The organism is Campylobacter magnus, assembly GCF_028649595.1.
GTDB lineage: Bacteria > Campylobacterota > Campylobacteria > Campylobacterales > Campylobacteraceae > Campylobacter > Campylobacter magnus.
Genome location: NZ_JAQSLK010000006.1, coordinates 54,279 through 111,949 on the forward strand (window position 1 = coordinate 54,279; position 57,671 = coordinate 111,949).

A 57,671-nucleotide genomic window follows, 5' to 3' on the forward strand; every position below is an offset into this window, starting at 1 on the left:
GTAGTAAAAGCCATCTTCGATAGCAGGTCCTACGAAAAACTGAACATTGCCATAAAGCTCAGTTATAGCCTGAGCCATTAGATGCGCACAGCTGTGGCGAATAATATCAAGCCCATCAGCTGAGTTTTCATAGTAAATCTCAGCCCCACCGCTTAGATTTTCGGCTTTATAGGTTTGAGTATCTACGATTTTATCATCAATTTTATATGCTATTACATCCATTTTTAAACCTTAAAAAATAAAAAATTTTGCGATTTTAGCTAATATTTTGTTAATATTAACTGAAATAAGCATTAAAAAAGCCTAGGAATTCTAGAATTCCTAGACAAAATTCTAGAATTCCTAACAAAAATTCCTAAGAATTCTAGAATTCCCAGATAAAATTCTAGAATTCCTAACAAAAATTCCTAAGAATTCTAGAATTCCTAGACAAAAATCTAGAATTCCTAGCAGTTTTTCTTGATTTTTTCTACCAAAGCAGAGGTGCTTTTGCCCTCTTTAAAATCAATTAGCGCAAGTTTAGTGGCGTATTTTGCGCCAGCTACTTCTTTGTTTGCGTAATCAGCTCCCTTAGCTAGCACATCAGGAGCAATGTCTTTTATAAGAAGTTCTGGCGTATCTTCGCCAAAAATCACCACAAAATCCACCGCCTCCAATGCCTCAAGCATGCTAGCTCTTTCATTCTCATCATTTATAGGGCGGCTTTTTCCTTTTAGCCTACGCACGCTCTCATCGCTATTTAGCCCCACGATTAGCACGTCGCCTAAGGCTCTAGCTTTTTTTAGATAGCTGGTATGGCCGCTGTGAAGCACATCAAAGCAGCCGTTTGTAAATACGATTTTTTTGCCCTTTTTTCTTAGCTCTTTAATAGCGGTTAAAATTTGCTCTTTGCTTTTTATTTTGCCTTCATGAAAGCCAGCAAGTGCGTGTATTTCATCCCAGCTAGCATCTGCACTACCTACTTTGCCCACGACCACAGCAGCAGCAAGATTTGCGTATTTTAAAGCTGTTTTTATATTATCACCCCTAGCTAGACAATATCCAAGAGTAGCTAGCACGCTATCGCCTGCGCCTGTTACATCGTAGACCTCTTTTGCTAGGGCTGGATCTCTTAGCTCATTTTGCCCATCCCATAGAGCAATGCCCTGCTCGCTTAGCGTAACTAGCCCAAAATCAAGCTCAAATCGCTCTTTTAGCTCCCTTAAGCCCTTTGAGATATCAGCATCACTTGCTAGGGCATATCCTAGTGCGCCTGAGGCTTCTTTGCGGTTTGGGGTGAGCAGGGTCGCACCTTTGTATTTGCTATAATCCGTGCCTTTTGGATCTACTAGCACGGCTTTATTTAGTGCTTTTGAAGTTTTGATACAAGCATTGGTTAGCTTATTTGTTAGCACGCCTTTTCCATAATCGCTTAGCAAAACTATATCATAGCGTTTTAGAATTCCCTCTAATCTAGCGATTATTTCATCATCTAGGCTGATTTCATCTGCGCTTTCATTATCCACTCTTAGCACTTGCTGGTGAGAGACCATTATGCGTGATTTTTGGCTAGATTTTCGCCCACGCTCTTGAAGCACTAGCTCAGCCTTTGCTTTGCAGCTAGCTAGCATAGCGATGATCTCTCGTCCTGCGCTATCATCGCCTAGCACGCTGATTACACCTACATCAGCACCTAGTGCGATGAGATTTGATACCACATTTCCACAGCCGCCAAGTCGCTTTGTCTCGCTTTGTTTTAGTACTACTTGGACTGGGGCTTCTGGGCTTATACGCTCGCAACTGCCCCAGATATAGTGATCTATCATTAGATCGCCGATTACTAAGACCTTAGGCATTTTGCTCTTTCTTAAAGATTTCTTTTATTTCATCTGCGTAGTCTGCTATGCCTGCCTCTAAGCTCCATTTAGCAAGGAATTCTAGATTTGCATTTTTGCTAAGATCAGCTTGGGTGTGAAACTGATAGGCACCGATAAAAGGATTTGGGATATATTCTTTTTTTACATTTATATTTAAAACTTCAGCCAAAATATCAACTATACTCTCAAAGCTTCTAGCTTTTCCAGTAGCTGCGTTATACACACCACTTTTTGCTTTTAGCGCAGCCTCGTTTGCCGCTACTATATCACGGATATAGACAAAATCACGGCAAATTTTATCACTGCCTTCAAAAAGCCTTGCGCTGCCACTTTTTAGCATTTGAAGACCAAATTGTAGCACCATGCTTGCGGTTTTGCCTTTAAAATACTCGCTTTTGCCATAAACATTAAAATACCTTAGCCCCACTACATGCGCGCTAGGATTAGTAGCGCAGTGATTGCAAGCGATTTTATCCATCATAAACTTTGAAAATCCATAAGCGTTTTTTGGCTTTTCGCTAGCCCAAATGCTCTGTGGGCTAGGCGCATCTCCATAAACAGCCCCAGAGCTAGCATATACTAGCTTTGAGTCTAGTTTTTTTGCTAAGTTCATGATATCTACAAAAACATTTATATTTGTGCGCATGATAGCGTCTTGTTCGCTAACAGTGGTATCGCTAATAGCTGCCTCGTGAAAAATCGCATGCGGGGCAAAATCAGCAATTTTTTCTAGCGTTTTAATATCGCAAATATCGCCACAGTAAATCTCCCCGCTAAAATCAAGCAAATTGCGATAATCTCCAAAGGCTTTGAAATTCCCATTGCTAAAACGCTCGCCAGAGTTAAAGCAATCAATCACAAGCACCTCATGCCCTAGGTCCTCAAAGTGTTTTGCTAGATTTGAGCCAATAAAGCCAGCCCCGCCAGTAACTACGATTTTCATTTATGCTCCCAAATTTTTTGCTTATTATAATGAAAAATTATTTAATTTTCAAAGAAAACGCCACTTCTTTTAAGCTAGCAAATTCTTTGCCTAATTTAAAGTTTTTTCCAACGCCAGCTGATAGTCCTGCTGCTATGTCGCTGTCTTTATCACCTATTAAAATTGAGTTTTTTAGATCGATTTCTAGCTCACTAGCTGCTTTTAAAATCATACCAGGCTTTGGCTTTCTACACTCGCAGCCTAGTTCTGGTGCGTGTGGGCAGTGATAGACCTTTAGCACTGAAATTCCTTGTTTTTCAAGCCCTGTTAGCATCCATGTTGTAAGGTTTGCAAAATCAGCCTCGCTATAATATCCTCTTGCGATGCCTGATTGATTTGTGATTATTACAAGCTCAAAGCCTAATTCTTTTAGCCTTAAAAGCCCCTCAAACACGCCATCGCACCACGAGAAATCTTCTATTTTGCCTACATAGCCGCGATCTACATTTATCACGCCATCTCTATCTAAAAATGCTGCTTTTTTCATAAAGCGTATTTTAGCAAATTTTATAAAAATTTAACTTTACAAAGTATATAATTACAAACATTTTTTTAGGAGGAACAAAATGAAAAAATTTGCATTTGCAGCCTGTGCTGCGTTGTTTGCTGCTACTTGCAGCTTTGGAGCTGATGGTGCTACAATATTCAAAAAATGTGTAACTTGCCACGGTATGAAAGCAGAGAAATCTTATCTAAACAAAGTTCCTGTGCTTACTACAGTAGATGCTGCTGAGCGTCTTGCACTTATGAAAGAGTACAAAGCTGGTACTGCGAACAAATTTGGCATGGGCGCTGTAATGAAAGGCCAAATGGCTAGCCTAAGCGAAGAGGATATGGCTGCTGTTAACGACTACATCAGCACTCTAAAATAAGGAGCAATGATGAAAAAAATCGCTCTAAGTGCGGCTGCGCTTTGCGTGACTGCTAGCATTTGTTTTGGTGCTGATGGTGCTAAGCTTTTTAAATCATGCGTTGCTTGCCACGGTGCAGCTGCAGAAAAGCCATATCTTGGCGGAAAAGTGCCTGCGCTAAAAAGTATCGCAAGTGCTGAGCGCCTAGAGAGTCTAAAAGGCTACAAAGCCGGCACTCTAAACAAAAACGGCCAGGGTGGCATTATGAAAGCTCAAATGGCTAAGTTTAGCGAAGAAGATATAGCTGCAATCAATGCTTATATTGATTCGCTATAATTTGTCTTTATAAGAGCTGCCGTGGGTGAGAGCCCACGGCTTTTTTATTTCACGATTAAAATCACATTTTATTTTTTTCAAGCTTTTAGGAATTCTAGATTTGGGAATTCTAGCTTAAGAGTATTTAGGGAATTCTAGATTTGGAATTCTAGAAGTATTTCTAAGGAATTCTAGATTAGGGAATTCTAGTTTTAGGGAATTCTAGTTTAAGGGTATCTAGGAATTCTAGATTTGGGAATTCTAGAATTCCTAGGTTAGTTTAGTATTTTAAAGTCTCATCAAGGCTTTTTTCTAAGCCTTTTGGATTTTTAAATCCACCACCAAAGGCTTTAAAAACCTCTACAACTGAGCTAGCTAAACCTGCTTTGGAACTTGCTAGCTCTAGCCTTGCGCTAAGATGCTGGCGCTGTGCGTCAAGCAGCTCAAGATGAGAGCTATAGCCTGCCTCGTATCTAAGCTTGCTAAGCTCATAAACCCTAGCACCTGAGGCTTCAAGGTCGCTAGCAGCACTTAGTTTAAAATCAGCATTTTTACGAAGTTCAAGCGCATCTTTTACCTCACCAAGAGCGTTTTTAAGTGTTTTGTCGTATTCTAGCATGCTAGCATTTTGATCTAGCCAAGCTAGTTTTACATTACTAGCAGTACGACCAAAGTCAAAAAGCGGCATCACCAAAGACCCACCTTTTTGCCAAGTGTGCGCTGAGCTTACTAAAAGACGCTCAAAGTCATTGCTAGTATAGCCAAAGGCTGCTGTTAGGCTAATTTGTGGAAAATACGCAGCTCTAGCTACGCCTATTTGGGCATTTGCAGCCTTAAATCTAAGCAAAGCAGCACCAACATCAGCTCTACGCTCTAAAATATCAGCACTAATGCCCTCTGGGACACTTGGGATAGTGTAGTTAGCGTCACTTATAGTGATGTTGTTTTCAGCTATAAAGCTAGCATCTTTGCCGCTTAAAATCGCAAGTGCGGTGCGAGTTTTGCTAAGGCTATCTTGTAAGGTAGCAAGCTGCGAGCGTGCACTATCTACGCTAGCCTTGCTTTGGTAATACACAAGCTCTGTTATATAGCCACTTTCTAGCTCGGCTTTGCGGTATTCTAGCGTTTGTTCGTAGCTTGCAAGGCTTTCTTTTAATATATTTTCTTGCTCACTTAGCGCAATTAGCGAAAAGTATGTATTTGCCACGCTTGCAGCTATGCTAAGTCTTGCGTTTTGAACATCCATCGCACTTGCTTCATACATAGCGATGCCAGCTCTTGCAGCATTTCTTACTCTACCCCACAGATCAATCTCCCAGCTTAAAACTGCGCCTAAGCTAGTAAGCGTGCTAGTGCTTCTGCCCTGCGGCGAGCGCTCGCTAGTTTCGCTTTTGATAGAGCTTGCCTCGCCTTTTACATTTGGCGTAAACTCTAGCTTTGCTAGATCCATTTGAACTTTTGCTTGCTCAAGCGAATTTAGTGCTAAAAGTAGATCAGAGTTTTTGCTAAGAGCTAAACTCATTAGCTCGTTTAGCTGAGAATTATTAAACTCCTCCCACCAACTCTCATTTATATCCTTTACCATAACAGGATTTGCTAGGCTTACATTAGTATCCACAACTGGCATTTTTGGGCGCAGGTTACAAGCAGAAAAACTAAGAGCTATGGCAAATACTACTAGGAATTCTAGAATTCTACGCATTTTTTACTCCTTGTGCTGCTTTTTTCTCTGCTTTTGCTCTGCGCTTAGCATTCCAGCTCTCTAAAAGATAAAAGAAAAGTGGCACAAAGAAAATAGAAATCGTGCTGGCAAAAATCATACCGCCTATAACGCCTGTGCCTATGCTGTGGCGCGAAGCAGCTCCAGCTCCGCTAGCTAGGGCAAGTGGCAAAACGCCAAGCGTGAAAGCAAGGCTAGTCATACAAATAGGGCGGAAGCGCATTTTTGCTCCATTTATCGCAGCTTGAGCGATATTTACGCCTTTGCTTAGATGCTCTTGCATAGCAAACTCTACGATGAGAATCGCATTTTTTGCTGCTAGACCTATCAAAAGAATAAGGCCGATTTGGAAGTAAATATCATTGCTTAGACCCCTAGCCCAAGTAAAGAGCAAGGCTCCAAGCACAGAAAATGGCACCGCTGTAATAACAGCTAATGGCATTAGCCATCTCTCATACTGCGCTGCAAGGATAAGAAACACAAACACAAGTCCTAGCACAAAGGCTTTTGCTCCAGTTCCTGCTGAGTTTACTTCTTGATACGAACTACCTGCCCAGCCTATGCTATATCCGCTTGGCAACTCTTCTTTTATGATTTGTGAAATCGCCTCTATAGCCTCACCTGAGGTATAGCCTGGCTTTGGAGAGCCCATTAGTTTAGCAGCTGGGAAGGCATTAAATCTATCCACGCTATCAGCACCAAGTGAGCGTTCAAGCGTTATCAAAGAGTCTATTGGCACTAGCTCGCCATACATGCTTCGCACATAGAGATTTGATATATCATTTGGATTATCACGGCCCCCCTCTTCTGCTCTTAGCTGAACTCTAAAGGTCTTACCATAAATATTAAAGTCATTTACATAATACTGACCTATAGTAGAACTTAGCGTAAAGAAAATATCATTAATATTTATGCCTAGCATTTTGATTTTTTCTCTATCTAAGGTTAGTTTATAGATAGGGAAGTTTGTATCTAGCGTGGTGCGAACTTGCATCAAAGCAGGGTGAGCGTTTGCTTTTTGGGCTACTCTGCGCAAATCCTCTTCAATCTCATTATATGTCCTACCATCTGTGTTTTGCGCATATAGCTCAAAGCCACCAGTGACTGAAAGACCCATGATAGCAGGTGGAACAAGAGCAAAGCTCATAGAGTTTCTATCCATGCCAAAGAGCTTTTTGTTAAAATCAGCCGCCATAGCAGCACTTGAGTTTTCATAGCCTGGGCGCTCGCTCCAGTTTTTTAGCACCACAAAAGAAACACCAGCATTTTCTCTAAGTCCACCACCAAGCAAATCATAGCCTGCTACTTCTGTAAACTTATCTACTCTAGGATCATTTGTTATAAGGTTTCTAATGTTTCCTAAAGTCTCACTAGTGCGGTTTAGCGCAGATGCAGGTGGCAAAGTAGCTACTGTTAAAAGCACACCTTTATCTTCTTCTGGTACTAGTCCACCTGGGGTGATTTTAAATAGCCCTATCATAGCAGCTATCAAAATAATAACTATAAGCAAACTTCTAATAGTATGCTTTATTACCATAGCAACACCGCTAGTAAATATACGCGTAGAAAAATCAAAAAATTCATTGTATTTTTTTATAAACCAAAAAGGCTCGCTTTCTTTTTTGCGCAAGATAAGCGCGCAAAGTGCTGGTGTAAGAGTAAGTGCCACAAAACCTGAAAAAGCCACGCTGGTAACCAAAGTAAGGGCAAACTGCTTTTGGATAAGTCCTACAAAGCCCTCAATAAAGCTCACTGGGATAAACACAGCACCCAAAACTAGCACGATAGAAATAACAGGCGAGGTAATCTCACGCATTGCCTCAATTGTAGCGTCTTTTACACTGATATTTGGGTTTTCGTGCAGTATACGCTCGACATTTTCTATAACAATAATCGCATCATCCACAACTATACCAATAGCAAGCACTAGGGCAAAAAGAGTAATAAGATTTATTGAAAATCCTAGCACATAAATACCAATAAAGGCTCCACACAAAGATACTGGCACAGCAAGTAGTGGAATAATCGTCGCTCTAACATTTCCTAAGAACATATAAATAACTAACACAACCAAAACCATAGCTTCAATGAAGGTTTTAACAACTTCTTTTATAGATATACGCACGAACTCAGTCGTATCATAAGCTAGTGTATATTTTAGTCCCTCAGGCCAGCTGTCTTTTAGCTTTTCTAGTCTATTTACTACTTGATCCATTACTTCAATAGCATTTGCGCCACTTTGCATAGTAATGAAAACTGGCTGCATAGGCTTGCCGTTATACTTAGCTATAGTAAACTGCTGTCTTGCGCCAAGCTCTACTGTGGCTACATCTTTTAGACGCAAAATTTGTCCGTTTTTCTCTGCTTTTAAAATTATATTTTCAAACTGCTCGGCTGTGGTAAACCTGCCCTCAGCTTGCACGGCATATACAAAGGCTGTATTTGGATTGATAGGCCCTTCACCGATTTTTCCTACAGCGTATTGGCTGTTTTGTTCGCTAATAGCAGCTGCTATTTCAGCAGAGGTGATATTATGCTCATGCATTAGCTCAGGTTTTAGCCAAACACGCATAGAATAATCTCTATTTCCAATAGCTTCAGCACTACCCACGCCAGGCACACGAGAAAGATCATCAACTATATTTATTTTAACATAGTTTGCTAGTTCTGTGATGTCCATATTCTCGCTATCATCAGTAAATGCAAAAACACCTAAAATAGTGCTTGATCTCTCATTTACAGTTACTCCAAGTCTGCGAACTTCTTCTGGTAGTAAGTTTACAGCTGAGGTAATGCGGTTATTTACATTTACCTTAGCAGTTTGTGGGTCGGTGCCGGTTTTAAAATATACATTTATATTCATAGTACCAGTTGATGAGCTAGTGCTTTGCATATATATCATATCTTCAACGCCATTTATAGCATCTTCAAGAGGGGCAGCGACAGTCTGGGCGATAGTAGCAGCGTCAGCTCCGCTATAAGTAGCACTTACAACGATTTGTGGCGGAGTAAGCCTTGGATATTCTTCAATAGAAGCATTATAAAGTCCTGCTAAACCTGCAATTACAATAATAATGGAAATAACGCTGGCAAAAACAGGGCGTTCAATAAAAAACTTTGAAAACATAATAAACCTCTATTTTGTAGCGTTATTTTCAGCCTTAGCCGGCATAGCAGTAGGATTATTTGGGTCGTTTATGATTTGCACAGCTGAGCCTGGGCCTATTTTTTTGAAGTTATCCATAGCTAAAATATCGCCATCATTTATGCCTGAACTTACTATGTAATCAAATCCAACATTGCTAGCAATTTTGATATATTTTTTTTCTATTTTTCCATCTTTTATAGTATAAACATAAGAGCCTTTTGGATCTTGGCTTACTATTTTTTGCGGGATTTTAAAGGCATTTTTTTGGAAAAAACCATCTACTTCAATTTTAGTGTAAATTCCTGGTTTTATAGCGTGGTCTTTATTTTCAAAAACAGCCTTTGCCTCCACGCTTGCAGTACCTGAGTTTACTACGCTATCAATAAAAATTAGCTTGCCAGTGTATTTTTTATCATCTATTACCATGCTTACAGTTGGATTTAGCCTTTTCCACGAGCCATCTGCTACGCTATTATCCATTTCTAGCTTTCTTACATCACTCATACCAAATCTTACATAAATAGGATCAAGCTTGCTAATTCGCACAAGCTCACTACCACGCTCAGCAAAGCTACCTACATTTTGGCGGTTATCACCTACTACACCATCAAATGGAGCTAATAGCATTGAGTCTTGCCAGTCAATCTTAGCACTTTTTGCGTTGCCTAGGGCTGTTTTTGTATTTGCAGTTGCAGCTGTGTAGGCTGCTAGTGCGTTATCATAGTCTTTTTGGCTAACTGCGTTTTTTTCTTTTAGCACTTTTACTCTTTTAAACTCTTTGCCTGCGTTTTGTTCACTCGCAACTGCTGCTTGATAAGCGCCTTGTGCGCTATCATAAAGAGCCTTGTAGCGAGCCTCATCTATTTTTAGAAGCTGTTCGCCTGCTTTTACCTGCGCGCCTGGGGTAAAAAGCTGTTCTGTAATAGAGCCTGAAACCTTGGCTTTTAGCATTACATCAAGGTCGCTGAAAGTTTGTCCATTAAAGCTTAAAAGAAGTGGTTGATCGCCCATTTTTACCTTCATAGCAGTCACTGGTAAAGGTGGCATTTGCTGCGCTTGTTTTTCATCGCTGCAGCCTATGAAAGACGAGCTAAAAACGGCAAAAATAGCTGATATTACTAGATATTTTTTCATATTAAAACCTCGCAATTTTTCTTGCGATTTTAGCTTAAAAATTTAAATTTTTATGATAATTTTTAAAAAATATTTTGTATTTTATAAGGAATTCTAGAATTCTTAGGATAATTTTACACTAGGAATTCTAGAATTCTAGAATTCCTAAAAGAAATTTTAAGCTTTTAAAGCTTATTTTACATTTACCTCAAAGCCGATTTCTACTTCGCTCCAAGTGTTATTACCATGAAGTCCTTTAATAGTAGTATCAGTTCTAAACGCATCAAAAGCGGCTGTGGCCTTATAGTCTTTTATATCTATGCTAGTCTTTGCTACTAATTTGCCGTTTTCTACTACATAGCCCATTTCTACATCTCTTTGGATGCCATTAAAAGTAATTGTAGTTTTTAGCTTGCCAGCTTTATCATCGCCCTCTACAGCGTTGATTAGGGCTTTTGCTTCTTTGCTATTTAGTTTAGCAAAAAACTTATCACGCATATTTTTATCGCGAAGTGGGTTTTTGTTTGTATCTACTTTGTTTAGATCGATTAGAGCAGTTGCACCTTCGAGCACCTCTTTTGCGCTGCCATTAGTGGTTTTGAAGCTAAACTTTGCTTCTTTAAAAGTCATAGGAACAGCGATTTTTTGGTTTGTTTTGTAGCCTGTAACTACTGGTTTTACACTCGCTTCATCAATGCTAAGCGCAAAAAGTGAACTAGCACCAAAAATTAGTGCTGCCACAACTAGTGATTTTTTCATTTTTACTCCTTTTGGTTTTATTTTATTTCTAAATTACTAGCTTCTATAAAAGCTGGAACGCCACGAATCGCCCCTGTAGCAAAGATGCTATGAACGATTTCTTGCTCTTTTTTTATCTTTTCGGCTTTATACTCTGGGGCAGCATTTGCTTTGTCATAATACTTGCGAAGTAAAGCAATTTTTTCTGCGTCAGTTTTGGCTGATTTCATCTGCTCTTGTATAGCAAGAGAGCGTGCCACAGCATCCTCGCCATGACTAGTAAGTGGAGTGAAAACTAGCTTTAATCTATATTCTTTTAGCGTAGTTTCAATATTTTTTAACTCTTCTTGGCAATAAGGGCAAAGCGGGTCAGTAAAAACATACATAAGCTCTTTTTTGCTATCGCCTAATTCCATGATTTTTTCTTGTGGGTAGGTTTTTAGCAAAGCCCCTAGCTTTTTATATCCTGCAAACTGGCGTTTTTCTTGTTCTGCTTTTTGAAAATCACCTGCGTAAGAAATTTTCTTTTCTACATCTATTACATCTGGGAAAAGATACTTGCCATCAGTGAAAAACACCTGTCTCATCTCGTCAGTTTTGCCTTTTATAGCGATTATGATTTGCTCAAGGCCCACGCCTTCAAGCTGGCTTCTTTCATCTATCTTAGCTTCAACACCTTTTGGTAAATCAAACATAGATAAAATCTGCTCATCACTAAGCTCGCCAAAAGCCGTGCTTGCTAGCAAAGCGCTTGCTAGAATTACTGATTTTTTCATTTTTGTCCTTAAAATTTTAATCCAAAGCGCAATTATACAAGAAAAATTGTAAACAAATACTAGAATTCCATATAATTTATTTTAATATAAATTTTGGAATAATTTTTGCTTATAAATCAGTGCCAAAACCTAAAATCTATAGAAAGGATAGCAAATGGCAGACTACATGGATACCACAAACACAACCTCAGCGTTAAATAATGCTCTTGCAAGCACAAATGCTAGGGCGGTTCGTGGCTCAACTCCAACAAATCCAAATGCTGAGCTAAAACAAGAAGACTTTTTGGCACTGCTTCTTACTGAGCTTCAGTATCAAGACCCAACAGAGCCTATGGATAGCCAAAAAATGCTAGAACAAACCTCTATGCTCTCTCAACTAAGCATGCAGCAAAAAACAAATGATGTCATGCAAAAGTTAGCTAGCCAAATGGAAAGTGCGTTTTCTATGAGTGCGATGAACGCTCTTGGTAGTTATGCGACAATCTCTAGTTCAGTTACTAAAGATGATGCTACAAAATCTCTTGGTCTTCCTGTAAACTTCCCAGAAGATATTTCAGGTGCTACAATAGAGGTCAAAAACAATGCTGGCACAGTGGTTCGCAACATCGAGCTTGGTGCGATGACAAAGGGTACGGCTACTATCGAGTGGGATCTACTAAACAACAATAAAAACCAAGTAGATAATGGCACTTATACCTACGCGGTCAAATACACCACCAAAGACGGACGCCAAATGGATATGCAAAACACAAACTACTTGGTTGAGAGTGTGCGTTTCCAAAACGGCGAAGCTGAGTTTAAGGTAGCTGGCAATTACATAAAAGCAAATAGAATTTCTGAGTTTAGCGCCTTGCCTAGCTCAAATAGCTAGAAAATCTAGCTTAATTTTTAGCAAGGAATTCTAGAATTCCTTGCTAAAATTATAGGGAATTCTAGAATTCCTTGAGTATTTAAGGACAAAAAAGCAAGGAATTCTAGAATTCCTAAGAAAAATTATTTAAGGATAAAGCCCATGATGACAGCACTTTATAACGGTGTCTCAGGCATAAAAACCAATAGCATAGGCATCGATGTAACAGGCAATAATATAGCAAATGCAAACACAGTAGGCTTTAAAAACTCTCAAGCTGAGTTTAAAGATCTGTTTTATCAAACAGCAGCTGCTATGAGCCAAAACCCAGTAGCCTCGTCACTAGGACTTGGCACTACTATGGCAACAACTGCGCTTGATATGAAGCAAGGTAGTTTTCAAAACACAGACAATGCATTTGATTATGCTATCGGGGGCGATGGCTACTTTGCAGTTCAAAAAGGCGGGAGCACTTACTACACAAGAGCTGGGGAGTTTTTGCTAGATGTGAATCGTGATATGATAAATACCTCAGGCTTTTATCTTATGGGTACGACAGCTGCTTTAAATGAGGCTAGCTACTCAGCAGCTGCTCTAAAAAAACTAGGTAGCCAGGATACACAGGCCCTTACCTTAGAGCCAACCTCAAATCTAGAATTTAGCCAAACAATAAACAAAATCACTTTGCCTACTAATCTCTACATACCACCAGAGCCTACAACTAGCGTGAAATTTCGTGGCAATCTAACAACAAAGCAAGAATATATCCAACAAGATATAGAGCTAAATATGATAAATGCCGAACTAAGCATAAGCGAAGATGGCAAAGCCAACCTAAAAGGCACGCTAACAGATACCCCGCAGCTAGAAAAGTATAACACAGGCACATTAGTAAATATCACCTTTGCTAACGAAGCTGGCAATATGCTAAAAACTCAGGCTAGAATACAAGATGATGGAAGCTATGAGCTAAATGACTTTGATGTAAGCACACTAGCTGATGAGGGCGGCGGATATGAGAGCCTTCAAGCCTCAGCTACCACGCAAGGTCTAGTAGCACAGCCTAGCACAGCAAAGTTTGTAGCAGGACTTCATGGCGCTAGTGGCTTTGAGAACACGCTTACTATAAACTTAGAGCGCGAGCTACCAAATCCGGCTGATGGAGCAAACTGGCTGATGGACGCAACCATCACAGACCCTGATGGCAATGTCTTAAGCCAGGCTTCTGGCGTGCTAAGCTTTAATGGTTTTGGTGCCCTAACAGGCAACACGCTTGGCCCACTTAGCAATGAGGGCTCACCAGTAAATATAGACTTTGGCTCACTATACAACCCAGATGTACCAAATAGCGGCTTTGATGGTATAGTAATGAGCCAAAGGGCTAGCGGCATAGATAGCCAGCAAAAAGACGGCCACGCAGATGGGCTTTTTAAAGCCTATGCTACTAGCGAAGATGGCACGATTTTAGCAGTGTTTGACAATGGCATGCAAGCAGCTGTTGCTAGAGTGCCGCTCTTTCATTTTCAAAACGACCAAGGACTTTTTAGCGAGGGTGGCGTGTATTTTAGCCCTACAGACAATAGTGGCGAGGCCTTTATGTATGCAAAAGAAGATGGCACACCATACAATGGCTCTGTGATAAAAAGCTACATGCTAGAAAACTCAAATGTAAGTTTAGAAAGAGAAATGACTATGCTAATCGTCCAACAAAGAGCCTACGAAGCAAGCGCAAAAAGCATAAGCACAAGCGATCAAATGCTCCAACGCGCGATAAATATGAAAAATGGTTAAGATTTTAGCTTTATTTTGCCTGCTTTTTAGCTCTGTTTATTCAGAGCAGCTACGCTCTTTTGGCGCTGGCGGTGCTGATTATAAAAGAGCAAAGGTTTTTATCCCTAGTGGCTGCGTGCTAAAAGACAGCCTTGGCGATATTCTAATAAGGTGTAAAAACAGCTGGGCAAGGGCTCAGGTGCTGCGCATAGAAATTGGCTGTTACGAGGCAGCAAAGACACTAGTAGACCTAGCTGGCGATGAGCCAAGGGGACTAAAAGTAAGCGGGCTAGGTGGTGAAAAAATAGAAACTAGAATTCCTATAAAAACCGCTAGATTAAAACTACAAATCACCCCAGCAGACGCAAGCTCGCCTTTGCCAAATATCATTATCTGCGAACATGAAATCGCACTTAGCATTTTTGGCAGTGATGAAAAACTAGTAGAACAAATCGCCTCAAACTCACTCATAGAGGCTTTTTAAGCTCTAGAATTCCCTAGAATTCCCTAATAAAACATTAACTTTACTTTTGTTATAATACTCCTACATCTTAATTCAAAGGAGTAACAATGAAAAAAGTCCTAGTGCTAGCAGCCTTGCTAGCAAGCTTTGCCTTTGGCAAACCACTAGTTTATGTCCTAGCAACAGGTGGTACGATAGCAGGTAGCGCAGCAGGTGGTGCTACTGATACTGCCTATACATCAGGCGCTGTTACAGTAGATGCTCTGCTAAAAGCTGTGCCTCAAATAAACGACATCGCAGTAGTAAAAGGCGAACAAGTAGCAAACATCGGCTCACAAGCTATGAACAACGAAATCTGGCTAAAACTAGCCAAGCGTGTAAATGAGCTACTAAAACAAAAAGATGTAGCAGGTATCGTCATCACTCACGGCACTGATACTATGGAAGAGACTGCGTATTTCCTAAACCTAACAGTAAAAAGCGACAAACCAGTAGTTTTAGTAGGTGCGATGAGAAGCTCTACTTCAATGAGTGCTGATGGCCCACTAAATCTATACAACGCTGTAAATGTAGCCATAAATAAAGAGAGCAAGGGCAAAGGCGTGCTTGTAGCAATGAACGAAGAAATCCACGCTGCAAGAGAGGTTCAAAAAACAAATACAACTGGCGTAGCAACTTTTAAAAGCCCAAATACTGGCAAAATCGGCTCAGTATTTTATGGTAATGTAAAATACTACCTAAACCCTACAAGAGCTCACACAAAAGCTAGTGAGTTTGATGTAAGCAAGCTAAGCGAGCTACCAAAGGTTGAAGTTGTAATGGGATACGCTAATGTAGATCGTGCTATGCTTGATGCTGCTATAAGCTCTGGAGCAAAAGGAATCATCAACGCTGGTGTGGGCAACGGTAGCCTTTATCCAACAGCAGAAGAAGCCTTTGGCAAAGCTATCGCAAATGGCGTAATCGTAGCTCGCTCATCTCGTGTGGGCTCAGGCGAGACTACAAGGGGTGGTGAGACTGATGATGATAAGTTTGGCTCGATCGCAACTGACAACCTAAGCCCAGCAAAAGCAAGAGTGCTTTTAATGCTAGGTCTTACCAAAACAAACGACAAAGCTAAACTTCAAGAGTATTTCTACAAATACTAAGAAGTGCTAAATCTAGAATTCCTAGGAATTTAAGACTTTGGAATTCTAGAATTCCCAGGAATTCTAGTTTAAAATCTAGAATTCCAAAGCAAAATCTAGAATTCCTATTCTAGGGAATTCTAGATTTTTTATTATTTTAACTGCTCTAAGCGTTCTTTTTTAGAACCGATTTCTGTGATTTGCACGCCAAAGTTTCCATCGATGATGACAACCTCGCCAAGGGCTATTGGTTTATCGCCGATTAGCACTTCAAGCGGGTCGTTTGCTAGCTGGTTTAGCTCTATAACAGAGCCTATATCCATGCTTAGCACATCTTTTAGTAGCATTTTCTTTGAGCCTATTCGCACACGCAGTGGCAGACGCACATCCATAATAAGCCTGATATTTTTAATATCTCCATCAAAAACAGAGCCTTGGCTAGTAGCTTCTGGGGCTGGGGCAGCCGGCGGGTCTATTAACTCGCAAAAGGTCTTATCAGCAGCGATTGCTAGTTGTTCGCTCTGTCCGCTATAGCTTACGCCAAAGACAAAAATCTTGCTAAATCCATCTAAATTAAGCGGTTCGTTGCCTGCTACATAGCTGGTTTTGTCTATATCAAAGCTTAGTTTTGGCAGCTCACTTTGGGCTCCAAGTGCGGTAGAGACCGCACCAAACCAGTTTGAAAAAATCTCTTTACTAGCATCAAGCTCATCATCGCCGATATTTTCGTTCATTGTAGGCTTTTCTTCGCCTAGCATGATATCATTTATCGCTGTCATGAGAAGTGGAGTAGCCATAAAAAGTAGCTTACCACCACCAGAGCTAACGCTAGCAGTGATTACAGGTGGATTTATGCCACTTTGCGCATTTGCTTCAAACTCCTTTGGCTCGCCAACAGCAGCGCCTTGCCCAGTAAGCCCCTCAGCAGTGCTAGCAAACTCAGCACTAAAAATGCCTAAAAGATTATTCATCATCATCGTATTCATCTCCATCATCGTCATTTACGCTATCATCATAAGACTGAATTTTTGCCTTGCGGTCTTCTTCGTATTGTTCTAGGATACTTTTAATTTCATCTTTATCTGTTTTGATAAGCTCTTTAAGCTGTATGCTTTTACGAAAGCGATGCAAGCCCATATCAGCCATAAATACATCTTTTTTATCTATGCTAACAATAGCCATATCATCAGCACTTCTATCAAGCTTTAAAATATCGCCTGGTTTTAGCTCCAAAAACTCAAGAACGCTGATATTGGTTTTACCCAAAATCGCTTCATATAGCACCTCAGCACGCCCTACTAGCGTTTTTAGCTCTTTATTACGAGATTTTTTCGCACTCGTTTCACCTAGCATAACATCACGGTTAGCAAGGCGCGAAAGAATAGGCTCAAGATAGATTACAGGGTAGCAAAAATTTATCATACCACTATTTCCACCTATGATAATCTCCATAACAGCCATGATAATAATCTCATTTTGGCTAACAACTTGAACAACATTTGGACTTGATTCTTTTGCCTCGACATTTGGATACATATCAGTTATCATCTGCCAGCTTTCTTTTAGGCGCTGCATAACTATACGCAAAATCGCATCAAGCAAGTTTACTTCAATATCTGTTAGCTCCCTGCTACTATCAAAGCCGCCATCTCCTTTACCGCCAAGCAAGCGGTCTATCATAGGAAAGGCGATACTAGGATTTATCTCCAAAACACAAGAGCCATCAAGAGGCTTGATAGAAAAAACATTAAAGCTCGTAGGACTTGGCAAACTCATCAAAAACTCACCATAAGTCATTTGATCAACTGAGTGAAGCCTGATTTCAACAATTGAGCGCATAATTGATGAGATTTGGCTAGCAAGGTTGCGGGCTAGTTTATCATGGATGCCTTTTATAGCGCGTAATTGCTCTTTACTTACCCTGTTTGGACGCTTAAAGTCATAAATAATAACCTGGCGGTCTTCTGGTAACTTTGGCTTTTTGTGAGCCTCTGATGCTACTAATTCTGCGCCGTCTTCGTCATCATCAACAGCTTGCAAAAGAGCGTCTATTTCTTCTTGACTAAGAATATCAGCCATTAAAAGCCCAACCTTTCTCTAAGTTTTATTATCATTTTTTTGTGTATTTGACATACACGAGATTGTGAAATTCCTAAAAGCTCACTAATTTCAGCTAAGTTTAGCTCATCAAAATAATAAAGCTGTATTACTTGCTGGTCTTTTAGCGAAAAGCCCCTTAAAATCTCCATAATATGAGAGATTAAATCATCTTTTTCTACTTTTTCAAAAGTGCCCTCAGGGCTTGCTAGCAAGTCATATTGCTCATCAAGTGGCAAGAGCATAGCAATCTCGCTCATATTTTTAGCATCGCTGATTTGCGCTGTGCTTACGCCGATTTTTTTAGCCAGCCATTCATCGCTTGGTTCGCTCTCATGCTCGTTAAAATACTGCGCACTAAGCTCATTTATTTGCTTTATTAGTTTTCTATCACCTCTACTCATAGGATCAAGCGAGCGCAAAAAGTCTAGCATAGCACCATAAACGCGCATTCTAGCATAGCCCCAGAAATTATCATTTTTTTCTTTATCATACGCACGAGAAAGACTTACCATCGCACAAACCCCAGCCCCCACTAAGTCATTAAACTCCACGCAAGCTGGCAAGCGAGATTTTAAGCGTGCAGCCATAGCACGAAGTGCTGGCATATAGGCTACTACAAGCTCGTTTTGCTCGCTAAGAAGTCCATTTTGATAAGCATCAAGCTGCTTTTTGCGTTGATTGTTCATCTACTTTCTTTTTAGATTTTTTCTTGCTAGATTTTTTAGATAATAATTTATCTCGTTTTACTTGCATCATAGCATCCATGCGACGCTCTCTAGCAAAAAGTTCTTCAATCAAAAACTCATTTATTTCTTCATATTTTTCTTTATCAAAATATATTTTGCTTTCCGAGCTTGCATCTATATAGTTCATAATAGCTATGTGAGAGCCTAAGAAAAATATTAGTGCTATCACGCAGGTATAAGCCACAAGCTCTAAGGGCTCATACTCAGCCATAATACAAAAAATCACGCCTATAAAAAATCCAAGCGCTGTTAAAAAACCAACAAAGTTATCCGCTCGCATTGCGATTTTCCCTTAAACTGCCTAGATTTCAAGCTATTTAGGAATTCTAGAATTCCTAGGCTAAAAGTAATCTAGAATTCTAGGAATTCTAGGCTAAAAGTAATCTAGAATTCTAGGAATTCTAGGCTAAAAGCAATCTAGAATTCTAGAATTCCTAGGCTAAAAGTAATCTAGAATTCTAGGAATTCTAGGAATTCTAGGAATTCTGGATTACTTTTAGAATTTCTCAGCCAAACGCTTGAAAAATCCGGCAAAACTTTTTTCTTTTGAAGTATCAAGCATTTTTTGTTCCACTGCGTAAAGCAGCTTGCTAGCAGCATCCTTTAAACACACGCTAGGCTCGGTATTTGGTGCATCATCGCTAAAAAGCGTTCGTGATTTGATTGAGCGCATTACTACCTTATCATTTGGCACGTAACCTAGCATCTCAAGCCCTACATCGCCTACATTTCTGCGCACAACGCCAGCAATGGTGCTAAAAATTCGTTCTGCTTCTTGTGCGCTTTTTACATTATTTGGTAGCATAAAAACTCTTTTTCTATGCGCGCAACTTGCTTTTATGACAGCATAAGCATCAGTTATCGCAGCAGGGTCTGGGGTTGTTACTAGTATAACCTCATCGCTAGCATCTAAAAAAGTCTGCGTAGCAGGTCCAATCCCAGCACCAGTGTCAATGATGAGATAATCAATGCCCTCAAGCACGCTAGCATCGTTCATAAACTTATCAAACAAAAACTTATCATTAAACTTAAAAATATCAGCCCCACTCTCGCCTGGCACTAAAAATAAATTTTCTTTTACATTTATTACTATATCGCTAAACTCGCACTCGCCACGCATCACATTTAGCAGGTTTTGCTCAGCACGGACATTTAGTATCACATCTAGATTTGCTAGCCCTATATCAGCATCAAATAGCGCTACTTTATATCCATTTAGGGCTAGGATATTTGCTAGGTTTGCGCTAAGCGTGCTTTTGCCCACGCCGCCTTTACCGCTTGTTACTGCTACTGTGTGAGTGCCTTTGTGTGGCTTAGTTGTTTTACTCATCAAATCTCTTAATTTACTTGCTTGATCCATCAAATCCCTCCAATACACATTTTACCAAAAAATTGCTATTAGCCTCCATAATATCATCAGGCACATTTTGTCCTAAACAAAAATAGCTAACAGGCACGCCAGTTTCATACACTAGCGAGAAAATATTGCCAAAAATTCTAGTTTCATCAAGCTTTGTAATAATTAGTGAGCTGATATTTGTAAAAGAAAAATTATCATAAATTTCTAGCAAATCTTCTATTTTTGTATTCGCACTTAGCACTAGATTTACCTCTATATCAGCATCCACGCTAGAAATAAACTCATTTAACAAAGTGAGTTTTTCTGTATCATACTGACTAGAACCAAGGGTATCAACCAAAATCACATCATAGCCACTAAAAGCCTTAATCGCACTTTTAAACTCTTCAATGTTAATTGCTTCTACCATGCGCATTTTCATCACCTGCGCATATTGTGCTAGCTGTTCAACCGCACCTATGCGGTAGCTATCTAGCGTGATTACGCCGGTTTTATACTGAATTTCTCCATCATAAGCGTATTTATAAGCAAGTTTGCTTAAAGTAGTAGTCTTACCGACACCTGTCGGGCCTATTAACATAATGATTTTTTGCTTTTTTTGGCTTAGCATGATTTTTTTGCTAGGCAGCATTTTTTCTAGTAAAAAATAAAAATATCTCTCAATAGCACTAGGATTATTTTTCATAGAACTAGGCATATTAGCAATGGTAGCTTCCATAATAGCCTTTAAATGCTCGCTTTTCATACCAGAACTAGCTGCTTTTTTGTAGATTGTAGCAAACTCAGGTGGTATTACTATCTCGCCTCTGGCTTCTTTTTTATCCTCCCAGACAGCATCTGCTATTAGTGAGAGCTTGTCATTTAGCTTATCAAGCTTTTTTTCCATATCACGCATTTTTGCGCTGTAATCAGGCTGGATATTAAGCGGGCTTGGCTCGCTATCATTTGCGCTAGCTAGATTTTTTATCTCATTTGCCACGCGCGAGATACTCATGCTTACATCTTCATCTTGCCACTGCTCTTTTGGAGTAGCTTTTGGAGTGCTTTGGCTGGTTTGGCGGTTTTTGCCTAGATTTGTGTAGGCCTCTATTTGGCGTTTGATATCATTTACTTGTTCTATTTTATTTAGCTCGCTAAGCGGGTTTTGCTCTTCTTCTACGCAAACTACCACTTCAAACAAAGGATCTTGATTTAAGGTCTTGGCTCTGATTTGCTTTGTTACTTCAATGGCAAAATCATCGCCTAGTTCGGCTTTTGCTTTTAAGAGCGCATCTGCTGTGGATGAGCCTGTAAATGAATATCTTTTTATCATATCTTCTCCTACATCATAGCTAGTGGCAAAATCACGCTTAGTCTCTGGCAGGCTTTTGGATGTGGCAGCCTTAGACGCTCGCTTTGACGGATTTTTGCGCTAAAATCGATTATATCTATATCTAGCGTTCTAGGTGCGTTTTTAAAGCTTCTTTTTCTGCCAAAAATTTTTTCATAATTTAGCATTATTTTTAGCGTCTCTGTGGCATAAAGCGAACTTTTTATCTCAAGCACAGCATTTAGAAAATCAGCTTGATTTTCATAGCCAAAGGCTTTGTTTTTGATAATCGGCGAGCTTTTTACTAGCTTAAAACGCCTGTCTTTGGCTAGTTTTACAATCAGTCTTTCAAAGCGAGATTTTACTTCTTTTTCATTAGCTATATTGCCACCGATTCCTAAAATGTAAGTGTAGCGAATTTTTCTTAGTTTTTTAGAATTCCTAGCAAATTTTCGTGGAAAAAATGCTGATTTTATTATTTTTTTAAATCCACTACAATACATTTTTTAAGAACCATCCAGCTTATCAAAGGAATTCTAGAATTCCTAGTTAAGCCTTAATCTAGAATTCCCTAAAATCTAGAGAATTCTAGAATTCCTAGCTAAGTTTAAATCTAGAATTCCCTAAAATCAAAGTATCTCACAGCCATTTTCAGTGGCGACTACTACATCTTCTATTCTTACGCCAAACTCACCTTGTAAATAAATCCCAGGCTCAATGCTAAATACCATGCCAGGCTTTATAATCTCTTCGCTTTTTGGGCTAATTCTAGGAAGCTCGTGTATATCAAGCCCCACGCCATGCCCAGTGCTGTGAAAAAACGCCTCTGCATATCCAGCTTTTGTGATAACATCCCTTGCAGCCTTGTCAATATCGCAGGCTCTCACACCTGCTCGCACCGCTTTTATTGCCATTTGCTGCGCTTCTAAAACTATGTGATAGATCTCATCACGCTTAGAATTTTTAAAGTTTTGTTCTTTGCTAACTTGCGAGACTGTCCCTACTTCAAAGGTTCTAGTGCGATCTGAGCAGTATCTGCGATATTTGATCCCAGCATCAAAAAGTAGCAAATCTCCATTTTTTAAGGTATTTTTAGTTGGCAGCGCATGAGCCTTAGCAGCGTTTGCATTTAGAGCAGTTATAGGCTCAAAGCTAAGTCCAAACTCGCCTTTATTTTTTAAAATATTTGCCACTTCGTAGTTTAGCTCGCATTCGCTCACGCCTTTATCTAGGCTAGATTTTACAAACTCACAAACTCTCTTAAAGCCATCAGCACCGTGCTTAGCAGCTGTTTTTAAAATCTCAATTTCATCCTTGCTTTTTATCATACGCTTAATTTGCGAGAAGTTTGGCTTAAAATCAAATATATCACCAAGCTCATTAGAGAGACTTTTAAAATCAGCTAAGCTAAAATCATGCGGATTTAGCTCTAAGCGTGAAATTCCAAGCTTTTTGATTAACTCTTTTGCGCTTTGGTTTATATCATTTGAGATGATAATCTCAGCGTTTTTTATGATTTCATTTGCTTCTATGCCATACCTTGCATCTGTGATAAAAAAGTTTTTTTCAGCATGAGAGATGAATATTTCATTATCACAGCTGTATCCGCACTCGTAGAATACAGCATTTTCATCTTTTAAGATAAAACTCATTTTTATCCTATTTTTTCTCGGCAGCAGCGCGTGCGGCTTTGATTTGTTCAAAAACTTGTATCATAGAAAGTAGCGCGATATGATATCCCATAGGACCAAAGCCAGCTATCACGCCAGTTGCAGCTGCTGCTGTCATGCTCTTTGCTCTATAATCCTCTCTTGCGTGGATATTGCTAATATGCACCTCAACTGTCGGCAAATGCACAGCTGCAAGCGCATCAGCAATAGCAATAGAAGTATGAGTATAAGCAGCAGGATTTATGATAATACCATCAACGCCCTCAACACACTCTTGGATTTTATCTACGATTTCACCTTCATAATTGCTTTGAAAAAACTCTATTTCAATGCCAGCTTGGTCGCAAACAAGCTTCATATTTTCATGGATTTGCTCCATTGTCATCACACCATACATCGCCGGATCTCTTAGGCCTAAAAGGTTAATATTTGGGCCTTGAATTACACGAATTTTCATTTTTGCTCCTTTAAATAAAGTGCATATTTTAGCGAATTTTATCTCTTTTTTTACTATAATTAGCAAAAATTTTTAAGGCTTTTTTGTGAAAATTTTAAAATGTAAGTATATTTTGTGCTGTGATGAGAGCTTTAAAGTGCTTGAAAATCACGCAATTATCTTTGATAAAAAAATTGAAAAAATCTTGCCAAATGATGAGCTAAAAAGCCTAGGAATTCTAGATTCTGCGCAGGTTTTTTCTGCGCCTATTGCTATACCTGCTCTTTTTAATGCTCACACGCATTTAGAATACAGCGCAAACAAAGCGCATTTAGACTTTCGTGGCTTTTCAAACTGGCTTAAAAGCGTGTTTGAAAATCGTGGCGGCATAAGCAAAGCCCTAAACCAAAAAATCCTAAACAAAGAGATAAAAAAGCTTTTAAAAAGCGGAGTTTGCGGTATAGGCGAGTATTCTAGCTTTGGGCTTGAGGCTAAGATATTAGCTAAAAGTCCGCTTCGCTCACGCTTTTATTGTGAAATTCTTGGTACAAATGAGGCTTTTTTAGAACAGGCTTGGAGCGCATTTTTAGAGCGTTTTAAAAGCGCATCTACGCTAAAAAACGAGCGTTTTTGCCCAGCACTTGCTATCCACTCGCCCTACTCTACGCACCCAAAGCTAGCCAAAAAAGCCCTAGAATTCGCCAAAAAAGAGAATTTGCTACTCTCAGCGCATTTGGCTGAGAGTAAGGATGAAATTGAGTATTTAGCCGGCAAGCAAAATGAGCTTAAAGAGAGCTTAAGCCTCATAAATCCAGCTATAAAGCCATTTTATAGCCTTGCTGAGTTTATTAGCATGTTTGATAGCGACAAAACGCTTTTTATTCACTGCGTTCATGCTAAAAGTGAATTTAAAAATCTAAGGCATATCGCTCATTGCCCTCGCTCAAACCGCTTTTTAAGCTCTGGGACTTTGGATATCAAAACAGCCGCAAAATACGCAAATATCGCTCTTGGCACAGATGGACTTAGCTCAAATCTTAGCCTTAGCATTTGGGATGAGATGAGAGCTGGCATTATGATTCACAAAGATAATGATTTAGACACTCTTGCTCGCACTTTGCTTTTAATGGCTACAAAAAACGCTGCTAAGGCACTAGGCTTTGATAGTGGAGAGATAAAAGTGGGCAAAAATGCTGATATTGCTTGCTTTTCCCTGCCAGCTGGGAGTAAAACATCCCGCCTAGCTTTGGATTTGATTTTACACACAAAAGAGGCAAAATCTTTATTTATAGACGGAGAGAAAATATTTTAATTTTAAGGTAAATTCATAGTAAAAAAGTAATTTTTTTGCTATAATTGCCCACTTTTAGTATTTTTTTAAGGACAAGTTTTGCTATTTAACTCTTATATTTTTATTTTTGCCTTTTTGCCACTTACTTTTTTTGTGTATTTTTTTCTAAACAAAAAGCGTATGACTGAACTAGCTAAGGCTTTTTTGGTTTTTGCATCTTTGTTTTTTTACTCGTGGTGGAATGTATTGTATTTGCCACTAATTCTAAGTTCTATGCTAATAAACTTCGCTCTTGGCAAACAGCTTAGCACCAAAGCTGCTAAGCTTCAAGGCAGCCGCAAAGCTGTGCTTATTTTTGGAATTATTTTTAATGTAGCCTTGCTTGGATATTTTAAATATACTGATTTTTTCCTAGAAAACTTTAATTTTGTTTTTGGCACGCAAATAGAGCTTTTAAAGCTTGCCCTACCGCTTGCTATTAGCTTTTTTACCTTCCAGCAAATTGCCTATCTTGTAGATAGCTACCGCAGAGAGACCAAAGAATATGATTTTTTAACCTACGCTTTATTTGTTAGCTTTTTTCCTCAGCTTATAGCAGGTCCTATCGTCCACCACGCTGAGATGATGCCTCAGTTTGCAAGACTAAAAAATCGCCTTATAAACTACGCAAATATTTTAATGGGGCTTTTTATTTTTAGCATTGGATTATTTAAAAAAGTAGTTATTGCTGATACCTTTGCTATTTGGGTAAAACACGGCTTTGATAATATGCCTAGCTTAGAGCTTATTACTGGCTGGACTACAAGCCTTGCTTATACCTTTCAGCTTTATTTTGATTTTAGTGGATATTGTGATATGGCAATAGGTGCTGCGCTACTTTTTAATATAAAACTGCCTATAAACTTTAATAGCCCTTATAAAAGCCTTGATATTCAAGACTTTTGGCGCAGATGGCATATTACGCTAGGACGATTTTTGCGTGATTATGTATATATCCCACTTGGAGGCTCAAGAGCAGGGAATTCTAGATTTTCAAATCTATTTTTTACCTGTTCAAATCTATTTATCACCTTTTTAATAGGTGGCATTTGGCATGGTGCTGGCTGGACCTTTGTGATATGGGGAGCCTTGCATGGCATTGCGCTTGTTATCCACAGACTTTGGCAAAGTGTAGGCTTAAAGCTTCCTAAAATTCTAGCATGGTTTATTACCTTTAACTTTGTAAACTTTGCTTGGGTGTTTTTTAGGGCAAATAGCGTAGATGATGCTTTAAAGGTAATTAAAGGTATGCTTGGATTAAACGGCATCAACTATGAACAATATAAATTTTTGCGCTCAGCATTTCGCGCAGAAGCATTGCATGATGGTATTCATATATTTTTATACTTCTTAGCAGCGTCGTTTATTATCACGCTTGCTGGCAAGACTTCTAGTCAAATTGTCAAAAACAAAGAGAATATTTATTACACTATCGCATTTTGTGTGCTATTTATCTTAGGTGTGTTCTTTATGAGTGTAAGCAAATATTCTGAGTTTATTTACTTTAATTTTTAGGCTAGAAGATGCAAAAAAAGTCTAGAATTCTAATTTTTAGTTTTTTTGGAGTTTTTATTGTCATCTTTTTTGCTTTTTGCGCTGTGGTTTGGTATGTAGATCCTTTTAGACTATTTCACCAGCCATTTATGTGCAAAAATCAAATATATGATGATATGCGCTATAATGCTAGGTGGTTTATAAAAAGTGGTGATTATGACTCTATAATTTTAGGCACTTCAATGCTAGCAAACACTAGCGCAAAAGAAGCTGGAGAGTTGCTAGGCGGCAAGTTTATAAATATCTCTATTTGGGGCTCAAGCTTGGAGCAAAGAGCGATATTAATGAACTACGCTCTTAAAAAAAAGTCTATAAAAAAAATTATAATTAGCTTAGATAGAGGTGGCTTAGTGCCTGTCGATGTAAAACTAGATAATAAAGTTTTAGCAAATCGCTTTGATTTTTTATACACTGATAATTCAAATATTTTTAAAGTATACATGAATATTAAATTTATCAGTAAAATATTTAGTTTTAAATGCGAAGAAGATGCAAATATGGATATGCCAAGTTCTTGGATGCTTGAGTGGGGTGATAGGACTAAACAAAGATTTGGTGGGCTTGAAAATTGGATTAAAACTTATAAAGATAAAGATATGCAAACAACTATGCAAATGTTAAGTGCTGCAGCAATTATGGCATTAAATGGCTATCAGCCGCAAAATTTACTAAATACTTATTACTTAGAAAAATATCAAAAAGACCTTGATAACAATGTGCTTAAATTTGCTAAAGATTACCCAAATACAGAGTTTGTTTTAGTTATTCCGCCTTATTTTATGGCTTATAATTCTATTTTACGATTTAGCGCAGATGGGTATTCTGCATTACAAAAAGAGCTGATAAGATATGTTTTAAATCAAAAACTTTCAAATATTAAACTATATGCTTATGATTATCTAGATTTTACATATGATGTAGGAAATTATATGGATTTAGGGCATTACTCGCCTGAAATTAACTCAAAAATCCTGCAAATGTTGTCAAAAAAAGAAGGAGAGTTAAATCTAAGCAACCTTGATAAATGGTGGCAAAAATATGATGAAGCTGCAATGAACTATAATTTTTTAAATTTTTATCATGATTTTGCCGTAGGTGTAGAGGCTCAAAAGGCAATAGATGCAAAAGAAATGTAAAATTTTAACATTTAGTTTTGTTTTAGTAATTTTGCTTATAAGCTTTACTTGTTTTGCTACTATTTGGTATGTAGACCCACTAAAATTAATTCACAAGCCCTTTATGTGCAAAGATACAAGTTATGATAATGTGAATTTTGTAGTAAAAAATTTAATAGATAATGAAGACTATGATTCTATAATACTTGGAACTTCATTGCTATCAAACACTTCAGCAAAAGAGGCTAATAAAGTTTTTGGTGGAAAATTTTTAAATGTGTCTATTTGGGGAACTTTAACAAACGAAAAAATTACTATTTTAGACTATATTTCTAAAAATAAAAAAATCAATACAGTAATAATGTCTCTAGATCAAGGAAGCAAGCCATTGGCTGAAAATAACTTTATTTCCTTAAATAAAGAAGTTATTTCTACCTATAATTTTACTATATTTGATGCCCTAAAAATATATTTACAAAACAAACACTTAAAGCATATTTTTAACTTTAGTTGCGAAAATACAAAAATAAATAAAGATACCCCTACTACATGGATATATAACGAAAGTATCTCTAATAGACTTGGTAGTTTTGAAAAATGGGCTAGCATAAATATAGTGCAAGTATTAAATATAAACAATACACTAAAAGACGCTACCGAGAAGATATCTAAAGAAGAATTTAGCTACCTAGACTATGATTTTAACAAAGAGTATTTAGATAAAAATTTACTTGATGTTTTTAGAAAATATCCAGATACCCAGTTTATTTTGATAATTCCACCTTATTTTATTGCTCAAAATGCCATTTATTTTCAAGTTTACAAGAACTTTGAAAATACGCAAAAATCATCACTGTTTTATTTAATAAAACAAAAACCAAGCAATGTTAAAATTTATGGTTTTGATGATATGGACTTTGTTAGCGATGTGGCAAATTACTATGATTTGATACATTTTTCACCAAAAATAAGCTCTGATATACTTGGTTTTGTAAAAAACGATATAGGCTTACTAGAAGAAGAAAACTTTGAGCAATATTGGAGTGAGTTTGAAAATAAATCAAGAGAATTTAATTTAAAAGATTTTTATGAAAAATTCCTTGTTCAATCAAACAAAAAAGATAAGAAAGAGGATATAAATGCAAAAAAAATTTAGAACTTTAGTTTTTATTTTTTTCTTTATTGCCTTTATTCCAACTATTATATTTGGTTTTATTATTTGGTATATAGATCCATTTGTACTGTGGCATAAACCTTTTTATTGCCCAAATCAAGTATATGAATATAAAAATATGCGTTACAACGCTAAGCGGTTTTTAGAGCGCAGTGACTACGATAGCTTGATTTTTGGCTCATCTATGCTAGAAAATACTAGCGCAAAAGAAGCAGCCAAAAAGCTTGGTGGAAGTTTTATAAACATTTCTATTCGAGGTTCGCACTTTAATGAACGCAGATTTATTTTAGATTACGCACTTGAAAAAAACAAAAATATCAAACAAGTTCTTACTACTTTTGATATTGAAATCATTCCGTTTTTACACACTTTTAGCTATTTGGCTATGAAGCACTGGGGAGTTTTGTATGATAAAGAAATGCTAAATGACTATAGTGTTTATACAAACAAAGAAACTCTTGCGTATATTTTTAGCACATTTTTTAAGCTTATTAGTGGCAAAGAAGTGTCTTGCGAAAATAGAGATTTTGATAGACCAGCATCGTTTTTTGCTGAGAGCGAGCATTTGCTAGGTGGTATTAAAAACTTTGTAAAAAACGACTACAACCTAAATGAAACTAAAAGTGCAGTAGAAAAAATCAAAAACAAACAAATCAGCAAAGACGAGCTAAATCCAAAAGACCTTGCGCTAATTAAAGAACTTTTTGATAAAGATGTAATAGAGCCAATAAAAAACCATCAAGATACCGAGTTTATAATGATTGTCGCAGCATATTCTGTGGTAAAATCTGCCATTGCTTTTCAAACAAACCCTGCAGGCGCAAGACTACAAAAATATTTTTTAAAATATTTATTAGATCAAAATCTACCCAATCTAAAAGTCTATGGTTTTGATGATATGGGCTTTACAGATGACATTGCTAATTATGTTGATTTGGGGCATTACAGCAAAGATATAAACTCAAAAATGCTTGATTGGATAGCGCAAAAAAAAGGAATACTAACCACCCAAAACTTTGATGAATATTGGGATAAATATGAACAAAAATCCAAAGCTTTTGATCTTAGTAAATTCTTAGAAGAACTACAAAAAGCCAAGGAATAATCTAGAATTCCCTAGATTTTAATCAGAGAATTCTAGAATTCCCTATATGTTGATCAAAGAATTCTAGAATTCCCCAGAAATATTTACGCATTATTTAAGCAATATCTTTATAATTGCGCCTATGCAAATCAAGGCAAAAAAGCACTTTGGACAAAACTTTTTAAAAAATGAGAGCATAAAAAACAAAATCATCCAATCGATTCCCGATAGCAAAAAAATTGTAGAAATCGGGCCTGGCTTAGGTGATTTAACTCATGGTCTGCTAGCAAAATGCGAGCAGTTAGTTTGTTTTGAGATTGACTCTGATCTAATAGAGCATTTAAAAAGTCGTTTTAGCCACGAACTAGAAGGCAAAATGCAATTGATAAACGCAGATGCTTTAAAGGCTTGGGGAGAGCTTTCAAAACAGCCTTATTTTTTGGCAGCGAATTTGCCTTATTATGTGGCGACAAATATCATTTTAAAAGCCTTGAGAGATAAAAATTGCTCTGGCTTTGTAGTAATGATCCAGCGTGAGGTCGCGCAGAAGTTTTGTGCTAAAGACGCAGAGCAAAACTCACTTAGCTTGCTCTCTTGCCTTTATGGAGAGTGCGAACTGCTTTTTGATGTGGAGCCAGAGTGCTTTGAGCCTGCGCCAAAGGTTACTAGCTCGGTTATAAAGCTAGTTAAAGACAAAGAGCCAAACTGCGATATAACAGGCTTTGAGAGTTTTTTAAAAAGCTGCTTTGCTGCCCCACGCAAAACCCTAGCAAAAAACCTGCTAGCCATAGCGCAAAAAGAGCGTATTTTACGCATTTTTGAGCAACTTGGCATAAAAGAGAGCATTAGAGCCCATGAGTTAAATCTTGCCTTATTTTTAAAAATATTTGATGAGGTAAGAGATGCAAAACGACAATAACCAAAACCCAAACTCAAACGCTGCAAATAATGTAGTAGATAGCTTTTTTGGCCCTAGTGACTTTGACGGGGAGGCACCACTAGGCGGAGAGCAGAAAAAAAAGTTTAAAAACCACCGCAGAAACTTAGAGCGTCAAAACGCAGCCGCAAAAGCAAAAGCCGCAGCTAAAAACGCAAGGGACAACAAAGTCCAAGCAGGACAAAACAACCAAAACGCTGGGAATACTGCTCTAAGCACCCAAAATACCGAGCAAAATCCAGCCAAAGCTGAGAGCAAAAACCGCCGCTCAAAAAATAGAAAGAAAAATCAAACAATAAAACTAAGTGGCAACGAAGACTGGCAAAAGGCTATGCAAGAATCAATCAAAGCGAATAAAGCCATCCACGAAGAACGCCTTCATCCACTAAAAAACGCAAATGATGCTAGCAAAAAAGTCTGGATCACTCCACTTGGTGGTCTTGGCGAAATAGGCGCAAATATGACTGTTTTTGAGACAGAAAATGACGCAATTATCGTAGATGTGGGTATGAGCTTTCCAGATGAGAGCATGCCAGGCGTAGATATTTTGGTGCCTGATTTTAGCTATATTCGCAAGATCAAAGACAAAGTCCGTGCTGTCATCATCACTCACGCACACGAAGATCACATCGGCGCAATGCCTTATTTTTTCAAAGAATTCCAGTTTCCAATCTACGCTACGCCTTTGCCACTTGGCATGATCAGCAATAAATTTGAAGAGCACGGACTAAAAAGCCACCGCAGCTACTTCCGCCCAGTAAAAAAAAGGCAGATCTATGAAATAGGCGAGTTTGAAGTAGAGTTTATCCACATAACTCACTCAGTAATCGACGCCTCAGCGCTTGCTATTATGACCCCAGCTGGCACGATTATTCACACCGGTGATTTTAAAATCGATAGCACGCCAATCGATGGCTACCCAACAGACCTTCACCGCCTAGCAGCGTATGGCGAAGATGGAGTGCTGCTGCTAATGAGCGATAGCACAAACTCTTGGAGAGAAGGCGTAACTAAAAGCGAAAGCAGCGTAGGAAAGACCTTTGATGCTTTATTTGATAAAGCCAAAGGTCGTGTGATCATGAGTACTTTTAGCTCAAATATCCACAGGGTTTATCAAGCAATAGAGCGTGGAGTTAAGCACGGACGCAAGGTTTGTGTGATCGGCAGAAGTATGGAGAGAAACCTTTGGACTGCTATTGAGCTTGGCTACATTGAGCTTAAAAAAGATATTTTTATAGATGCAAATGAGGTGGCAAAATACCCTGATAATGAAGTGCTAATCGTAACCACAGGCTCTCAGGGTGAGACCATGAGCGCACTATACCGCATGGCAACTGATGAGCATAAGTATATAAAGATTAAGCCCACAGATCAAATAATAATCAGTGCAAAAGCAATCCCAGGCAACGAAGCAAGCGTATCAAGAGTGCTAAACTACTTGCTAAAAAACGGCGCAAGCGTAGCGTATCAAGACTTTAGCGAAATTCATGTTAGCGGTCACGCAGCCGCAGAAGAGCAAAAGCTAATGCTAAGCTTAATCAAGCCTAAGTTTTTCTTGCCAGTTCACGGCGAGTATAATCACATCATGCGCCACAAAGAATACGGCGTAGCCTGTGGCGTAGATGAGCGAAATATATATCTAATGAATGATGGCGATCAAATGGAGCTTACTGAGCGTTACTTAAAACGCGCTCGCACAGTAAAAACTGGCAAGACCTTTATAGACAATCAAATCGGCAAGCAAATCAGCGATGATGTAGTAATCGACCGCCAACAACTAAGCGAAGCCGGTGTGATCGTAATCATGGCACAAATCGATAGAGGCGAGCACAAACTAATCAAAAACCGCGTTATCAGCCACGGCCTAGCCCAAAAACACATCACAAAAGACCTTGAGGACATAACACAGCAGTTTTTAACCACAGCAAAAGACGAGCTCTTTGACGATCACAAAGGCATGGAAAACGCAATCCGCACGCTAGTTCGCAAGCATGTATTTAGAAAAATCAAAAAATACCCAACTATCGTGCCGATAATCTACTTTATGTAAGGCGTTTTATGCTAAAAATAAAGCAAATAGACCACGCCGTTTTGGTAACAAAACGCCTTGGTTCTTTTGCATTTTTACACCTTGCAATTCTAGAATTCCTAAGAAAATCTACTAGGAATTCTAGAATTCCTAAGTATTTCTAGCGCATTTTATCAGCCAAATTCTAGAATTCCTAAGAAAATTTACTAGGAATTCTAGAATTCCTAGCTCTTTTTATAATAAATTCCAAAATTTTTAGCTAAAATATGCGATTTTAATATAATCTAAGGTGATATTTATGAAAAATGCTGATTATAGCGCACTTGCAGCTCAGTTTGGCACTCCTTTATACATTTATGATTTTGATGAGATTGGGCAGCGTTACACTGCGCTAAAAAGCCAGTTTGGCGCACACAAAAGCCTGATTTGCTACGCTGTAAAAGCAAACTCAAACCTAAGCATTTTAAAGCTTTTAGCAAGCTTTGGGGCTGGATTTGATTGTGTTAGTATAAATGAAGTAAAAAGAGCGGTGCTAGCTGGGGCTAAGCCTTATCAAATCATATTTTCAGGTGTGGGCAAAAGCGATGATGAGATAAAAACCGCACTTGAAATCGGAATTTTAATGCTAAACATAGAAAGTGGCGCAGAGCTAGAAAGAGTAGAAGCTGTGGCAAAAAGCCTTGGCAAAAAAGCAAACATCAGCATCCGCATAAACCCAAATATAGATGCAAAAACTCACCCTTACATCTCAACTGGACTTAGCGAGAACAAATTTGGTGTGGTAATCAAGAGGGCTAGAGAGCTGTATCTAAAAGCGCATAAAAGCGAGTATTTAGAGCCTGTGGGCTGTCATTTTCACATAGGCTCTCAGCTTATTGATATCACGCCCATTCACGAAGCGGCTGTGATTGTAAGTGATTTTGTAAGCGAGCTAGCAGCAGCTGGGGTGGAGCTAAAGTTTTTTGATGTTGGCGGTGGCATAGGCGTAAGGTATGATGATGAAAGCGAGCCAGATCTCTATGCCTACGCACAAGGAATTCTAGCCGCACTAAAAGGCAAGGAAATGACCATAGTCTGCGAACCTGGCAGATATATAGTAGCAAATGCTGGAGAGCTGCTAACAAAGGTGCTATATGAAAAAGTAAATGGCACTAAGCGTTTTGTCATCGTTGATGCTGCTATGAATGACCTTATCCGCCCTAGCCTATACGAGGCTTATCACAAAGTAGTAGCTCTAAATGCTAAAAATAGTGACAAAACCTCAAAAACTGATGTCGTAGGGCCAATTTGCGAAAGTGGCGATTTTCTAGCCAAAGATATAGAACTGCCAAGCCAAAATTCTGGCGATTTACTCTTAATCAAAAGTGCAGGAGCGTATGGATTTAGCATGTCTAGCAACTACAACTCTCGCCTAAGGGCTGCTGAGATTGCTATAGAAAATGGCAAAGCAAGGCTAATTAGAGCAAGAGAGAGTTTTGAGGATTTAATACGCCTTGAAAAAGGGCTTATTTAAGGAGTTAAGATGATTTATTTTGTAGATGTTCAAGGCACACTTATAAGCGATAGCGACAAAAGCCCGATTTATGGCTCAAAAAACCTTATCCGCCACTTCAACACGCATAATATCCCCTACATGGTAATCACAAATAACACAAAGGCAAAAAGCTCAGACTTTCTAGCAAATTTAAAAAGCAAAGGCCTTGATATCCGCCCTGATGCTTATATAGACCCATTTTGCGTGCTTAATGATGTTTGTAAGCCTTGTTCTGCTGCGCTTTTTGGCGCACCACAGTTTATAAAGACCATGGACGAGCTTGGCTACACGCAGGAATTCTCTAACCCAAAAGCTGTGATAATCGCTAGCTATGATGCGTTTAGCTTTGATGATTTTGCTAAGATGATTGAACTAGTTCAAAAAGGCGCAAAACTAATAGCAATGCACGCAACTAGCACTTACAAAAAAAATGGCAGACTATATCCTGGCGTGGGGGCAATAGCCTCTATGATAGAGTATGCTACTGGCATAAAAGCAGCAGTTGTCGGCAAGCCTAGCGAGCTTTTTTACCGAACAGCTCTTATAAAAGCGAGCAAACAGCTAAGCAGCAAAGAAATTTTATACCAAAACTTACACGAGGGCATGGCGCAAAGCTCTGAGTTTATGGATTTTAGCTCAGTTAGCATAATCAGCGATGATGCAAAGGGTGATTTGCTAGGCGCAAAAGAACTTGGCATGCAAACAATCCTTGTTCTAAGTGGCAAGGTAGATAAGCTTGAAAACGCAGGCGTAAGAAGCTCTGCGATTAACTATACCTTTGGCAATGTAGGTAGATTTTTAGAGAGTATAGAAGATGAGTGATTTAAGTAAATTAAGAGAGCAGATTGACGCTTGCGATGATGAAATAATCGCTATTTTAAAGCGTAGAATGGATGCGGTAGAAAAAATCGGCGAAATAAAGCGCAACGAAGGCGGCGCAGTCTACCGCCCAGAAAGGGAAAGGCAAATCATAGAGCGTCTTAGCAAGCACTGCGATGGCTCAAAGCTAAGCAGGGCTGGGATTGAGGCGATTTTTTATGAGATTTTCTCGCTCTCTCGTAGCCTAGAGGGGCGTGAAAAGGTTGCATTTTTAGGCCCTTTTGGCACTTATAGCCACGAAGCAAGTGTAAGCCGCTTTGGGCAAAATGCTATTTATGAGCCCATTACTAGCATTGATGGAGTTTTTAGACAAGTTGAGCGTGGGGCAGCGAAGTTTGGCGTGGTGCCTATAGAAAATAACACAGAAGGCGCTGTAGCAGCTAGCTATGATAGCCTTGGCGAGCATGAGAGCATAAAGGTAGTTGGCGAGATTTATCTTGATATTAGCCACGCACTTTGTGGAGTTTGTGCTGATATTTCGTGCTTAGAGCGTATTTACACGCACCCTCAGGCCTACGCTCAGTGTAGAAAGTTTTTAGCAGAACACGGCTTAGAGGGAGTAGAGTTTGTAGCCACTAGCAGCACAGCCAAGGCCGCCTGGTTAGCAAAAGATGATGAAAAAGGCGCTGCGATTTGCTCAAAGATAGCTGCTAAGCTCTCAAATATCCCTGTGATTTTTGAGCGAATTCAAGACAATCTTGGAAATAGCACGAGATTTTTTGTGCTAAGTAACGCATTTTGTGACAAAAGTGGCAATGATAAAACAAGCATTATCGCCTCAACCGAACATAAGCCAGGTGCGCTTTTTGATTTGCTTAGCATTTTTGCTGGGCTTAAGATAAATATCACAAAGCTAGAAAGTAGGCCTGATAAAAAGCACAGCTTTAAAAGTCTTTTTTACATTGACATAGAAGGGCACAAAGATGATGAAATAATCGCCAAAGCTCTAAATAGCGCAAGGCAAAGTGGTCATGAAATTCGAGTGCTTGGCAGCTACGCTGTGGCAAAGTAAGGTGGTGTTTGAAAGGCTTTAGGGAATTCCCTAGAATGTCATCCTCGGACTTGACCCGAGGATCTCTATTAGGAATTCTAAATTTATTTTTAATGAGATCTCCCGATCAAGTCGGGGGATGACACAAGGCTTAGAATTTCACGGAATTTTAGAATTCCCAGGAATTCTAGTTTTTTAATAATTTTAAAAGGATAAAAGATGATTTTCAATGAGTTTTTAGAAAATTTAGAAAGTTATGAACCAGGCAAGCCAATAGAACTAGTAGCGCGTGAATATGGCATAAAGCCTGAAAATATCATCAAAGTAGCTAGCAATGAAAATCCCTTTGGCTCTTCGCCAAAAGCTCTGCAAGCGATGAGAGCTAGCGAGCCAGCACTTTATCCAGATGATAGCTACTTTGCGCTAAAGCATGCTTTGGCTGTGCGTTTTGGCTGCGAGAGTGCAAATATCATCATAGGCTCTGGTTCAGATCAAGTCATGGAAATGGCTATAAAAGCAGTTTGCAACGAAAATCGTGGAATTTTGCGGGCAAAAACAACCTTTGCTATGTATGATATATACGCAAAATTCGCACACGCACCAGTATATAAAACTCAAAGCGAGTTTCATGACCTAGCACAAATGGCTGAAATTTATACTAAAAACGCCGCAAATATCGGCGCAGTAATTCTTTGCCTGCCAAACAATCCACTTGGCGAGTGTCCTGATGCAAGCGAGGTTTATGAGTTTTTAGAGCTTATTAGCCAAGATACTTTAGTTATCCTAGACTGCGCTTATATGGAGTTTGCCACATTTAAAGACAGCAAAAAGCACATTAAGCCAGCTCATGTGCTAAGTAAATTTACAAATGTGCTTTATAGCGGCACTTTTTCAAAAGCTTATGGCCTTGGCGGAATGAGAGTAGGATATGGTCTAGCAAACACAAAACTAATAGAACAAATCTCAAAACTTCGCCCACCATTTAACATAACAACTCCTAGCCTAGCAGCGGCGATAGCAGCACTTGATGATGAGGATTTTGTACAAAAAGGCATTAAAAACAACTTTGATGAGATGCCAAGATATGAAGATTTTGCTAGCGAGTTTGGCCTCAAATTCATCCCAAGTTATACGAATTTTATAGCAATTTTTACAAATGAAGAGAAAAACTCATCAATTTTAGCTGATAATTTGCTAAAAAAAGGTATAATCTTGCGCAATCTAAAAAGTTATGGCTTAAACGCAGTTCGTATCACAATAGGCACTAAAAAACAAAATGATAAGGTTCTAGAAGCTCTAAGAGCGGAATTTGCGTAAAAAGCTTTTATAGGAATTCTAGATTTTTAGGCTAGTTTAATGGATAGATTTAAAGAATTTTTTGAACAAGTATCTGCTGTATTTTTAAATCTTACAAAACGGCAAAAAATAGTCGTTTTAAGTAGTATTGTAGCAGTTATTGCCTTTATCGTGCTACTTATTTTGCTTATGCGTGGCTCAGGCAGTACTCAAAATGAGTTTGCTGGATATAGCGTGCTTTTTCGCAATATTGACCCAAGTGTGAGCGCACAGGTCATCACCCAGCTAGAAGCTGATGGAGTAAACTATAAGCTAGCTGATGAGGGCACTATCCTTGTGCCTACAAAAGATGTTTATAAAGAGCGTATCGCAGTAGCAAGCATCACAAATATCCAAGGAAATAACGGCAAAGTAGGCTTTGAGCTTTTTGATAATAAAGAGTTCGGTGCTACTGAGGATGAACAAAGAGTAAAGTTTCAAAGAGCTATACAAGGTGAACTAAGCAAGACTATTGAAAGCCTTGAGCCTATTGAAAGGGCTGTTGTTTACATAGCATTTCCAAAAGAAAGCGTATTTACAGAGCGTCAAACCCCACCAACAGCTAGCGTGGTAGTAAAACTAAAAGCAAACACTTCACTAGACCTTGGGCAAATCGATGGCATTAAGCGCATCGTGGCTGGTTCTGTAGCAAATCTAAAAGTAGAAAATGTAAAAATCGTAACCCAAGATGGTATAGCCATAGGCGAGGATACAGTAGCCTTGCAAAACGAACAAGAAGCCGCTAAAATCGCCGCTCAGGTTAGGTATAAACACGAGTTTGAAAGCCGCTATGAAAATAAAATTATAGATATGATAGCTAGCTTTACAGGTAGCAAAGAAAAAGTAACCGCTAAGGTTACCATGGAATTTGATTTTAGCCAAACTGATAGCGAAAGAGAGATTTTTGACCCAAATAGCGTAATTCGCTCAGAACAAAATATAGAAGAACACAAAGTAGGCCGTGATAAGCCAGATATCGGTGGTGTGCCAGGGGCTGTTAGCAATATAGGTCCAGTCCAAGGCATAGAGGATAACAAACCAGCCGAACAATACGATAAAACCGTGGCAAACACAAACTACGAAATTTCAAAACAAATAATCAAAACCAAACCGCAATTTGCAACCATACGCCGTATAACAGCAGCTGTGGCAGTAGATGGCCGCTATGACTATGTGCGTGATGAAAATGGTGATGCTACAGGGGTTGTTAAGTATTTCCCACTAGATGAAGCTGAGATGAATAGCATCACAAATCTAGTAAAACAAGCCGTGGGCTACGACCCAAATAGAGGCGATGAAGTAACAGTCTCAAACATAGAGTTTAGACCAAATAGTATAGCAGTACCACTTACGAAGTTTGAAGCCTTTATGGAATCTTATGTAAATCCAGTTTTGCCAGCGGCTAAATACGTTTTTGCCTTTATAGTGCTATTTGTGCTGTATAAGAAAGTAATTATGCCATTTATGGAGAAAATGCTCAAAGACCTTACGCCTGATGATGATAGTTTGCTTCAAGATAGTATGAATGTAGATGATGAAGCAGAGGATACTTTGGAGAGATTTAAAGCAGCAAGAAAACGAGCAGAAGATGAGCTTGGTATAAGTCAAGACTTTAACGAAGAGGATCTAAAATACGATGTATTGCTAGAAAAAATGAAAGCAATAGTGAGTGAAAAAAGTGAAGAAGTTGCTAACCTACTTCAAGGCATGGTCAAAAACGACTCAGCCTTTGCGAGTTCTAAGGAGTTATAATGGCTAAACTAAGTGAAGATCAAAAAATGATGTATGATGATCTCTCACTACCTGAGAAGATCGCTATTTTGATTATTCAGCTTGGCGAGGATGGAGCGAGCTTGCTTTTTGCTCACATGGACTCTGATGTAGTTATGGAAATCTCTCGCCACATTGCTATGGCAAAAACTATAGATAAAGCAGTGGCTGCTGCTGTGCTAGAGGAGTTTTATGCTCTAACACAATCAAACCAATACATAAAATCAGGTGGTCTAGAATACGCAAGAGAAATTCTATACAAAACCTTTGGCCCAGATGAAGCGCAAAAAATCTTTGATAAACTCCAAAAATCAATGGAAACTACTCGTTCTTTTGGCTTTTTGCAAAATGTTCGTCCACAGCAGCTTGCAGATTTCATTGTAAAAGAGCACCCTCAAACAATCGCTCTAATCGTAGCTCACATGGACGCTACATCTGCTGCTGAGACGCTATTTTACTTCCCAGATGATATTAGAGGCGAGGTTGTTATCCGTATGGCAAATCTAAGCGATATTAGCCCAAGCGTTATCAAGCGTGTTTCAGCTGTGTTAGAGAGCAAACTACAAGCACTTACTAGCTATAAGGTTGAAATCGGTGGTCCAAGAGCAGTAGCAGAGGTGCTTAACCGCCTAGGACAAAACGCTAGTAAAAGCACGGTGGAATTCCTAGAAAACGCAGATCCGACGCTAGCAGAAAATATTAAAGAAATGATGTTTACCTTTGAAGATATCAACACACTTGGCAAAGAGGCTATTAGAGAGGTTCTAAAAGTAGTTGATAAAAAAGATCTAATGATAGGTCTAAAAGGTGGTAGTGAGGCTCTAAAAGAAAAGTTCTTAAGCAATATGAGCCAAAGGGCCGCAGAAGCGTTCTTAGAAGAGCTTGGCTACCTTGGGGCTGTAAGGGTAAAAGAAGTAGAAGAAGCCCAACGCAAAGTAGTAGAAGCTGTGCACAAACTAGCTGAAACTGGTGTTATCCAACTTGGCGGAAATGATGAGATGATTGAATAATGAGCAATGTAATAGATCGTAGCAATCAAAAGCACAATATCGAGCCTTATCGCTTTAAGATTTTACAACAACAAGGTGGTGTGGTAAGCTTTGAAGAAGATACAAGCCAGATTTTAGAGCCAGAAGCAGAGCCTATAAGCCCAGCTGAGGCTGAAAAGGTGCTTGAAGATGCGATAGAACAAACCCCGCTGCCACCAGCGCCAGAACCAGTCCAGCCAAATCCTAGTTTTATAGAAGAGCTTTTAAAACGCACAGAAGAGCTAAGCGACAATCTAGTAAAACTACAAATGAAAATAGAAAGTCAAGAAAGTGAGTTTAAAGAACGCCTTGCTAACGAGACGGCAAAAGCCCTTGAAGATGGTAAAGCCCAGGGTCATGCGCAGGCTGCGGCTGAGTTTGATGCTAGGCTAAAAGAAATAGAAGCAAGCTACACAGGTTCATTTAAAAAGCTAGAGAACGAGTGCGTTAAAATCACAGAATTCCTAGATAAAAGCGAACCGCAGCTTAGCCACACAGCAATAGACATAGCAAAGCAAGTAATAGAAACAGAACTCAGCCAAAACTCTAGCCAAGTAGCAACCAGTATAGCAAAAAGCCTAATTAGCGAGCTAAAAGACGCTAGCAAAATCGAGGTAAAAATAAACCCACAAGACTACGAAGCCATAAGCAAAAACCTAGCAAAAATCCCAAATCTAATCGTGAGCGAGGATGATGCTATCGCAAAAGGCGGTGTGCTAGTGCTAAGTAATATCGCAAATATGGACGGGACGATAGCTACTAGATTTGAGAAAATTAAGAAAATTTTAAGTGAATAAAGGCTGGGAATTCTAGAATTCCTAAGATTTTAAAATATAAATTTCTAGGAATTCTAGAATTCCTAGCGTTGAAATTTTACAAAAGCAAGAATATTTTAAAAATGGATGTAAAAAGTTTATCAAACGACGAGCTAATAGCACTAGCTGCTAATATAAGAGAACAAATCTTACAAGCTGTTAGCAAAAACGGCGGACACCTAAGCTCAAATCTTGGCGTAGTAGAGCTTATTATTGCCATGCACGCAGTTTTTGATTCTAGCAAGGATCCTTTTATCTTTGATGTAAGTCATCAGTGCTATGCTCACAAGATACTTACCGGACGTAGTTTAGAGACCTTGCGCCAGTTTAAAGGCATAGGCGGATATACAAATCCGCATGAGAGCGAGTGCGATTATTTCGTAGCTGGACATAGCTCTACTTCTATTTCACTAGCTGTGGGAGCTGCTAAGGCAGTGGAGCTAAAAGGCGATGAGCGCATACCAGTCGTGCTAATAGGCGATGGTGCGATGAGCGCAGGCGAGGCATACGAGGCACTAAATGAACTAGGGGACCGCAAATACCCCTGTGTCATCATCTTAAATGACAATGAAATGAGCATAGCAAAGCCTGTTGGCGCACTTAGCAAATACATAAGCCACGCTATGGCAGGGCCCTGGTATCAAAGCTTTAAAGCTCGTATAAATGAGCTGCTAAAATACGCCCCAGATAGCGCAGCATACATGGCAAAGCGACTTGAAGAGGGCATTAGGCTCATCACACCAGGCATGCTTTTTGAAGAGCTTGGCTTAGAGTATATTGGGCCAATTGATGGGCATAATATAAGCGAGATTATCTCCACGCTTCGCACCGCAAAAGCGATGAAAAAACCTGTCATCGTCCACGCACAAACCATAAAAGGCAAGGGATATGCTCCAGCTGAGGGGAAGTTTGAAAAGTGGCATGGCGTCTCGCCCTTTGAGTTAGAAAATCAAGAGAAAAAAGCTGAGCTTAGCTACGAAATAACAAGGAATTCTAGAATTCCTAGCGCAAATCAAAGCCTAAAAACTGCCACGCAGATTTTTAGCTCTGCCTTGCTAAGCCTTGCTAAAAATAATGAAAAAATCATCGGCATCACAGCAGCCATGCCAAGTGGCACTGGGCTTGATGCTTTGCTTAAAGAATATCCGCAGAGATTTTGGGATGTAGCTATTGCCGAACAACACGCAGTTACGCAGGCTGGGGCTTTGGCAAAAGAGGGTTTTAGACCTTATGTGGCGATTTATTCTACATTTTTACAGCGTGCTTATGACCAGATTATCCATGATGTGTGTATTTTGGACTTGCCGGTGGTTTTTTGTATAGATAGGGCTGGCATTGTTGGCGAGGATGGAGCTACGCATCAAGGTGCTTTTGATATTAGTTTTTTAAGTGCTTTGCCTAGTATTGAACTAGCTGCGCCTACTTGTGAGGCTGATTTTAAGGCACTTTTAAACTGGTCACAAAGCGCAGCCCATCCCCTAGCCCTGCGCTATCCTAGGGGCAGATTTATCTGCGATGAGCTAAAAAATGAGCTAGAAATAGATACTTGTGAGTTTAAGCCTTATAAAGCAAGTTTTGTTAAAACCGCACAAAGTGCTTTGCTCTTTATCGGCTATGGAAATGCTGTGGGCAAGGCCTGCGCTGTAGCAAATAAACTAGGCGGTGCAAATGTTGTTAATCTGGGCTTTGCTAAGCCACTTGATGAGGAGTTTTTACACAAGCTCTCGGCTTCATTTAAGACTTGGTATATTTTTAGCGAAAGTGCCAAAAAAGGTGGCGTGGGCGAGATTTTAAGCTCGTTTATAAATGAAAATGATTTGGGTGTGAAAATCATTAGCTTTGAGTATGAAGACGCCTTTATCACCCATGGTAAAAAAGAGCTAGTAGAAGCTAGTCTTGGGCTTGACGCAGCTAGCATAGCAGAAAAAATCAAAGCCTATAAAAGCGCAAAAAAATGAAGTTTTTCATAACAGGAAGCGATACTGATGTTGGCAAAAGCTTTGTTACAGCCTCGCTTTTAAGAGCTTTTTTAGAACAGGGAGCAAAGGCTGTGGCACTAAAGCCAGTTCAAACTGGCTACGCAGAAAATTCTAGAATTCCTAATGAAAATTCTAGAATTCCTGATGAAAATTCTAGAATTCCTAGCCAAAGCTTGGAGCCTGATTTTAAAGAATACATAAAAGCAGGTCAAAATGCTGATTTTAAAGCTACTTGCTACACTTTTGCTTATCCAGCATCGCCACATTTTAGCGCAGAGCTTGAGGGCAAAAAAATAAAAGCAAGAGAAATTCTAGATTTTATAGAACAAAACTTAGAGCAAATCACGCTCATTGAGGGTGCTGGGGGAATTCTAGTGCCACTAAATGAAAAAGAGAGCTTTTTGGATATTGCAAAAGAGTTAAATGCGCCTGTGATTTTGGTGTGTAAAAACTGTCTTGGAGCTATAAATCACGCACTTTTAAACCTAGAAATCTTGTGCCAAAACTCTATAAAGCTCGCAGCTCTTATTTTAAACTTTCACGATGAAAATGACGCAATTTGCCTCTCAAATCAGCAATTCTTACAAAAGAAATTCTCCTGCCCTATCATTACTTTAAAAAACTACAAAAATAACGAAAACTACTCAAACTCAGCCAAAGATTTTAGAGCTTTTGTAAGCAAATTTTTAGATAAAAAATAAATTTAGTTACTTTTTTACACAAAAATATTATTTTAATATTATTTTAATAAGTTCTTAAAGATATTTTTTAGATAATTCGAGGATTTAATTTTAAAAAAAGGACTAAGATGAGTTTGAATCAAAAACTCCTTTTGATTCTCGTCGCTGCAATAGGTGCATGGGCTTTTGGTGCCTTAGCACTTCATCAAGGCGAGAGCATTTCGGCTGTGTGGCTAGTAGTAGCTGCTGTTTGTATATACATAATAGGATATGGCTTTTATGGTCGCTTTATCGCCGCTAAGGTAATGTGCCTAGATGATAATCGCGCAACTCCTGCATATCGTCTAAACAATGGCAAGGACTTCCATCCAACAAACAAATATGTGCTTTTTGGGCATCACTTTGCTGCTATTGCTGGTGCTGGACCACTAGTTGGGCCAATACTAGCAGCACAAATGGGATATTTGCCAGGTATGCTATGGCTGCTTGTGGGCGTGGTGCTAAGTGGTGCTGTGCATGACTTTGTGGTAATGATCATCTCTGTTCGCCACGATGGCAAGAGCCTTGGCGAGATGATAAAAATGGAGATGGGCAAATTCACAGGTGCCGTTGCGATGATAGGCATTTTCTTTATTATGCTTATTCTTATCGCAATTCTTGCAATGGTTGTTGTAAAAGCCCTTGCTGTTAGCCCTTGGGGTTTATTTACTATTGCTATGACTATTCCTATCGCGCTTGGTATGGGCATTTGGATGCGCTATATCCGCCCTGGCAAGATTTTAGAAGCTAGTATTGCTGGCTTTATCTTGCTACTTATTAGCATTTGGGGTGGCGAGTATGTGGTAAATGATCCATTTTGGGGCAATGTATTTAACTTTAGTCAAACAAACCTAGCATTTGCCATTATGATCTATGGCTTTGTAGCTGCGGTATTGCCTGTGTGGCTACTACTTGCGCCAAGAGATTATCTAAGCACCTTCCTTAAACTAGGCGTTATCTTTGGCATGGCTGTAATCATCCTAGTCGTAGCTCCGGATATCAAAATGCCAGCTACTACAATCTTTGCAAGCACTGGTGATGGTCCGGTTTTTGCTGGTGATTTATTTCCTTTCCTTTTTGTTACTATTGCTTGTGGAGCGATTTCTGGTTTTCACGCATTAATTTCAAGTGGAACTAGCCCAAAAATGGTTCAAAAAGAAGGTCAAACTCTTTTTGTAGGCTATGGCTCTATGCTAATGGAAAGCCTTGTTGGTGTAATGGCGCTAATCACAGCAGTTACACTAACTCCAGGTGAGTATTTCTCAATCAACATGGGTGGTCTTGGCACTGATATAAACCTAGCCGTGCCAAAAATTCAAGCCGTGCTTGATAGAATAAATGCTAGTGGCTTTAACTTCACTATCACAGTAGAACAACTAGAAGCCCTTAGAAACGGCGTAGGCGAAGCAGATATGCTCTCACGCACAGGTGGAGCACCTACTTTTGCCCTTGGACTTGCTTTGCTATTTAAAGAAGTATTTGGTGGTCTTGCGATGATGCCTTATTGGTATCACTTTGCGATACTTTTTGAAGCACTATTTATCCTAACAGCAGTTGATGCTGGAACTAGAACTTGTCGCTTTATGATCCAAGATATTTTAGGCAATGTTTACAAACCAGCCGGCAATGCAAATAACCTACTTTGGGCGTTAATAGCAACTTTCATCGGCGTAGCTGGCTGGGGCTGGCTACTCTATGCTGGCGTAAATGACCCTATGGGTGGTATTTATACGCTATGGGCACTATTTGGCGCAAGCAACCAAATGCTAGCTGGTATGGCGCTAATGTTTGCTACTGTTTATATATTTAAAAAAGGCAAGGCAAAATACGCTTGGGTTACAATCCTGCCAGCTATCTGGGTGTGGGTAACTACAATGTATGCAGCACTACAAAAAATGCTACCTACAAACGGCGATCCAACAAGCGTACACGATAAAGTAAGCCATGTAGCAACAGCGCAAAATAAAATCGCTGAGCTAAGCAAACTAGAAAGCGAGCTTGCAAACCTAAAAGCTAGCCCTGATGCGAGTGCTGAGGCTATAAGCAAGCTTGGGGCTGCTATTAGCAAAACAAACACTATCATCTCAAATAACATAATAGACGCTGTGCTTTGCGGTGTATTTATGGTAGTTGTTATGGTTGTTACTGTTCAGTGTATTAGAATCTGCGCTAGATACGCAAAAGACTTTAACGCTGCTAGCAAGGAATTCCCATTAAACGAGAGCGAAATCAAAGATGCCGCAATCTACATCAAAAACTAAAAATAGTGAGTTCTTGCGAGATGCTCTACGCCGCACCATGTCGGCGTGGAGCAAACTAGAGCGAACATTTTCTCAAGTAGCAGGTGGGGCTGATTATCAGGCGTATTTACAGCATTTTTATGATAATCACAAAGACAAGCCAAACGCAAAGCCGCTAAGTCCAGAAGAGTTTTATCAAATGATAAACGACGAAAGCGGCAAGCGACCTCGCTGTTGCTAGAGCGCACAGACTGCCGTGAGTAGTGACAATCTGCGCTTTGTAGAGTTTATGGAATTCTAGATGCTTGGCTTAAAGATTTTTATAGGGAATTCTAGAATTCCCTATGTATTTTTGTGGCTTTGTGCTATTCCTGTCTTCGCTGATGGCTGGGTAAGGCTAGAAAAAGACGGCTTTACTTCAAGGCTAGAGAACTTCTCATATCGCTATTTCACCTCTGTTGGCGAGCTAAAAGATTCTTTGTGTAAAGTCTATATAGATGGTATTTTAAACATCAGCGGAGTAAATAAAAAATCAAATATCAAGCTAGATATTTTTGGGCTTAATCTAAAAGTAGAAGGCAAGTTTGATGAAAATAAAAATCTGCGCCTAAATCTCTCAAATGGCGTAACTATCGCTTCTCATCAAGATGTAAGCGACAATACCCAAATCATCATCAGCGATGGCACAAAAATGATAATCCGCAAAGATGCAAAGCAAAATCTCTATATAAACTCAAACGCAGCTCCAATGTATGAGTTAGCAATAATCTGCGCATATCTAGCAAAGCAGTAGGATTTGTGCTAATATCGCTAATATCGTTTATTCCATCTGTGCCTCTATATACAATTGCGTATTTTATATTATTTGCATTATTGTTATCTATATTTTTTACTAGCATAGTAGCAAAACCGTTGTTATCTCTTTTTTGGTCGATAACTTCAAAACTAGAATTTGTAGCAGGGTTTTTTAAAGGCTGTTTAAAAAACATCTGCTCTTTTTCTTTACCTTTTTAAACTGTATCAACAGCCGTTTTATAGCTTTCATTTGATAAAAAAGCTAAGTTTTTTATATTTTCTAATGTTGGTTTATTTATTGTTTTCTCCTTATTATTTTATTTTTTTATTTTCTATAAATGACATTAAATAGTCACGACCTCTTTTGTTTCTTTCTATGGATCTATTACAACTTCCGCTTAGACTAATGCACCCAAGTGTGCTAGCATAGCTCCAAGGCTCCCAATAAAATCCTACATATTTTTTATCTCCCTTACAATCAAAATCATCACAAACATAAATATTCATTTTAGAGTAAGTAAAATTAAGAAATCTTTTTGTTTTTTCTTCTTCAAAGTCTAAATTGCTCTCAATAAAAGCAGAAAATCTTTGGACAGGATTTTCAATATACTCAAAATCATCATTAATTATTTCAAGCTTTACTGGCAAAAGATTTACTATTACTTTTTGTGGCACTTCAACCTGCCATAAGATCATAAATGTGCCTAACAAGCCGATGCCAAAAAGTGATATCGCTCTGCGTTTTAAGTTATTTTTGGCTAGAGGGTTTGTGTGTATGATGTGATAGTGTTTTTCATATGATTCTTGCCTCCGCCAAAAATAGTACAAGAATACAGGCAAAGATATAAATCCGCAAGCAAATAAAAATGGATAAATACTATATTCATCATCAAAAAATAAAAAGGCAATGCCACCACAAAGCATTGCTAAAATAAGCACGCTAATCAATACTTTGCTAAATTTTGTAAGTGGTAAAAACCAGCACCCACAAAACGCTAATGCCCAAAAAAGCGGGAAAAACACCATAAAAATCATAAAAAATATAGCAAAAAGTATGACAAAAATCATTTTTAATCCTTTAAAAAATTTTGTATTTTTTAATTATATTGTTTTTACTCCTTTTTTAATTAAAATTTCTTTTATTTTATATAGCTCGTTTTTGTATAAAAAAATGCTGCTTAGGTAAGAGTGCCAAAATTTTGGTTCACATTCTAACTTGAATTGTTTTGTAGTCGGCCACGACCCGTATTCAAAAAGCTTAAAGCTTTTTATCTGGCTATATGTCCTAACTATAACCTTATTTAGGCAGTGAACCTCTATCCTATCATCAAAAAGCATAATTTTTTTAAATATAAGCGTTAGATAAAGAGTGCCAACTCCAAATATACCAAACATTACAACACCACACACCCAACCAACCACTTGTTTTAGCTTATCAACTTCTGGCTCTTGTGTGCCAAAATAGCTAACTAAAGCTATCATTAAACATGTCGCAGCTAGTATCAAGCCGTGAAAAGTCCTACTTTTTGCCACAAAAATTGGCTTATCATTTAGCATTTCATTTTCATTCATTTTTTTACCTTTCGTTAGTCTCAAAATTTTTTAAGATTTATATTTTATACCAAAAAAACTATATTTATATTAGGAATTCCCTACAAAAATAGCAAATTTTGAGTAAAATTTTGCTAGTATTCACACAAAAATTTCAAAGGATAAAAAATGTTAATGAAAGGCAAAAAAGGCCTAATCGTAGGCGTAGCAAACAAAATGAGCATAGCTTATGGCATAGCAGAACAACTAAAAAATGCGGGCGCCCAGCTTGCATTTACCTACCTCAATGACGCTATAAAAAAGCGTGTAGAGCCAATAGCCACTGAGCTTGGCAGCGATAAAGTCTATGAGCTAGATGTAAATAATCCCTCGCATTTGGGCGCCCTAGCCCCACGCCTAGAAAAGGACTTTGGCAAGATTGATTTTGTGCTTCACGCAGTAGCTTTTGCGCCAAAAGAAGCACTTGAAAACGACTTTTTAAGCACTAGCAAAGAGGCTTTTGACATAGCACTTGGCACTAGCGTTTATTCGCTTGTATCTCTTACTCGCGCGGTTTTGCCTGTTTTAAAGGGGGGTGCTAGCATCCTTACTCTTAGCTATCTTGGTGGGCCAAAGTTTGTGCCGCACTATAATGTAATGGGTGTAGCAAAAGCTGCGCTTGAGAGCTCAGTTCGCTACCTAGCCCACGACCTTGGCAGTAAAAATATCCGTGTAAATGCTATAAGCGCAGGGCCGATTAAAACCCTAGCAGCTAGCGGGATAGGCGATTTTAAAATGATTTTACGCTATAACGAAGTAAATGCGCCACTAAAACGAAATGTAAGCATAGAAGATGTGGGCAAAAGCGGTCTATACTTGCTAAGTGATCTTAGCTCGGCTGTTACAGGCGAGATACACTATGTAGACTGCGGCTACAATATAATGGGCATGGCTGATATCGCAAAGGACAAGGGTGGAAATACAATTTTAGCATGGGATGAGCAAAAATGAGTGAGAATATGACTTTTTTAAAAGAGGATTTAGAGCGCAAAGTTACGCTTAGCGCAGGCGATAAAGCGCCGGAATTTTGTGCTAAAAACGCCGATGAAGTAAGCATAAATCTAAGCGATTTTCGTGGCAGGACGGTGATTTTGTATTTTTACCCAAAGGACATGACGCCAGGGTGCACTACTGAGGCTTGCGAGTTTAGCGAACTTTATGATGATTTTAGGGCTTTAAATGCTGTGGTGATCGGTGTAAGTCCTGACAGCAGCGAAAAACATGTGCAGTTTGGCAAAAAATACGGACTAAAGCATATCTTGCTAAGCGATGAAGATCACGAGATTTCAAAGGCTTATGGCGTGTGGCAGGTGAAGAAAAACTACGGCAAAGAGTATCTTGGTATCGTTCGCACGACTTTTTTGATAGATAAAAATGGCAATATAATTAAGGTCTTTAAAAGCGTCAAATCCGCTGGGCATGCTGCTAAGGTGCTTGAAAACCTTAGTTAAATGCTATTTGGCTTTATATTTGGCTCTATAGGAATTCTAGATTTGTAACTGCTAAAATCTAGAATTCCTAAGGCAAATTCTAGAATTCCTAAACCAAATTTAGAATTCCTAAGCAAATTTATTAAGGAATTCTAGATTTTATTTATAAATGATTTTTTCTAGCTTTAAAAGAGCAATTTTTCGCTCCAAGCCATAGGCGTAGCCTTTTAGTCCAAAATCGCTGCCTAGCACTCTATGGCAAGGGACGATGATAGGGACAGGATTTGCGCCTACTGCTCTACCAATAGCCTGAGCAGCGATTTTTTCTTTGCCTAGTTTAGTGGCTAGGGTTTTTGCGATTTTGCCGTAGCTTGTAGATGAGCCGTATTTTATAGCTAAAAGCTCACTCCAAACACTAAGCGCAAACTCTGAGCCACACAAATCAAGCTCTGGTATAAAATCAGGGCAAACACCGCTAAAATAAATATCAAGCCAGTTTTTACTCTGCCTAAAAATCTTGCAATCTGCTAAAAACTCGCTCTGTGCTAAGTTCTTACTAGCAAAACAAAGCCCACAAAGGCTCTTTTTATCCCTACTAAGAAGCGTAATCTCCCCAAGCGGCGAGTCATAAAGGTCGTAAAACATTTTAAGACTTTATTAAATTATATCTAGAATTCCCTAGGGAATTCTAGAATTCTCTAAAAAAATGTATCCGTGTGAATATTTTCAAAGGCAGCTTTCATGCTAGTAAAGAGCTTTGGATGCTTAGCTTCAAGCTCCTTTAAAAGCTCTTTGGTCTCAGCCCTTGCATGTGGCATTTTGACATCAAAGCGCATCGCAGGGCAAGCCTCATCACCTATTACTTGTAGGTTATTGCGAGTAGCGTTGTCTCTTAGCTGTTTTTCACGGGCGAAAATGAGTGGGCGAATTACGACTATTCCATTTTCGCTTGTATATTTTGGAGCAAGGGTTCTAAGAGCGCCATTATAAATAAAGTTCATAAAAAAACTCTCGCAAGCATCATCAAGGTGATGAGCGATAGCAAGCTTGTTAAAGCCGTGTTTAATGGCGTAGCTGTATAGATACCCACGCCTCATGCGTGAAAAAAACGAACAAAAACTAGAATTTCTGCGGATTTTTTCCTTGCTTAGCTCAAAAACCGAGCTCTCAATCACCTCGTGTTCTATGCCGTATTCTTTACAATGCGAGCTAAGATAATCAAAGTTCTCGCCCATTCCATAGCTTAAAGTTACAGCTTTAAAGCTCCATTTTACAGGGCTGTGAGCCCCAAAATGCTTTAAAATATGAGCTAAGCTTAGGCTATCCTTGCCGCCGCTAAGGCCTAGCAAAATCTTATCGCCCTCTTCAAAAAGGCTGTATTTTGCGTTTGTTTGCCCAACTATGCGAAGTAGTTTTTTACTAAGCTCGATTTTTTGCTCTTTTTGCTCTTTTTGCTCTGCTTCAAGCTCGTTTATAAAATTTTCACTCATACTTCTGCCTTATGCTAATTTATGCTTATTTATATTTTGCATTTTATTTTCCTTCGCGCCATTTACAAAATTCCTAAACCTATATTTTTAAAAGTTGGGGCTTAAATTTTCTCAATCATTTTTATCAAAAACTGAGCACCAATCTTAGCCGAACTCTCCAAAAACTCATCAAAAAGCACACCAGCATCGCCACTAGCAGTATCGCTAATGGCTCTAAGCAAGAAAAACGGCTTAGCATAAAAGGCACAAACCTGCCCCACACTAGCGCCCTCCATCTCACAAGCTGCAGCTGCGAACTGCTGCTTTATCCACATTTTTTTCTCATTTCCAGCGATAAATTGATCGCCACTAGCAATAATGCCCTCTAAAAGCTCTAAATCAAGCTCAACGGCAACTTTTTTAGCAAGGCTATTTAGCACAGGGTCAGTTAGCGTGTAGTGATCGCTTTCTGGTATAAAGCCCAAAGGATGCCCAAAAGCTTCTAGCTCGGCATCGTGCTGAACGCACTTTGAAGCAATTATTATATCGCCGATTTTAAGGCTCTCATCCAAAGCCCCTGCCACGCCAGTAAAGAGCAAAATATCAGCTTTGTAACGCTCAAAAAGTATGGTCGCACTCATAGCACTTGCTACCTTGCCAATTTTACTATATGCTAGCACGATATCGTGCCCTGCGTATTTTGCGGTGTAAAATGAGTTTCTAGCGTATTTTTCTTCGCTATACTCACCAAAATGCTCTAAAATCGGCTCTATTTCTTCACGCATTGCGCCTAAAATCGCTATTTTCATCTCTTAGCCTTTTAATGCGCTTAGCGTAGCTTCTAAGCTTGCCATGTCAAAGACGCTATAAGTACTCTTTGCGCTGATTTTTTTATTTAGCCCAGATAATACAGAGCTACCAAACTCTATAAATGCGTCTATTTCACTCTCGCAGGCTTTTATGCTTTGTTTATAAAGCACAGGGCTTGTAAGCTGCTTTTGCAATAATTCTAAGGCTTTTTCTTTACTATCATAGGGGCTAGCAGTAGCGTTTGAGATGACAGGGGCAAAACTAGCACTCAAGGCACTCTCTAACTCAGCTCTTAGCTTAGCACTAGCGTTTTGTAGCAGTGGGCAGTGGCTTGCTACGCTCATGTTTAAAAGCATTGCCCTTTTTGCGCCTGCTTCTTTAAACCTGCTCTCTAAGGCGCTTAAATCGTCTTTAAGACCTGCGATTACTAGCTGACCGTCGCAATTATAGTTTGCAGGATATGCACTAAGCCCAGAGCTAGCGCAAATCTGCTCGATTTTTTCATCATCAAGACCTAAAATTACCATCATGCCAGCTCCTTTGCCTTCGCAATCACTAGCCATGAACTGCCCACGCTTATTTACGATTTTTAGTGCTTCATTTATGCTAAATGCTCCAGCACTCACAAGCGCACTAAACTCGCCAAGCGAATGCCCCAAAAGCGCTCTAGCTTCTGCGCTAAAACTTTCTTTAAAAGCGCTTAATGCCATGTGCGAAGCTAGCAAGATAGCAGGCTGTGTAAACTCGCTGATATCAAGATTTTCGCCCTCAAACATGATTTTTTTAAAATCCATTTTAAGCTCATCGCTTGCGCTATCAAGCAGTTCTTTTGCTCCCTTAAAATTATCATAAAACTCTTTTGCCATGCCTGCTTTTTGACAGCCTTGACCTGGAAAAATAAATGCTAAGTTCATAATTATCCTTTTGTTTGTTAAGGAATTCTAGAATTCCCTAAATAAATTCTAGAATTCCCTAGATAAATTCTAGAATTCCCTAAATATTAGCTAGCTACTTCTTTAAGCTCTATATCAAGCTTTTTTCTAGCACAATCGTTCAAAAATAAAGCAATAATTTCTTCAAAAGAAACACCCTTGCTTTTTGCCAAATCTTTAAAATATTTAAGTGTTTCTTGGCTTAAACTCATGCTAATTTGGCTACTTGCATTATAATACGGATTTTTAATAGCCTTTGAAAAATCATATTCTGCTTTCATTTTCATATCCTTTAAGCTTTTTTACCCAAATATTCTTTGCTTTCATTAAAACTCACGCCGTGCTTAGCTAAATTTAGTTTGGCTTTTACATTATCCCACTCGTAAAGCATGAAATTTAATGATGTCTGCCGCAGCAGCCCCCACCATGCTCATCATGATGCGCCCCACCACAGCACCCGCCATCTTCGTGCTCATGCCCAGCGTGTCCGCCACAGCCGCAGGTGTGAGGCATCACTACCACGCCTGTTAGCTCCTCGTTTTCATCAGCGTCTCTTAGTTCAGTAAGCTCTACTTCAAAAAGTAAGTCCTTGCCAGCATAAGGATGGTTAAAATCAATCACCACCTCATCGCCTTTTAGCTCTTTTACCACCACGCGCGCAGTCTCTCCACTCTCATCTTGCCCAAAAAGCTCCATACCAACAGCCAAATCAATACCTGCAAACTGCTCTTTTGGCAAGGTTTGGATAAGCTTTTCATCATACTCGCCAAGCGCGTCAGCGCAAGCTATGCTGATTTCTTTATGCTCGCCTTCTCTCATACCTAGCAAGGCTTCTTCAAGCTTAGGTAAAACCTGATTTTTGCCACTTACAAAGGCTAGTTCGCCCCCACCTGCGTTGCTCTCTAAAAGCTCTTTGCTCTTAGCATCGCTTAAAGAATAAAAAAACTTAACAACTTTACTCATTTTTGCTCCTTTAAAATTTTTTCTTCACTACTTTTTGTCGCTACCAAAGCGATATATATAAGGGCTCCAAGCCCACCAAATAAAGCCAAAGCACTTAAAAATATCTGCATTATAATCCTCCTAGTTCATCTTGTAATTTTGTCATTTTTCTTTGTAGTAAATAAATACTAGAAGCTACAATAAAAATACCGCAAAAGCCCATTATGCTAACCCAAAACGGCGTTTTTATAAGCTCGCTAACGGTGCTAAATGTAAAGCCAATCAAAGCAATTAACGAATTTACAAGACCTGCTAAATAAATATTATAATTTCCTAAATTTTCTTTTATTTTTTCTTTTCTGCTCATTTTTGTTTATTGCCTTTTAAAAAACTACATTATAGCTAAAATTTTGCTATAATTTGGAATTTTTAGCAAAATTTTAAGAGCAAAAAAGAGCAAAAAAAGGTAAAAAATGAGCGAGTTTATAAAAATAACCGGCGCAAAAGAACATAATCTAAAAAATATAAATCTATCTATCCCAAAAAACGAACTAGTAGTCTTTACAGGGCTTTCAGGCTCTGGTAAAAGCACTCTGGCGTTTGATACTTTATATGCTGAGGGGCAAAGACGCTATATAGAGAGCCTTTCAAGCTATGCTAGGCAGTTTTTAGGACGAGTTGGCAAGCCTGATGTAGAGCGTATTGAAGGGCTTACCCCAGCAATAGCAATAGATCAAAAAAGCACTAGCAAAAACCCACGCTCAACTGTGGGCACTATCACTGAGATCTACGACTACTTGCGCCTACTTTATGCCAGAGTTGGCACCCAGCACTGCTATAAATGCGGCAAGCCAGTAAGCAAAATGAGCATAAGCGATATAATAGATCAAATAAACACCTTACCTCAGGGCTCAAAAATCATGCTTTTAGCCCCATTAGTAAGAGAGAAAAAAGGCTCATTTGAAGCCGAGCTAGAAAGGCTTAGAAACGATGGCTTTGTAAGGGCTCAAATAGATGGTGTAATGCAACGCCTAGATGATGAAATAGAGCTAAGCAAAACCAAAAAACACACGATAAAAGCAGTAATTGACCGCATAGAGCTAAGCCCAGAAAATCATTTGCGCCTAATAGAAGGTGTGGAAAAAGCAGTAGCTCTTAGCTTTGGTGAGATAGAGATTAGCATTGTAAATGCTGATGAGATGGGGCTTTTAGAGAGTCATATGCATTTTAGCGAGCATAATGCTTGCTTTGATTGTAAGATTTCTTATGAGAGCTTGGAGCCACTTTCATTTAGCTTTAACTCGCCAAAAGGCGCATGTCCTGCTTGCGATGGGCTTGGGATGAATTTCAGCCTAGATCAAAGCAAGGTCATAAATGAAAACCTAAGCGTAGAAGCTGGGGCTTTAAAGCTGCTTTATGGCTTTAATAAAAGCTATTATTATAAGTTTTGCCTAGCATTTTGCGAACAAAATGAAATAAATGCTAAAACTCCGTTTAATGAGCTTGCTGCCCACGAGCAAAAAGCCCTGCTTTATGGCAATGCTAGCAATATCAAATTTACTTGGAAAAGGCATCATTTAGAGCGTAGATTTGAAGGGGCTTTGCGCCTAAGCTATGAGATGCTAAAAGACAGCAAAGATTTTAGCGACTATATGATAGAAAAAGAGTGCAATGAGTGTAAGGGCAAACGCTTAAATAAAGGCTCACTGGCTGTAAAAGTAGCGGGCCTTAGCCTTGGCGAGCTAATAAGCATGCAGATTAAAGAGTGCTTTGCTTTTATGAGTGAGCCTAGCAATTTTACCTATCTCTCAGCGCAAAATGCTACCATCGCAGAGCCTATTTTAAAAGAAGTTAGAGAACGCCTTGCGTTTTTGTGCGATGTGGGCTTAGGCTATCTAAGTCTGGGCCGTGATGCTAGGACAATTAGCGGTGGAGAGGCACAAAGAATTCGCATAGCAAGTCAAATCGGCTCAGGACTTTCTGGCGTGATGTATGTGCTTGATGAGCCAAGCATTGGACTTCACGAGAAAGATACCATGCGCTTAATCAAAACTCTAAGAAGCCTACAAGAAAAAGGCAATAGCGTTTTAGTAGTAGAACACGATAAAAAAACCATGGAGAGTGCTGATTTTATCATAGACATTGGTCCCAAAGCTGGGGTCATGGGCGGAGAGGTTGTATTTGCTGGCACTTATAAAGAACTGCTAAAAAGCAAAACTCTAACCGCGCAGTATTTAAACGGCAAAGAAAGCATAAACTTTGCTAAAAATAGAGCGCAAGAAAACTTTATAGAAATCAAAAACGCAAACATAAATAACATAAAAAATCTAAGCGTAAAAATACCGCTAAGTAACCTGGTAGGCATCACAGGCGTCTCAGGCAGCGGCAAAAGCTCGCTTATTTTAGGCACGCTTTTACCAAGGGCTTTAGAGCAATTAACTCGCTCTAAAATCACGCCAAATGTTAGCGCAGCGCATATTGATGGACTTGAACAGCTTGATAAGGTAATCTACCTTGACCAAAGCCCAATTGGCCGCACTCCACGCTCAAATCCAGCTACTTATACAGGCGTGATGGACGAGATTAGAGAGCTGTTTTGCGCTACAAAAGAGGCAAAACTGCGTGGATATAAGGCTGGCAGATTTAGCTTTAATGTAAAAGGTGGGCGTTGTGAGAAATGCTCAGGCGATGGAGCGATCACTGTGGAGATGCACTTTTTGCCTGATATTAGCGTGGTTTGCGATGCCTGTAAGGGCAAGAGATACAATGAAGCCACGCTTGAGATCAAATACAAAGGCAAAAATATAGCTGATATTTTAGAAATGAGCGTGGCTGAGGCACTGGAGTTTTTTAAAGCTGTGCCAAAAATTCACGCTAAGCTTGCTACAATCTGCGCTGTGGGACTAGAATATATCACGCTAGGACAGAGTGCTACTACGCTAAGTGGTGGAGAGGCTCAGCGCATGAAACTAGCAAAAGAGCTAAGCCGCAGCGATACTGGCAAGACTCTTTATATACTTGATGAGCCTACGACTGGACTGCATTTTGCAGATGTTGCTAGGCTAGTTAGCGTGCTTCAAAGCCTAGTAGAACTTGGCAATAGCGTGGTGGTAATAGAACATAATCTTGATGTGATTAAAAACTGCGATTATCTAGTAGATATGGGGCCAGAGGGCGGCGACTTGGGCGGTCAGGTCATCGCTACTGGCAGCCCAAAAGAACTAGCCAAAAATCACAAGAAAACGCACTCTTTTACAGGCGAGTTTTTAGAAGATGAGCTAAAAGCGATGAAATAGGAATTCTAGAATTCCCTAGACTAGAATTCCATAAAAAAAACTCACTTAGGAATTCTAGAATTCCCTAGACTAGAATTCCATAAAATAAACTCACTTAGGAATTCTAGAATTCCTACAAAATCATACTTGCAGCTTGTTCTACCATTGCTTTTAAATCATCAAAATAAATCGGCTTTTGTAAAAAACCAAAGGCGCCGATTTCTATGGCCTTCTCTTTTAGACTCTCATCAGCTGACATGAGTATCACAGGGATGCCCAGCAAATCACTCTTTTCAAGGTTTTTGATCAAATCAAAACCATTTATTTTTGGCATATTTATCTCAGCAATTATCATTGAAAAACTATTGCTTAGACGCAAGAGATTTAAAGCCCCCAGCGGGTTTTTTTGTACAAGCACATGCCCTACATCGCTTATGTGTTGAAGCAGGGCTTTTTCCACCTCAGCAGAGCTTGCATTAGGCTCGATTAGCATGATTTTCAAATCACTTTTTAAGATATTATTTGACATCTTTTGCTCTTGTGTGAATTTTTTGCCAAAAGTATAGCACAAATTGCGAAGTTTTT

The 57,671-nt window shown here is 39.0% G+C and carries 57 protein-coding genes (1 of these 57 only partly in view); 29 read left to right on the plus strand and 28 right to left on the minus strand.

Going from position 1 to position 57,671, the window contains the following annotated elements:
* The 4 genes from thrS to gmhB form a co-directional block, all read right to left on the minus strand.
* On the minus strand, positions 1-222 hold the beginning of the coding sequence (gene thrS / locus PTQ34_RS07460) for a threonine--tRNA ligase (protein WP_273932936.1). 1,602 nt of this gene lie to the left of the window's left edge; only the first 222 of its 1,824 coding nucleotides appear in the window; its start codon is at positions 220-222; its stop codon lies beyond the left edge, outside the window.
* 224 nt (positions 223-446) lie between these two features.
* Positions 447-1,835 (minus strand): D-glycero-beta-D-manno-heptose-7-phosphate kinase, encoded by a 1,389-nt coding sequence (gene rfaE1, locus PTQ34_RS07465; protein WP_273932938.1) that lies wholly within the window; start codon positions 1,833-1,835, stop codon positions 447-449.
* Complete coding sequence (rfaD, locus tag PTQ34_RS07470) at positions 1,828-2,799, minus strand: ADP-glyceromanno-heptose 6-epimerase (protein ID WP_273932939.1); 972 nt, start codon at positions 2,797-2,799, stop codon at positions 1,828-1,830. The genes rfaE1 and rfaD overlap by 8 nt, the downstream gene beginning before the upstream one ends.
* Before the next feature lie 37 nt (positions 2,800-2,836).
* Positions 2,837-3,325, minus strand: a complete 489-nt coding sequence (gmhB, locus tag PTQ34_RS07475) for a D-glycero-beta-D-manno-heptose 1,7-bisphosphate 7-phosphatase (protein ID WP_273932940.1) — start codon at positions 3,323-3,325, stop codon at positions 2,837-2,839.
* Between the two features lie 79 nt (positions 3,326-3,404).
* On the opposite strand from gmhB, the gene PTQ34_RS07480 reads away from it, so the two are divergent.
* Both PTQ34_RS07480 and PTQ34_RS07485 read left to right on the plus strand, forming a co-directional pair.
* A complete protein-coding gene (locus tag PTQ34_RS07480) occupies positions 3,405-3,710 on the plus strand; it encodes a c-type cytochrome (protein ID WP_273930054.1) in 306 nt (101 codons plus the stop codon).
* 9 nt (positions 3,711-3,719) lie between these two features.
* Positions 3,720-4,025: a c-type cytochrome gene (locus PTQ34_RS07485; RefSeq protein WP_273932941.1), complete on the plus strand. Its 306-nt coding sequence runs from the start codon at positions 3,720-3,722 to the stop codon at positions 4,023-4,025.
* A 259-nt stretch (positions 4,026-4,284) separates the two neighbouring features.
* Here PTQ34_RS07485 and PTQ34_RS07490 read toward each other — a convergent pair whose 3' ends face one another.
* From PTQ34_RS07490 to PTQ34_RS07510, 5 genes are all read right to left on the minus strand, one after another.
* Positions 4,285-5,706 carry an efflux transporter outer membrane subunit gene (locus PTQ34_RS07490; protein WP_273932942.1) on the minus strand — a complete coding sequence of 474 codons (1,422 nt, stop codon included), beginning with the start codon at positions 5,704-5,706 and terminating at the stop codon, positions 4,285-4,287.
* The gene (locus PTQ34_RS07495; protein ID WP_273932944.1) at positions 5,699-8,851 is read right to left on the minus strand and encodes an efflux RND transporter permease subunit; all 3,153 of its coding nucleotides are present in this window, start codon (positions 8,849-8,851) and stop codon (positions 5,699-5,701) included. Before PTQ34_RS07495 ends, PTQ34_RS07490 begins: the two co-directional genes overlap by 8 nt.
* A 9-nt stretch (positions 8,852-8,860) precedes the next feature.
* Positions 8,861-10,006, minus strand: coding sequence for an efflux RND transporter periplasmic adaptor subunit (locus tag PTQ34_RS07500; RefSeq protein ID WP_273932945.1), 1,146 nt, complete (start codon positions 10,004-10,006; stop codon positions 8,861-8,863).
* Positions 10,007-10,177: 171 nt separating this feature from the next.
* Complete coding sequence (locus tag PTQ34_RS07505; protein ID WP_273932946.1) at positions 10,178-10,744, minus strand: YceI family protein; 567 nt, start codon at positions 10,742-10,744, stop codon at positions 10,178-10,180.
* Between the two features lie 17 nt (positions 10,745-10,761).
* Positions 10,762-11,499, minus strand: coding sequence for a thioredoxin domain-containing protein (locus PTQ34_RS07510; protein WP_273932948.1), 738 nt, complete (start codon positions 11,497-11,499; stop codon positions 10,762-10,764).
* A 154-nt stretch (positions 11,500-11,653) separates the two neighbouring features.
* On the opposite strand from PTQ34_RS07510, the gene PTQ34_RS07515 reads away from it, so the two are divergent.
* The 4 genes from PTQ34_RS07515 to PTQ34_RS07530 all read left to right on the plus strand — a co-directional run bounded on the left by PTQ34_RS07515 (position 11,654) and on the right by PTQ34_RS07530 (position 15,730).
* Entirely contained in the window at positions 11,654-12,370 is a 717-nt protein-coding gene (locus PTQ34_RS07515) for a FlgD immunoglobulin-like domain containing protein (RefSeq protein WP_273932949.1), read from the plus strand.
* Between the two features lie 141 nt (positions 12,371-12,511).
* Positions 12,512-14,140, plus strand: coding sequence for a flagellar hook protein FlgE (locus PTQ34_RS07520; protein ID WP_273932951.1), 1,629 nt, complete (start codon positions 12,512-12,514; stop codon positions 14,138-14,140).
* Entirely contained in the window at positions 14,133-14,603 is a 471-nt protein-coding gene (locus tag PTQ34_RS07525; RefSeq protein ID WP_273932952.1) for a hypothetical protein, read from the plus strand. Before PTQ34_RS07520 ends, PTQ34_RS07525 begins: the two co-directional genes overlap by 8 nt.
* A gap of 86 nt (positions 14,604-14,689) precedes the next feature.
* Positions 14,690-15,730, plus strand: coding sequence for a type II asparaginase (locus PTQ34_RS07530; RefSeq protein ID WP_273932953.1), 1,041 nt, complete (start codon positions 14,690-14,692; stop codon positions 15,728-15,730).
* Between the two features lie 131 nt (positions 15,731-15,861).
* Here PTQ34_RS07530 and fliY read toward each other — a convergent pair whose 3' ends face one another.
* The 9 genes from fliY to aroQ all read right to left on the minus strand — a co-directional run bounded on the left by fliY (position 15,862) and on the right by aroQ (position 23,351).
* Positions 15,862-16,683, minus strand: coding sequence for a flagellar motor switch protein FliY (gene fliY, locus PTQ34_RS07535; RefSeq protein WP_273933006.1), 822 nt, complete (start codon positions 16,681-16,683; stop codon positions 15,862-15,864).
* Positions 16,673-17,788 carry a flagellar motor switch protein FliM gene (fliM, locus tag PTQ34_RS07540; RefSeq protein WP_273932954.1) on the minus strand — a complete coding sequence of 372 codons (1,116 nt, stop codon included), beginning with the start codon at positions 17,786-17,788 and terminating at the stop codon, positions 16,673-16,675. Before fliM ends, fliY begins: the two co-directional genes overlap by 11 nt.
* The gene (locus PTQ34_RS07545) at positions 17,788-18,495 is read right to left on the minus strand and encodes an RNA polymerase sigma factor FliA (RefSeq protein ID WP_273930066.1); all 708 of its coding nucleotides are present in this window, start codon (positions 18,493-18,495) and stop codon (positions 17,788-17,790) included. Before PTQ34_RS07545 ends, fliM begins: the two co-directional genes overlap by 1 nt.
* Positions 18,467-18,835 carry a hypothetical protein gene (locus PTQ34_RS07550; protein WP_273932955.1) on the minus strand — a complete coding sequence of 123 codons (369 nt, stop codon included), beginning with the start codon at positions 18,833-18,835 and terminating at the stop codon, positions 18,467-18,469. The genes PTQ34_RS07545 and PTQ34_RS07550 overlap by 29 nt, the downstream gene beginning before the upstream one ends.
* Before the next feature lie 216 nt (positions 18,836-19,051).
* Entirely contained in the window at positions 19,052-19,915 is an 864-nt protein-coding gene (locus PTQ34_RS07555) for a P-loop NTPase (protein ID WP_273932956.1), read from the minus strand.
* A complete protein-coding gene (gene flhF / locus PTQ34_RS07560; RefSeq protein WP_273932958.1) occupies positions 19,899-21,227 on the minus strand; it encodes a flagellar biosynthesis protein FlhF in 1,329 nt (442 codons plus the stop codon). The genes PTQ34_RS07555 and flhF overlap by 17 nt, the downstream gene beginning before the upstream one ends.
* 8 nt (positions 21,228-21,235) lie before the next feature.
* Positions 21,236-21,727 (minus strand): 2-amino-4-hydroxy-6-hydroxymethyldihydropteridine diphosphokinase, encoded by a 492-nt coding sequence (gene folK / locus PTQ34_RS07565; protein ID WP_273932960.1) that lies wholly within the window; start codon positions 21,725-21,727, stop codon positions 21,236-21,238.
* 126 nt (positions 21,728-21,853) lie between these two features.
* Complete coding sequence (locus PTQ34_RS07570; protein WP_273932962.1) at positions 21,854-22,876, minus strand: aminopeptidase P family protein; 1,023 nt, start codon at positions 22,874-22,876, stop codon at positions 21,854-21,856.
* 7 nt (positions 22,877-22,883) lie between these two features.
* Positions 22,884-23,351 (minus strand): type II 3-dehydroquinate dehydratase, encoded by a 468-nt coding sequence (aroQ, locus tag PTQ34_RS07575; RefSeq protein WP_273930072.1) that lies wholly within the window; start codon positions 23,349-23,351, stop codon positions 22,884-22,886.
* 85 nt (positions 23,352-23,436) lie between these two features.
* On the opposite strand from aroQ, the gene mqnF reads away from it, so the two are divergent.
* The 20 genes from mqnF to PTQ34_RS07675 all read left to right on the plus strand — a co-directional run bounded on the left by mqnF (position 23,437) and on the right by PTQ34_RS07675 (position 46,636).
* Positions 23,437-24,642 carry an aminofutalosine deaminase family hydrolase gene (mqnF, locus tag PTQ34_RS07580; protein WP_273932963.1) on the plus strand — a complete coding sequence of 402 codons (1,206 nt, stop codon included), beginning with the start codon at positions 23,437-23,439 and terminating at the stop codon, positions 24,640-24,642.
* Between the two features lie 78 nt (positions 24,643-24,720).
* A complete protein-coding gene (locus PTQ34_RS07585) occupies positions 24,721-26,175 on the plus strand; it encodes an MBOAT family O-acyltransferase (RefSeq protein ID WP_273930074.1) in 1,455 nt (484 codons plus the stop codon).
* Positions 26,176-26,183: 8 nt separating this feature from the next.
* Positions 26,184-27,350: a hypothetical protein gene (locus tag PTQ34_RS07590; protein ID WP_273932964.1), complete on the plus strand. Its 1,167-nt coding sequence runs from the start codon at positions 26,184-26,186 to the stop codon at positions 27,348-27,350.
* Positions 27,334-28,485 carry a hypothetical protein gene (locus PTQ34_RS07595; RefSeq protein WP_273932966.1) on the plus strand — a complete coding sequence of 384 codons (1,152 nt, stop codon included), beginning with the start codon at positions 27,334-27,336 and terminating at the stop codon, positions 28,483-28,485. Before PTQ34_RS07590 ends, PTQ34_RS07595 begins: the two co-directional genes overlap by 17 nt.
* Positions 28,469-29,608: a hypothetical protein gene (locus PTQ34_RS07600; RefSeq protein WP_273932968.1), complete on the plus strand. Its 1,140-nt coding sequence runs from the start codon at positions 28,469-28,471 to the stop codon at positions 29,606-29,608. Before PTQ34_RS07595 ends, PTQ34_RS07600 begins: the two co-directional genes overlap by 17 nt.
* Before the next feature lie 121 nt (positions 29,609-29,729).
* Positions 29,730-30,506, plus strand: coding sequence for a 16S rRNA (adenine(1518)-N(6)/adenine(1519)-N(6))-dimethyltransferase RsmA (rsmA, locus tag PTQ34_RS07605; protein ID WP_273932970.1), 777 nt, complete (start codon positions 29,730-29,732; stop codon positions 30,504-30,506).
* Complete coding sequence (locus PTQ34_RS07610; RefSeq protein ID WP_273932972.1) at positions 30,490-32,574, plus strand: ribonuclease J; 2,085 nt, start codon at positions 30,490-30,492, stop codon at positions 32,572-32,574. The genes rsmA and PTQ34_RS07610 overlap by 17 nt, the downstream gene beginning before the upstream one ends.
* An 8-nt stretch (positions 32,575-32,582) precedes the next feature.
* On the plus strand, positions 32,583-32,717 hold the full coding sequence (locus PTQ34_RS07615; RefSeq protein WP_273932975.1) for a hypothetical protein: 135 nt from the start codon (positions 32,583-32,585) through the stop codon (positions 32,715-32,717).
* A gap of 134 nt (positions 32,718-32,851) precedes the next feature.
* The gene (lysA, locus tag PTQ34_RS07620; protein ID WP_273932977.1) at positions 32,852-34,066 is read left to right on the plus strand and encodes a diaminopimelate decarboxylase; all 1,215 of its coding nucleotides are present in this window, start codon (positions 32,852-32,854) and stop codon (positions 34,064-34,066) included.
* 12 nt (positions 34,067-34,078) lie between these two features.
* Positions 34,079-34,909: an HAD-IIA family hydrolase gene (locus tag PTQ34_RS07625; protein WP_273933007.1), complete on the plus strand. Its 831-nt coding sequence runs from the start codon at positions 34,079-34,081 to the stop codon at positions 34,907-34,909.
* Complete coding sequence (gene pheA, locus PTQ34_RS07630; RefSeq protein WP_273932979.1) at positions 34,902-35,978, plus strand: prephenate dehydratase; 1,077 nt, start codon at positions 34,902-34,904, stop codon at positions 35,976-35,978. Before PTQ34_RS07625 ends, pheA begins: the two co-directional genes overlap by 8 nt.
* A 198-nt stretch (positions 35,979-36,176) precedes the next feature.
* Positions 36,177-37,274 carry a histidinol-phosphate transaminase gene (gene hisC / locus PTQ34_RS07635; RefSeq protein ID WP_273932981.1) on the plus strand — a complete coding sequence of 366 codons (1,098 nt, stop codon included), beginning with the start codon at positions 36,177-36,179 and terminating at the stop codon, positions 37,272-37,274.
* Between the two features lie 39 nt (positions 37,275-37,313).
* Positions 37,314-39,044: a flagellar basal-body MS-ring/collar protein FliF gene (gene fliF / locus PTQ34_RS07640; protein ID WP_273932982.1), complete on the plus strand. Its 1,731-nt coding sequence runs from the start codon at positions 37,314-37,316 to the stop codon at positions 39,042-39,044.
* Positions 39,044-40,072, plus strand: coding sequence for a flagellar motor switch protein FliG (gene fliG, locus PTQ34_RS07645; RefSeq protein ID WP_273930085.1), 1,029 nt, complete (start codon positions 39,044-39,046; stop codon positions 40,070-40,072). The genes fliF and fliG overlap by 1 nt, the downstream gene beginning before the upstream one ends.
* Positions 40,072-40,887: a flagellar assembly protein FliH gene (fliH, locus tag PTQ34_RS07650; RefSeq protein ID WP_273932983.1), complete on the plus strand. Its 816-nt coding sequence runs from the start codon at positions 40,072-40,074 to the stop codon at positions 40,885-40,887. Before fliG ends, fliH begins: the two co-directional genes overlap by 1 nt.
* Positions 40,888-40,988: 101 nt before the next feature.
* Positions 40,989-42,863 (plus strand): 1-deoxy-D-xylulose-5-phosphate synthase, encoded by a 1,875-nt coding sequence (gene dxs / locus PTQ34_RS07655; protein WP_273932984.1) that lies wholly within the window; start codon positions 40,989-40,991, stop codon positions 42,861-42,863.
* Complete coding sequence (gene bioD / locus PTQ34_RS07660; protein WP_273932985.1) at positions 42,860-43,585, plus strand: dethiobiotin synthase; 726 nt, start codon at positions 42,860-42,862, stop codon at positions 43,583-43,585. Before dxs ends, bioD begins: the two co-directional genes overlap by 4 nt.
* Before the next feature lie 107 nt (positions 43,586-43,692).
* Positions 43,693-45,864, plus strand: coding sequence for a carbon starvation CstA family protein (locus PTQ34_RS07665; RefSeq protein WP_273932986.1), 2,172 nt, complete (start codon positions 43,693-43,695; stop codon positions 45,862-45,864).
* A complete protein-coding gene (locus tag PTQ34_RS07670; RefSeq protein WP_273930090.1) occupies positions 45,839-46,084 on the plus strand; it encodes a YbdD/YjiX family protein in 246 nt (81 codons plus the stop codon). The genes PTQ34_RS07665 and PTQ34_RS07670 overlap by 26 nt, the downstream gene beginning before the upstream one ends.
* A gap of 60 nt (positions 46,085-46,144) precedes the next feature.
* Positions 46,145-46,636, plus strand: coding sequence for a hypothetical protein (locus PTQ34_RS07675; protein ID WP_273932988.1), 492 nt, complete (start codon positions 46,145-46,147; stop codon positions 46,634-46,636).
* 314 nt (positions 46,637-46,950) lie between these two features.
* Here PTQ34_RS07675 and PTQ34_RS07680 read toward each other — a convergent pair whose 3' ends face one another.
* Both PTQ34_RS07680 and PTQ34_RS07685 read right to left on the minus strand, forming a co-directional pair.
* On the minus strand, positions 46,951-47,706 hold the full coding sequence (locus PTQ34_RS07680) for a hypothetical protein (RefSeq protein ID WP_273932989.1): 756 nt from the start codon (positions 47,704-47,706) through the stop codon (positions 46,951-46,953).
* Positions 47,707-47,739: 33 nt separating this feature from the next.
* Positions 47,740-48,210, minus strand: coding sequence for a hypothetical protein (locus tag PTQ34_RS07685; RefSeq protein ID WP_273932990.1), 471 nt, complete (start codon positions 48,208-48,210; stop codon positions 47,740-47,742).
* A gap of 147 nt (positions 48,211-48,357) precedes the next feature.
* On the opposite strand from PTQ34_RS07685, the gene fabI reads away from it, so the two are divergent.
* Both fabI and bcp read left to right on the plus strand, forming a co-directional pair.
* Complete coding sequence (gene fabI / locus PTQ34_RS07690) at positions 48,358-49,179, plus strand: enoyl-ACP reductase FabI (RefSeq protein ID WP_273932991.1); 822 nt, start codon at positions 48,358-48,360, stop codon at positions 49,177-49,179.
* A complete protein-coding gene (gene bcp, locus PTQ34_RS07695; RefSeq protein ID WP_273932993.1) occupies positions 49,176-49,679 on the plus strand; it encodes a thioredoxin-dependent thiol peroxidase in 504 nt (167 codons plus the stop codon). The genes fabI and bcp overlap by 4 nt, the downstream gene beginning before the upstream one ends.
* A 138-nt stretch (positions 49,680-49,817) precedes the next feature.
* Here the strand turns inward: bcp and PTQ34_RS07700 are convergent, their stop codons facing one another.
* The 7 genes from PTQ34_RS07700 to PTQ34_RS07735 form a co-directional block, all read right to left on the minus strand.
* Complete coding sequence (locus PTQ34_RS07700; RefSeq protein WP_273932994.1) at positions 49,818-50,303, minus strand: methylated-DNA--[protein]-cysteine S-methyltransferase; 486 nt, start codon at positions 50,301-50,303, stop codon at positions 49,818-49,820.
* A gap of 53 nt (positions 50,304-50,356) precedes the next feature.
* Positions 50,357-51,148, minus strand: coding sequence for a tRNA 2-thiocytidine biosynthesis TtcA family protein (locus PTQ34_RS07705; RefSeq protein ID WP_273932995.1), 792 nt, complete (start codon positions 51,146-51,148; stop codon positions 50,357-50,359).
* Positions 51,149-51,249: 101 nt separating this feature from the next.
* Positions 51,250-51,936, minus strand: a complete 687-nt coding sequence (locus PTQ34_RS07710) for a 5'-methylthioadenosine/adenosylhomocysteine nucleosidase (RefSeq protein WP_273932996.1) — start codon at positions 51,934-51,936, stop codon at positions 51,250-51,252.
* Positions 51,937-51,939: 3 nt separating this feature from the next.
* Complete coding sequence (gene fabD / locus PTQ34_RS07715) at positions 51,940-52,851, minus strand: ACP S-malonyltransferase (RefSeq protein ID WP_273932997.1); 912 nt, start codon at positions 52,849-52,851, stop codon at positions 51,940-51,942.
* A gap of 86 nt (positions 52,852-52,937) precedes the next feature.
* A complete protein-coding gene (locus PTQ34_RS07720) occupies positions 52,938-53,150 on the minus strand; it encodes an antitoxin (RefSeq protein WP_273931354.1) in 213 nt (70 codons plus the stop codon).
* Positions 53,151-53,265: 115 nt separating this feature from the next.
* Positions 53,266-53,832, minus strand: coding sequence for an FKBP-type peptidyl-prolyl cis-trans isomerase (locus PTQ34_RS07730; protein WP_273932999.1), 567 nt, complete (start codon positions 53,830-53,832; stop codon positions 53,266-53,268).
* 109 nt (positions 53,833-53,941) lie between these two features.
* Positions 53,942-54,178: a hypothetical protein gene (locus PTQ34_RS07735; RefSeq protein ID WP_273933000.1), complete on the minus strand. Its 237-nt coding sequence runs from the start codon at positions 54,176-54,178 to the stop codon at positions 53,942-53,944.
* A 106-nt stretch (positions 54,179-54,284) separates the two neighbouring features.
* Here PTQ34_RS07735 and uvrA point away from each other — a divergent pair, with 106 nt between their 5' ends.
* Positions 54,285-57,107 carry an excinuclease ABC subunit UvrA gene (gene uvrA / locus PTQ34_RS07740; RefSeq protein WP_273933001.1) on the plus strand — a complete coding sequence of 941 codons (2,823 nt, stop codon included), beginning with the start codon at positions 54,285-54,287 and terminating at the stop codon, positions 57,105-57,107.
* 112 nt (positions 57,108-57,219) lie between these two features.
* Here uvrA and PTQ34_RS07745 read toward each other — a convergent pair whose 3' ends face one another.
* Positions 57,220-57,615, minus strand: a complete 396-nt coding sequence (locus PTQ34_RS07745; protein WP_273931300.1) for a response regulator — start codon at positions 57,613-57,615, stop codon at positions 57,220-57,222.
* Positions 57,616-57,671 lie beyond the last annotated feature (56 nt).

Bases quoted from the DNA above. Each gene is read 5' to 3' on its own strand.
- rfaE1 (WP_273932938.1), bottom strand. From the start codon at position 1,835: ATGCCTAAGGTCTTAGTAATCGGCGATCTAATGATAGATCACTATATC.
- rfaD (WP_273932939.1), bottom strand. From the start codon at position 2,799: ATGAAAATCGTAGTTACTGGCGGGGCTGGCTTTATTGGCTCAAATCTA.
- gmhB (WP_273932940.1), bottom strand. From the start codon at position 3,325: ATGAAAAAAGCAGCATTTTTAGATAGAGATGGCGTGATAAATGTAGAT.
- PTQ34_RS07480 (WP_273930054.1), top strand. From the start codon at position 3,405: ATGAAAAAATTTGCATTTGCAGCCTGTGCTGCGTTGTTTGCTGCTACT.
- PTQ34_RS07485 (WP_273932941.1), top strand. From the start codon at position 3,720: ATGAAAAAAATCGCTCTAAGTGCGGCTGCGCTTTGCGTGACTGCTAGC.
- PTQ34_RS07490 (WP_273932942.1), bottom strand. From the start codon at position 5,706: ATGCGTAGAATTCTAGAATTCCTAGTAGTATTTGCCATAGCTCTTAGT.
- PTQ34_RS07495 (WP_273932944.1), bottom strand. From the start codon at position 8,851: ATGTTTTCAAAGTTTTTTATTGAACGCCCTGTTTTTGCCAGCGTTATT.
- PTQ34_RS07500 (WP_273932945.1), bottom strand. From the start codon at position 10,006: ATGAAAAAATATCTAGTAATATCAGCTATTTTTGCCGTTTTTAGCTCG.
- PTQ34_RS07505 (WP_273932946.1), bottom strand. From the start codon at position 10,744: ATGAAAAAATCACTAGTTGTGGCAGCACTAATTTTTGGTGCTAGTTCA.
- PTQ34_RS07510 (WP_273932948.1), bottom strand. From the start codon at position 11,499: ATGAAAAAATCAGTAATTCTAGCAAGCGCTTTGCTAGCAAGCACGGCT.
- PTQ34_RS07515 (WP_273932949.1), top strand. From the start codon at position 11,654: ATGGCAGACTACATGGATACCACAAACACAACCTCAGCGTTAAATAAT.
- PTQ34_RS07520 (WP_273932951.1), top strand. From the start codon at position 12,512: ATGATGACAGCACTTTATAACGGTGTCTCAGGCATAAAAACCAATAGC.
- PTQ34_RS07525 (WP_273932952.1), top strand. From the start codon at position 14,133: ATGGTTAAGATTTTAGCTTTATTTTGCCTGCTTTTTAGCTCTGTTTAT.
- PTQ34_RS07530 (WP_273932953.1), top strand. From the start codon at position 14,690: ATGAAAAAAGTCCTAGTGCTAGCAGCCTTGCTAGCAAGCTTTGCCTTT.
- fliY (WP_273933006.1), bottom strand. From the start codon at position 16,683: ATGATGAATAATCTTTTAGGCATTTTTAGTGCTGAGTTTGCTAGCACT.
- fliM (WP_273932954.1), bottom strand. From the start codon at position 17,788: ATGGCTGATATTCTTAGTCAAGAAGAAATAGACGCTCTTTTGCAAGCT.
- PTQ34_RS07545 (WP_273930066.1), bottom strand. From the start codon at position 18,495: ATGAACAATCAACGCAAAAAGCAGCTTGATGCTTATCAAAATGGACTT.
- PTQ34_RS07550 (WP_273932955.1), bottom strand. From the start codon at position 18,835: ATGCGAGCGGATAACTTTGTTGGTTTTTTAACAGCGCTTGGATTTTTT.
- PTQ34_RS07555 (WP_273932956.1), bottom strand. From the start codon at position 19,915: ATGGATCAAGCAAGTAAATTAAGAGATTTGATGAGTAAAACAACTAAG.
- flhF (WP_273932958.1), bottom strand. From the start codon at position 21,227: ATGATAAAAAGATATTCATTTACAGGCTCATCCACAGCAGATGCGCTC.
- folK (WP_273932960.1), bottom strand. From the start codon at position 21,727: ATGTATTGTAGTGGATTTAAAAAAATAATAAAATCAGCATTTTTTCCA.
- PTQ34_RS07570 (WP_273932962.1), bottom strand. From the start codon at position 22,876: ATGAGTTTTATCTTAAAAGATGAAAATGCTGTATTCTACGAGTGCGGA.
- aroQ (WP_273930072.1), bottom strand. From the start codon at position 23,351: ATGAAAATTCGTGTAATTCAAGGCCCAAATATTAACCTTTTAGGCCTA.
- PTQ34_RS07590 (WP_273932964.1), top strand. From the start codon at position 26,184: ATGCAAAAAAAGTCTAGAATTCTAATTTTTAGTTTTTTTGGAGTTTTT.
- PTQ34_RS07595 (WP_273932966.1), top strand. From the start codon at position 27,334: ATGCAAAAGAAATGTAAAATTTTAACATTTAGTTTTGTTTTAGTAATT.
- PTQ34_RS07600 (WP_273932968.1), top strand. From the start codon at position 28,469: ATGCAAAAAAAATTTAGAACTTTAGTTTTTATTTTTTTCTTTATTGCC.
- rsmA (WP_273932970.1), top strand. From the start codon at position 29,730: ATGCAAATCAAGGCAAAAAAGCACTTTGGACAAAACTTTTTAAAAAAT.
- PTQ34_RS07610 (WP_273932972.1), top strand. From the start codon at position 30,490: ATGCAAAACGACAATAACCAAAACCCAAACTCAAACGCTGCAAATAAT.
- PTQ34_RS07615 (WP_273932975.1), top strand. From the start codon at position 32,583: ATGCTAAAAATAAAGCAAATAGACCACGCCGTTTTGGTAACAAAACGC.
- lysA (WP_273932977.1), top strand. From the start codon at position 32,852: ATGAAAAATGCTGATTATAGCGCACTTGCAGCTCAGTTTGGCACTCCT.
- pheA (WP_273932979.1), top strand. From the start codon at position 34,902: ATGAGTGATTTAAGTAAATTAAGAGAGCAGATTGACGCTTGCGATGAT.
- hisC (WP_273932981.1), top strand. From the start codon at position 36,177: ATGATTTTCAATGAGTTTTTAGAAAATTTAGAAAGTTATGAACCAGGC.
- fliF (WP_273932982.1), top strand. From the start codon at position 37,314: ATGGATAGATTTAAAGAATTTTTTGAACAAGTATCTGCTGTATTTTTA.
- fliG (WP_273930085.1), top strand. From the start codon at position 39,044: ATGGCTAAACTAAGTGAAGATCAAAAAATGATGTATGATGATCTCTCA.
- fliH (WP_273932983.1), top strand. From the start codon at position 40,072: ATGAGCAATGTAATAGATCGTAGCAATCAAAAGCACAATATCGAGCCT.
- dxs (WP_273932984.1), top strand. From the start codon at position 40,989: ATGGATGTAAAAAGTTTATCAAACGACGAGCTAATAGCACTAGCTGCT.
- bioD (WP_273932985.1), top strand. From the start codon at position 42,860: ATGAAGTTTTTCATAACAGGAAGCGATACTGATGTTGGCAAAAGCTTT.
- PTQ34_RS07665 (WP_273932986.1), top strand. From the start codon at position 43,693: ATGAGTTTGAATCAAAAACTCCTTTTGATTCTCGTCGCTGCAATAGGT.
- PTQ34_RS07670 (WP_273930090.1), top strand. From the start codon at position 45,839: ATGCCGCAATCTACATCAAAAACTAAAAATAGTGAGTTCTTGCGAGAT.
- PTQ34_RS07675 (WP_273932988.1), top strand. From the start codon at position 46,145: ATGCTTGGCTTAAAGATTTTTATAGGGAATTCTAGAATTCCCTATGTA.
- PTQ34_RS07680 (WP_273932989.1), bottom strand. From the start codon at position 47,706: ATGATTTTTGTCATACTTTTTGCTATATTTTTTATGATTTTTATGGTG.
- PTQ34_RS07685 (WP_273932990.1), bottom strand. From the start codon at position 48,210: ATGAATGAAAATGAAATGCTAAATGATAAGCCAATTTTTGTGGCAAAA.
- fabI (WP_273932991.1), top strand. From the start codon at position 48,358: ATGTTAATGAAAGGCAAAAAAGGCCTAATCGTAGGCGTAGCAAACAAA.
- bcp (WP_273932993.1), top strand. From the start codon at position 49,176: ATGAGTGAGAATATGACTTTTTTAAAAGAGGATTTAGAGCGCAAAGTT.
- PTQ34_RS07700 (WP_273932994.1), bottom strand. From the start codon at position 50,303: ATGTTTTACGACCTTTATGACTCGCCGCTTGGGGAGATTACGCTTCTT.
- PTQ34_RS07705 (WP_273932995.1), bottom strand. From the start codon at position 51,148: ATGAGTGAAAATTTTATAAACGAGCTTGAAGCAGAGCAAAAAGAGCAA.
- PTQ34_RS07710 (WP_273932996.1), bottom strand. From the start codon at position 51,936: ATGAAAATAGCGATTTTAGGCGCAATGCGTGAAGAAATAGAGCCGATT.
- fabD (WP_273932997.1), bottom strand. From the start codon at position 52,851: ATGAACTTAGCATTTATTTTTCCAGGTCAAGGCTGTCAAAAAGCAGGC.
- PTQ34_RS07720 (WP_273931354.1), bottom strand. From the start codon at position 53,150: ATGAAAGCAGAATATGATTTTTCAAAGGCTATTAAAAATCCGTATTAT.
- PTQ34_RS07730 (WP_273932999.1), bottom strand. From the start codon at position 53,832: ATGAGTAAAGTTGTTAAGTTTTTTTATTCTTTAAGCGATGCTAAGAGC.
- PTQ34_RS07735 (WP_273933000.1), bottom strand. From the start codon at position 54,178: ATGAGCAGAAAAGAAAAAATAAAAGAAAATTTAGGAAATTATAATATT.
- uvrA (WP_273933001.1), top strand. From the start codon at position 54,285: ATGAGCGAGTTTATAAAAATAACCGGCGCAAAAGAACATAATCTAAAA.
- PTQ34_RS07745 (WP_273931300.1), bottom strand. From the start codon at position 57,615: ATGTCAAATAATATCTTAAAAAGTGATTTGAAAATCATGCTAATCGAG.